Source organism: Vibrio sp. 1S139 (genome assembly GCF_041439475.1).
Lineage (GTDB): Bacteria > Pseudomonadota > Gammaproteobacteria > Enterobacterales > Vibrionaceae > Vibrio > Vibrio crassostreae_C.
Map to the genome: position 1 here is coordinate 24,592 of NZ_JBGOOD010000028.1, position 40,386 is coordinate 64,977.

General features: G+C 44.8%; 29 protein-coding genes and 1 pseudogene. 16 read left to right on the forward strand and 14 right to left on the reverse strand.

The annotated features are described in order from the left end of the window. Positions 1-2,390 (forward strand): VCBS domain-containing protein (locus ACED46_RS11355; protein WP_371721462.1); only part of this gene is annotated, 2,390 nt, incomplete at its 5' end. Positions 2,391-2,466: 76 nt separating this feature from the next. Here ACED46_RS11355 and ACED46_RS11360 read toward each other — a convergent pair. From ACED46_RS11360 to ACED46_RS11400, 9 genes are all read right to left on the reverse strand, one after another. Then, positions 2,467-3,780, reverse strand: a complete 1,314-nt coding sequence (locus ACED46_RS11360; RefSeq protein WP_017061737.1) for an HlyD family type I secretion periplasmic adaptor subunit — start codon at positions 3,778-3,780, stop codon at positions 2,467-2,469. Then, positions 3,773-6,025, reverse strand: a complete 2,253-nt coding sequence (locus tag ACED46_RS11365; protein WP_371721463.1) for an ABC transporter transmembrane domain-containing protein — start codon at positions 6,023-6,025, stop codon at positions 3,773-3,775. Before ACED46_RS11365 ends, ACED46_RS11360 begins: the two co-directional genes overlap by 8 nt. Continuing rightward, on the reverse strand, positions 6,022-7,668 hold the full coding sequence (locus ACED46_RS11370; RefSeq protein ID WP_017066510.1) for an ABC transporter ATP-binding protein: 1,647 nt from the start codon (positions 7,666-7,668) through the stop codon (positions 6,022-6,024). Before ACED46_RS11370 ends, ACED46_RS11365 begins: the two co-directional genes overlap by 4 nt. Before the next feature lie 178 nt (positions 7,669-7,846). Next, a complete protein-coding gene (locus tag ACED46_RS11375) occupies positions 7,847-8,482 on the reverse strand; it encodes a CatB-related O-acetyltransferase (RefSeq protein ID WP_017061734.1) in 636 nt (211 codons plus the stop codon). Between the two features lie 419 nt (positions 8,483-8,901). Continuing rightward, on the reverse strand, positions 8,902-10,014 hold the full coding sequence (locus ACED46_RS11380) for an NADH:flavin oxidoreductase (RefSeq protein WP_032546839.1): 1,113 nt from the start codon (positions 10,012-10,014) through the stop codon (positions 8,902-8,904). Positions 10,015-10,301: 287 nt separating this feature from the next. Beyond that, positions 10,302-10,991 carry a hypothetical protein gene (locus ACED46_RS11385; RefSeq protein ID WP_371721465.1) on the reverse strand — a complete coding sequence of 230 codons (690 nt, stop codon included), beginning with the start codon at positions 10,989-10,991 and terminating at the stop codon, positions 10,302-10,304. Beyond that, positions 10,991-12,181: an OmpP1/FadL family transporter gene (locus ACED46_RS11390; protein ID WP_371721467.1), complete on the reverse strand. Its 1,191-nt coding sequence runs from the start codon at positions 12,179-12,181 to the stop codon at positions 10,991-10,993. Before ACED46_RS11390 ends, ACED46_RS11385 begins: the two co-directional genes overlap by 1 nt. Before the next feature lie 93 nt (positions 12,182-12,274). Further along, complete coding sequence (locus ACED46_RS11395) at positions 12,275-13,087, reverse strand: crotonase/enoyl-CoA hydratase family protein (RefSeq protein WP_017064440.1); 813 nt, start codon at positions 13,085-13,087, stop codon at positions 12,275-12,277. Positions 13,088-13,565: 478 nt separating this feature from the next. Continuing rightward, positions 13,566-14,759: a multidrug effflux MFS transporter gene (locus ACED46_RS11400; protein WP_371721469.1), complete on the reverse strand. Its 1,194-nt coding sequence runs from the start codon at positions 14,757-14,759 to the stop codon at positions 13,566-13,568. A 270-nt stretch (positions 14,760-15,029) separates the two neighbouring features. Between ACED46_RS11400 and ACED46_RS11405 the strand changes: the two genes are divergently transcribed. The 4 genes from ACED46_RS11405 (at position 15,030) to ACED46_RS11420 (ending at position 18,097) form a co-directional block, all read left to right on the forward strand. Continuing rightward, complete coding sequence (locus ACED46_RS11405; protein WP_371721470.1) at positions 15,030-16,115, forward strand: PQQ-dependent sugar dehydrogenase; 1,086 nt, start codon at positions 15,030-15,032, stop codon at positions 16,113-16,115. 454 nt (positions 16,116-16,569) lie between these two features. Next, a complete protein-coding gene (locus ACED46_RS11410) occupies positions 16,570-16,779 on the forward strand; it encodes a cold-shock protein (RefSeq protein WP_010430417.1) in 210 nt (69 codons plus the stop codon). A 117-nt stretch (positions 16,780-16,896) separates the two neighbouring features. Then, on the forward strand, positions 16,897-17,436 hold the full coding sequence (locus tag ACED46_RS11415; protein WP_371721471.1) for a YaeQ family protein: 540 nt from the start codon (positions 16,897-16,899) through the stop codon (positions 17,434-17,436). Further along, positions 17,429-18,097 carry a hypothetical protein gene (locus ACED46_RS11420; protein ID WP_371721472.1) on the forward strand — a complete coding sequence of 223 codons (669 nt, stop codon included), beginning with the start codon at positions 17,429-17,431 and terminating at the stop codon, positions 18,095-18,097. The genes ACED46_RS11415 and ACED46_RS11420 overlap by 8 nt, the downstream gene beginning before the upstream one ends. Positions 18,098-18,360: 263 nt before the next feature. Here ACED46_RS11420 and folE read toward each other — a convergent pair whose 3' ends face one another. Beyond that, positions 18,361-19,014: a GTP cyclohydrolase I FolE gene (gene folE, locus ACED46_RS11425; RefSeq protein WP_017061725.1), complete on the reverse strand. Its 654-nt coding sequence runs from the start codon at positions 19,012-19,014 to the stop codon at positions 18,361-18,363. 215 nt (positions 19,015-19,229) lie between these two features. Between folE and moeA the strand changes: the two genes are divergently transcribed. The 7 genes from moeA (at position 19,230) to ACED46_RS11460 (ending at position 28,344) form a co-directional block, all read left to right on the forward strand. Further along, positions 19,230-20,465: a molybdopterin molybdotransferase MoeA gene (gene moeA / locus ACED46_RS11430; RefSeq protein WP_017071464.1), complete on the forward strand. Its 1,236-nt coding sequence runs from the start codon at positions 19,230-19,232 to the stop codon at positions 20,463-20,465. A gap of 12 nt (positions 20,466-20,477) precedes the next feature. Further along, the gene (gene moeB, locus ACED46_RS11435) at positions 20,478-21,227 is read left to right on the forward strand and encodes a molybdopterin-synthase adenylyltransferase MoeB (protein WP_371721473.1); all 750 of its coding nucleotides are present in this window, start codon (positions 20,478-20,480) and stop codon (positions 21,225-21,227) included. A gap of 188 nt (positions 21,228-21,415) precedes the next feature. Beyond that, a complete protein-coding gene (locus tag ACED46_RS11440; protein ID WP_371721482.1) occupies positions 21,416-23,530 on the forward strand; it encodes an LruC domain-containing protein in 2,115 nt (704 codons plus the stop codon). A gap of 11 nt (positions 23,531-23,541) precedes the next feature. Beyond that, positions 23,542-24,171 carry a hypothetical protein gene (locus tag ACED46_RS11445; protein ID WP_102393095.1) on the forward strand — a complete coding sequence of 210 codons (630 nt, stop codon included), beginning with the start codon at positions 23,542-23,544 and terminating at the stop codon, positions 24,169-24,171. A gap of 206 nt (positions 24,172-24,377) precedes the next feature. Further along, positions 24,378-24,692: a hypothetical protein gene (locus tag ACED46_RS11450; protein ID WP_017061706.1), complete on the forward strand. Its 315-nt coding sequence runs from the start codon at positions 24,378-24,380 to the stop codon at positions 24,690-24,692. A gap of 123 nt (positions 24,693-24,815) precedes the next feature. After that, positions 24,816-25,664 (forward strand): sulfurtransferase, encoded by an 849-nt coding sequence (locus ACED46_RS11455; protein WP_017061707.1) that lies wholly within the window; start codon positions 24,816-24,818, stop codon positions 25,662-25,664. Positions 25,665-26,049: 385 nt separating this feature from the next. Beyond that, entirely contained in the window at positions 26,050-28,344 is a 2,295-nt protein-coding gene (locus tag ACED46_RS11460; protein ID WP_371721474.1) for a putative bifunctional diguanylate cyclase/phosphodiesterase, read from the forward strand. Between the two features lie 91 nt (positions 28,345-28,435). Here the strand turns inward: ACED46_RS11460 and ACED46_RS11465 are convergent, their stop codons facing one another. Beyond that, positions 28,436-29,806 carry a glycoside hydrolase family 18 protein gene (locus ACED46_RS11465; RefSeq protein WP_371721475.1) on the reverse strand — a complete coding sequence of 457 codons (1,371 nt, stop codon included), beginning with the start codon at positions 29,804-29,806 and terminating at the stop codon, positions 28,436-28,438. A gap of 172 nt (positions 29,807-29,978) precedes the next feature. Further along, positions 29,979-30,983, reverse strand: a complete 1,005-nt coding sequence (locus ACED46_RS11470) for a sugar-binding transcriptional regulator (protein ID WP_017065721.1) — start codon at positions 30,981-30,983, stop codon at positions 29,979-29,981. Between the two features lie 459 nt (positions 30,984-31,442). Here ACED46_RS11470 and tal point away from each other — a divergent pair, with 459 nt between their 5' ends. Beyond that, the gene (tal, locus tag ACED46_RS11475; RefSeq protein ID WP_371721476.1) at positions 31,443-32,393 is read left to right on the forward strand and encodes a transaldolase; all 951 of its coding nucleotides are present in this window, start codon (positions 31,443-31,445) and stop codon (positions 32,391-32,393) included. An 87-nt stretch (positions 32,394-32,480) separates the two neighbouring features. After that, on the forward strand, positions 32,481-34,487 hold the full coding sequence (gene tkt / locus ACED46_RS11480; RefSeq protein WP_371721477.1) for a transketolase: 2,007 nt from the start codon (positions 32,481-32,483) through the stop codon (positions 34,485-34,487). A gap of 108 nt (positions 34,488-34,595) precedes the next feature. Here the strand turns inward: tkt and ACED46_RS11485 are convergent, their stop codons facing one another. Continuing rightward, the gene (locus ACED46_RS11485) at positions 34,596-36,158 is read right to left on the reverse strand and encodes a methyl-accepting chemotaxis protein (protein WP_371721478.1); all 1,563 of its coding nucleotides are present in this window, start codon (positions 36,156-36,158) and stop codon (positions 34,596-34,598) included. 165 nt (positions 36,159-36,323) lie between these two features. Then, positions 36,324-36,728 (reverse strand): annotated as a pseudogene (locus ACED46_RS11490) (Lrp/AsnC family transcriptional regulator); the annotation flags it as partial. A 409-nt stretch (positions 36,729-37,137) separates the two neighbouring features. On the opposite strand from ACED46_RS11490, the gene ACED46_RS11495 reads away from it, so the two are divergent. Then, positions 37,138-37,464, forward strand: a complete 327-nt coding sequence (locus tag ACED46_RS11495) for a hypothetical protein (protein WP_371721479.1) — start codon at positions 37,138-37,140, stop codon at positions 37,462-37,464. 47 nt (positions 37,465-37,511) lie between these two features. Continuing rightward, complete coding sequence (locus ACED46_RS11500) at positions 37,512-40,268, forward strand: immune inhibitor A domain-containing protein (RefSeq protein WP_371721480.1); 2,757 nt, start codon at positions 37,512-37,514, stop codon at positions 40,266-40,268. The last annotated feature ends 118 nt before the right edge of the window (positions 40,269-40,386 follow it).

A 40,386-nucleotide genomic window follows, 5' to 3' on the forward strand; every position in this document is an offset into this window, starting at 1 on the left:
ATAGTGGCGATAACACTCAGTTTGTTTTTAGCGGTAAATATTTAGGTCAAGGGTTTGAGCCTGGCCACCTTGATGTTTGGCCTAATGGCACTTATCAATTCAGATTAGATACATGTACCAATCATCATCCGGACGATCTAATCAGTAGCCTACATGCTGGCGAGTCGATGGAGCTCCCCTACGAAGTCGAAACCACTGATGGTCAGAAGCTCACCATTATGGTGAAAGTGACCGGTGAAGATAACCAAGCAAAAATTGCAGTGACGCCCTACTCCAGCCTCAATAATCATGTTTACGAAGATCATACTTCCTTTGGCAATACCACCAGTCAACTCAGCAGTGGTGGCACGTTACAGGTCATTGACCCGGATCACGATCAAGCCGGTTTTATCGCGCAAACCATCACCACCGCCGAAGGTGGTCGGTTCAATATCAACGCACAGGGCCAATGGTCATACGATATTGACAATGATAAAGTCCAACATTTAGGTGCAGGGGAAAGCTTCCAGCAAACCTTTACCGTTGAATCTATTGATGGCAGTGCTAAAAAAGATATTACAGTGACCGTTCATGGCACCAATGATGCGCCAGTTGCATCAGCTGAAGTACGTTTAGCGAATGGCTTAGAAGATACCCAGATAGTCCTCACCCCTGCACAGCTACTGGCCAATTCTAGCGATGTTGACGACAACGACATTGGCAAATTATCCATTGAAAACCTACAGGCTGACCACGGTGCTATTGCCTTCAATACCGATGGCACGTTTACTTTTACCCCAGAGAAAGACTATAACGGCGATGTGCACTTTAGCTATGACGTTAAAGATCCCCACGGTGGTGTGACTCACACCGGTGCATCAACAACACTCTCGGCAGTTGGCGATGCTGCGATCTTCACCGGAGATAAAAGCGGTCAAATTACAGAAGATCGCCATGTACAAGGTGATGCTCAACATACGATATTTGTCACTGGCGTGTTGAATGTTATCGATCCTGATGCCAGTGAAGATCATTTTTACGACACTCGTAATGCCCATGCGCTCAGTGATCCCTATGGCGGTCATCTGACCATTGGAAAAGCCGGTGATTGGGCTTATTCGGTTCCCAATGCCAATATTCAACACTTAGCGGCAGGGCAAGTCGAGCAGGTTCAATATGAAGTAACGACTGCTGGTGGTGATAAGCAGGTTATTACCCTCTATGTGCATGGTACTAATGATAAACCAACAATTTCTGAAGTTATCGCAGGTGCACATAACATTGATGAAGATGCTGCAAATGCGACCTCTGGGCAAATTATTATCAGCGATGTTGATCATAGCGATCAACATTCTGTCAGTATTGATAGCCAACATCAGCCACAGTATGGTTCTGTTACCTATAACAGCAATACACAAACTTGGGTCTACACACTTAATAACAGCAATAGCCATGTTAATGCTTTAAATAATGGTGAACAATTGACCGATAAGTTTTCTCTATTGGTCGATGATGGACACGGGGGCGTTACAACTCAAGAAGTTGAAATGCGCATTGATGGACACAGCGATGTTCCACCAATGCCAACCCTAGTTGCCCCTGCAAAAATTACCGGCAGTGCAGGCAATCAGGACCTGCATGCCTCAATCGGAATTCCTCCAATTATTCACCAAGGAACGCCTACGCCAATGACAGGCTGGGGAATATCAGATCACCACGGACACTCTCTCACTGCATTACACGGTCAATTTGGTACTTTGCATGTCAATCCTGCAACCGGAGAGTTGAGTTACGATTACCAACAAACTTCATCAGGCGTCGTTAAGACACATACAGGAGGCTCTTACGGTAGTGGTACAGACGAAACCGACTCGTTTGTTTTAACCCTAGGAGGCGATCAAAACTCACAAGTCGCGGTGCACCTACATTTGCACTCGCAATCCGTCCATGGAAACAGCGGACATCACATTGACCAAACCACACTAACTGGCATGGATTTATCGCCAATCGCTCCACCACCTCCTCCAGCACCCGGCATGAGCCAAGCGGATGAACCGGATGCCTCTTTCAGCACCCCTGATGAAGTTACTCTTAATTTTGATGAGGTGACGGCAAACCTAGAACATACAGCGATAGGCGAACACGAACAGCGTTCTGGTGCCCATGCTTACCTAGACGCTCTGGGTATTAATGCTGACTCGCCGTCTATAGATTCACCGTCACACAATGTACCAGTGGCACAGGATATCGATATCATTTTCAGTGATGCCGAGAGTGCTTATGGGGCTGAGCAAACTGACGACAGTATGAGTGACGCACTGTCTCACCATACCGAAAGCCCATCTTTTGATGATTCTTTACACCATCATAATGATATTGACGGATTGCCTGACATAGACCCAAATAACTAGGGCATCACCCCTTCGGTTAGATAAAAAAAGGAGCACGGCATGTGCTCCTTTTTTATGCAAGCCAGAGTGGAGGACTTTACCTCTCTCCAAACGCCACGCTAACATTGGTATAAATCGGTTTCCATAAGTATTGGAACACCGACTTCTCGCCAGTTGTGATGTCTACTTCACCCGTCATACCCGGCAGTATGGAAAAGCTTTCAGGGTTATCACGGAAGTAAGGCGTATCAACCGACACTACAACTTCATAATAGATCTCGCCACGTTCGCTTTGACTTGTGGTCGGTGAAATACTCTCTACCGCCCCTTTTAAAGCCCCAAAGCGGCTGTAATCAAACGCATCAATCTTGACTCGAGTGGGCTGCCCAACACTCACAAAACCAATATCTCTTGGGGACAAACGTGCTTTGAAGTCAGCGTTCCCTCCGACAGGCACAATTTCAACTACCGTGCCACCCGGCTGAATAACACCACCATCCTGCGTGCTTGGTATGCTTTGCACCAAGCCTTGTAGCGGTGACACTAACATAGTGTTCGTCAATTTAGCTTGGCTTGAACGAACTCTAGCATTCAATGCTGATAAGTCAGATACGGCTTTAGAACGATCATCGCTCACTTTAGCTTTCGCTTCCGCCAGAAGCTGTATGATTTTTTGGTCATTACTGTCAGCTTGTCTAATCAATACCGACTTCTTACCACGAGCTTCTTCGATTTTCTGTTCGATACTGGCCAATTTTTGTCGCATTTCAAGCACACGTAAACGTGAAATGTTACCCGCTTTATAACCCTTCTCCAGTATGTTCAACTCTTGCTTAGTCGCATTTAACTCTTTCTCATAACTCGGCAAGGCCTTTTCTACGCTACGAAGCTGCTCTGCAATTTGCTCGCTCTCTTTCTCAAGCACCACACGCTTTTGGAAGTAGAGGGCTTTTTGCGCGTTCAGCTGCGCTTTTTGCTGGCTGACGATCTCTGGGTAATCGACCTCAAACTCAGCAAGGTTAGGCTCACGTTGCTCAAGCAGCGCATTCATACGTTCCACACTGGCTAGAAGCGTCACTTGTTGGGACTTTAGCTCTTCAAGGGCGGTACGCTGGAAAGTGGCATCAAACTCAACAAGCGGCTGGCCTTTCTCTACCAACTGGCCTTCTTTAACAAGAATTTGCTTTAACTTACCGCCAATCGCACTTTGTAATACTTGCTTCTCGCCTTCCGGAATCACAGCACCTTTGGCTTTGGCGATTTCATCAACTTGAGTGACTACAGACCAAGTGGCAAAAGCAATAACACATAAGGCAACCGACCATGTGGCCAGCGCCAATGTACGAGCCGTATTTTGTGATTCAACAAGCTCACCGTAGCGCTTGCCCTTCTCGATAGATTGTTTAGTCATTAGCGACTCCTTGCTTAGACTCTGATTGTTCTTGTTGGGCTGCATTTTGTTGAGCAGACGCCTCTTGAGTTGACGGCTGTAGCTCTTGAGATAACGGTTGCTCAGATAACTGCGGTTCTTGAGAAGCTTGAGGCTCTGAAGGCTGTTCCTGCTTCGAAGACTGCTCCGGCTCTAATGGACCGGCATAAACCACTGCACCTTCATTTAATACCACCACTTTATCGGCAAGCTTGATTAAATCCGGATCGTGGGACGTGTAAATCACCGTTGCTTTTCCTTTTTTCGACTGCACAAACTCACCAAATATACGTTTAGCATTTGGGTGAGCATCAGGCACAGGATTATCCATTAAGAACATTGGGTAGTCATAAACCAGCGCTTTTGCATCAATTAGGATCTGCGCGACGCTGCCAGACAACATGTCAAAAAGGCTGTCCGGCTGAATACTGCTGATGGAAGTATCGAGCCCACCTGATAATGTCTCGAACCAACGCTTTCCGCCGACCATTTCAATTGCAGAGATCATTTTCTGATCTTCGACTTTGTGACCGTCGTTTAGCCACTCTCGAATACTCAGCGTAAGCAAATCAGGATATGCGGCTCGAATGAAACACCAGTGGCGATAAAGCTGCGGGTCGTATTGAACGAGGTTAACGCCTTCAAGCTCGACCATGCCATTTTGGATAGGCTGCAAGCCAGACAGCACTTCAATTAATGTTGATTTACCGCTCCCAGAAGGGCCGGTAATCGCGACAACTTCACCGGCTTCAATATCAAAACTCACACCATTCAAAGCGGGGCGACTCTGTTTGGGATAGCGCAGCGTCACTTGGTCTAATTTCAAGTTAGGCGCTACCACGGGTAACGGGTGATGCTGGTAACTGAATTCACGCTCAGACGGCTGAGACAAAATACGGTTCACTTGCAGCTTGGATTGATTAAAGCTATTAAAACGCATCGCGCTGTTTGCCAACACCTGAGCAGGACCCGTCACCTTAGATATCAACATCATTGAAGCAATCAAACCACCGGGCGTCATCACTTGTTCAAAAATAAGTCCTATGCCTAACCCCATCACGGCGAGTGTCGAGCCCACACCAATGAAATAGTAAATCGAGGTGTACCGACTCTGGAGAACCGATTGATTAAAGGTCACTGTTGAAGCAAGAAGATTGGCTTTTTTGAAACGTTGAATCCAGTGCTCTGAGAATCCAGCACTGCGAATAAAGGCAAGCTTGGATGACAGCTCATTAGTCATGTTTTGACGATTCGTACCTGCGACTGTCGATTGCATCGAGCGCTTGCTGCTAGAGCGTATCGAGCGTTTTGCTAGCAAGTAATAAAGGATTAAAGAGACGACTGGAACCAGTACCAACCATCCGCCTAAAACTCCTATCGCTAGTACAAAAATTAGAATGAATGGTAGGTCAAATAACGCATTTCCTAATGGCCCCGATAGCACACCTGAAATACGCTCTGACAACATCACTTGGTTTTGCTGACTAGAAGAAGCTGTTTGCTGATTTTGAGCATAGCTATTACGAAGCAGACGCTGCACGATGGATTGAGAAATCTCACGACTTACTCGGTTGGAAACTGAAGCAAACACTCGGCTACGTAATGTTCTCAACCAACCCATCATCACAAACAACAACGCCGCGCCAATGGCGATACCTTGCAACTCATGCCCTGCATCACCACCAATCACATGGTCATAAATCGACATCGTGATGAAGGGAACAGCAAGCGCAAATAAGTTAGTGATAAAGCTGACCAATAACAATTTAGGAATGATGGGGCGAAACGCATGTAACCTTTCACCAACCCAATCAGGAGAGGCCTTCTCTAATGGTGGCCCTTCGATAACAATACAAAACTGAGGGACATCGGTGATGTCGTTATTGGCATTAAAGGCAACAAATTGCTTGGATTCCAAATGACCAGAGACCAGCTCATGTTCACCAAGTACCAGTAAGACCAATTTATGTTCACCAACTTCATCTAGGTTGGCAACCAAGCGATAAGGCAGTGCAAGCCTGTCGAACAAGGCAAACATATCGTCGATTGATTCAATGCCATTTTCATCGACCCATTGATGTGCGAACAACTGGATATTAGCATTAACTTCCAACTGCTTAAGAACGGAAAGGCTCTCGGTTTCTAAATGATTCATCACCTCTTGTCGACCGCTGGTATCTGCACGGTTGTTCGTACCTGAAGGGTTACCAATATCTAAACGATTCATACGACGGCCTCCTGATTGCTCTCGCTGTCGACCGTAATAGCTCGACTTTCCACTGTAATGATTCGATTAGCAAATTCGCGAAGCTTCGAATGGTAGCTCACCATCAGTATCGTGCGTCCTGCCGTTACTTCTTCTTCCAACACCTTAGCTAGATTCCCAAGGGCGTCTAAATCAAGTGAAGAATCCGGCCTTTCCAACATGATTATGGGTTTATCACTTGCCAATTGAGCCGCGATATTGAGCATTTTCACGTTACCCATACTCAACAAAGAAGCACTCGTATGGCCAATTTGTGTCTCTAGTCCATCGGGTAATCGAGTAATCTCTTTGGTTAAACCCAAACGCTTTGCATAGTCACTGGCGCTTTGCGTTTTCTCAGGGTCAAACCCGCACAAGTTGTCGAGAATAGTACCCGACACCAACTGCCCTTTAACGCCACAGTAGGCAGCAATATTGGTTACGGATGCGATTGAAACTGCAGCTCCGTTAATGAAGCACTCACCCGCTTTTAGATCATCAATACCTGCAATCGACGACAATAAATGACTGTTGGTGTGGCGATCCTCACTCTCTAACAAAACCAACTCACCTTTATTCAGTGTGACATCTGCATGAGAGAGTTCACCATATCTTTCAACGGTCGCTTGCTTGATTTCCAACGTCTCAAAGTCAGATAAGTGGTTCTCAACTTGCTCAGAATCTGAAGATTCCGATAATGATAAGTCACTCAATTTTTCTATTGCCTGATTGGCACTGTGTATTGAATTAAGCTTGATTCTAACCCCAACCAGAGCACTCAAAGGCGCAACCGCTCTGCCAGATAAGATAGAACATGCCGCCAAGCCACCAGTAGTTAACTGACCATCCAACACCCACAAGCTCCCCGTAATTACGAGTAAAACTGACGTGGCTAATGCGGCAAGCTGAATACATTCTTGGGCAAAGGCGTTCTGTTCTTCTTCTCTCGCTTTAGACTGAGAGCGAACGTTATTGAGGGATTTAAACTGATTGAAGATTCGAGACTCAACAGCCTGACGTTTGATTCCTTGAATGGTTTGGCTCAGTAAAATCAAGAACGCTTTTCGCTCCTGCTCATCTTGGGAAGCTTCTTCACTTAAGCTTTTAACGCGAATAGAAGATAACCAAACGATTCCGAGAGTAATCAGCCAAACTGCCAAAGGTATCGCCACCAGCTCACCGCCGATGTAAGCCACCAAGCCCAAGAAGATCAAGGCAAAAGGCAAATCAATAAAGCCTGCAATCACACCACCGGAATACCAATCTTTGACTTTGGATACAGAACCAAGCCCCTCTTCCACGCCGCCAACACCAATGTGGCGGAGATGGCCTGATGAAGCCGTTGTTACTCTTTCAACCAAAGTTTGATAGGTCGCTTTCTCGGTATTGCTGGCCGCGGCTGACAAAAGCCAAGTACGCACAAACCGGATCAATGCTTCCATGGCAACAGCCAACGCTGCACCCGCCAACAACAAAGTGGCAGTACCGTAACTTTGGTTAGGTAAAATACGATCGTAAATTTGCAAAACCGTTAACGGAACGGCGAGAGAGAGAAGATTTATGAGTAAAGAAGGCAGTAAGACTTTCCCCACCACCCCTTTGTTTTTCATTGAACTTGCGGGCATACACAATCCTTATCCATGCTTATGAAATAAGATTGGTACACCATGTTGAGTATTGCAAGGTAACGGACTGATTTAACGTGTTTTTCAATATAAATATGACACAGATCTTTCTACACAAATCTGTGGCTATACCCGTACCTTAAAAACGCTCCTTACAAACGCTCGTTACAAGTGCTCCTTACAAACAATTGTCGTAATCCGTTATCGCCTGCTTTAACTTTGAAAAGTCTGAGTTACATAAATACGGTTTCAGCGCTTCAAATTTATCTGAGGGCCACTCGTATATTTTGAATGACATGAGTTCGTCAATAACGGACTCATCAAAGCGGTATTTGACGACTTTAGCTGGAGAACCACCGACAATGCTGTATGGAGCGACGTCTTTAGTCACCACACTATTCGCTGCAACCACAGCGCCTTCGCCAATCGTCACACCGGGCATCACCATCGCTCTCATGCCTAACCACACCCCATCTTCAATGTGAGTGTCACCTTTGCCAATGTAGGCATCGTCGATTACATCCATAAATGGATACAGCGAAAACCAATCAACTCTGTGGGTATGGTTGCCACCCATTAAAATCACAACCTCTGCGCCAATGCAGACATAATCGCCGATATGGAGTTCGTCGATTTCCCATCGAGGCTCCCACTGGCGGCTGACTTCGTCGCCATGTAAATAACGGACGACAGATTGCTCGAACCCATTATCCCAGCAATCGCTGTAATAACTGTGTTGACCTTTTACGTGAATATTGGGGTTGGTTACGACTTCATGCAGCAACTCGAATTTGGACCAATGCTTCTTTTGCATTTTTACCTCTGAATGATCTATTAAGTTTTATTCGTTAACTATCAAAATGTTCGACGATGCAAATCCAAGGTGCACAAACTAACGCCCTATAAACACAGGGTTCACTGGGATGAATAGTGAGTATCACGCTTAAATCATAGCAATATCGCTAAAACTAAAGAGACGTCAGTGGATTCGAGGTTGCTTAAGAAGAGGAAGTAGTTTCAAAGTTTGCTCAGTTTTTATCGATAACTTGGTTGGATAATTTACAGGCGTAGTGTAACTGTTTAGTCGCGCCAATTTGACAGGAAGATGTGATTAATAAGGTTTCAAATTTCGTTTCGTGGAATACGGAATGAACAAGAGCCTGCGCGATTACACAGGCTCAAACTTAGACTCAGCTATAAACTTCGGAGCTCGCTTGGAGCTGGGCTCAGCGACTACATGCGTGCAAGCTGTACTTTTCTGTCTTTATTCACCACGCAGAAGTTACCGCGCTTAGTACGACACTTAGAGCATCGTTCGCATTCAACAGGGCTTCTATCCCCTTCCTTCCAACGCTTCACTAAATGGGGTTCAGAAAGCAGCGGTCTTGAAAGCGCGAAGTACTCAATGCCCGTGTTGTTTGCAATCGCTTCGATAGCATCAAAATCCGTTAGACCACCAACCGTGATCACTGGGATATTAACGTCTTGGCTAATCGCGTGACCATACTCATGGAAGTAGCCTTCAGCTTGAATGGTAAAACCATCGTGCGACTCGCCAATCATAGTGTCTGCTTTGCCATGAATATTGCCTGACACGACAATGCCATCCACACCCACTTGTTCAAGCTTTTTACAGACAATACGTGTTTCCTCAAAGGTGACGCCACCTTCAAAAAACTCGGATGCCGTGAGCTTAACCAAGATAGGGAAATCATCACCCACCAGCTTACGTGTCGCGGTATAGATCTCTAACAAAAATCTCATGCGGTTTTCTAAGCTACCGCCGTATTCATCTTCACGTTGGTTGTAATAAGGGCTTAGAAATTGGTTAATCAGGTAAGTGTGAGCGGCATGAATTTCAACGCCATCAAAGCCTGACTTCTGTGCTCTCAAAGACGCTTGAGCAAACGCATCAACAATGTAGTCGATCTCGTCTTTGGTCATCGCTTTGCCTAGAGTTTGAGTTCCTTTTTCTGGAACCTCACTTGGTGCGTAGATTACTCGCTCGCCAAGGTCATGCGTGGTTTTGGTGCCACCATAAGCCAACTGCATCACGATTTTAGAGTCGTTGTCGTGCACCAGTTGAGTCAGCTTTTGATACTCTTCAATGAATGAGTCGTTATACATACCCATCATGCCTGCATTCGGCTTTTCTTCTTCAACAATGTTCGCGTAGCCCGTCACGATCAGGCCGACTTCACCTTGAGCCAACTCTTCATAGATAGCGTACAGTTTATCTGTCATATGCCCATCTTCGGTGGCCATATTTTCCCACGTTGCACTTCTCATGAAGCGATTCTTTAGTGTCATCTTGCCAATGTGGGTTTCTGTAAACAAAGTGCTCAAGTGTCTTCCTCTCAAAATCGTGTTACGCAAGTTACCCATTAAGCATGGGCACTGATTCAGGCGGATACTACAGAGAATAAGGCAGCGAAAACTTAATCTAGATTAAGAGAGCGGCACTCTCATGTGAGAAAGATATAGAAAGCATCAAAAAGAGATAAAAAAGATTGGAGAAATGGTAACAAAAGAAAATCGCTAAGTTTTAATAAGCGACTTTGTTCAATTTAATCTGGACTAAGTCAATGGTTCTTACGAGAGGTGTCCACCTGCGAATTTCTGCCTGCTAACAGTTATTTGAACTCATAGGTGTAAGACGCGCCAACACTGTTATTTTCACCGAAATCGTCCTCAGCAAAAATAGTGAAGAAGTTGAATGATTGAGCGTCACTCAACTTGTAGCTAGCACCGACGCCTGCCCAATACCCTGAATAATCATCAGACCCCATTGAACCGCCACCGAAGCCCATGATAGACCATTCATCAGCAATCGTTTTTAAACCAAACGCACCAATGTAGCCACCGTGTGTTGAGCTCGACATCAATACATAGTCAGAACCAACATTATCATCATCGAAAACCGCTACTTCGCCGTCATTATAGCTGTAACCAGCCATAGGGAAGATTTGCCAACCGAACGGCTCAATATCGAAATAGCTCAGTGGTATAAATGTGCCAATACTGTAGTTGTTCTTATAAGCATCGTTGTCATATTCAGAACGGCTAAAGTTGAAGTTAACAATACCCATAGGCAACAGCCATGAGCCGCCTATTCGCCATTCTTCGCCATCTGCGTTAACACGAGCATTGATCATTCGTGCTTCATCAAGCCCAATAGACCCAGAGAACTGCAGATCTTCGTTATAAGCAACGCCAGCTTTGGTTACGATTTTAGTCGGATCATCAGGGTGCTTCTCTTCAGCAAAAGCACCCGTTGAAAATAAAGACACTAAAGTAATGATTAGTAGATTACGTAATGTCATTAGAAGGTCGCGCTAACACCAACAAAGTGGATACGGCCATCGAACGAACCATTCAACAGATTAACTTGACCAAATCGACCATATCGATCCATCTCAACTGAACCCAAATCAGCGTATTCATAGAACACATCAATTAAGATGTCGTCCCAGTAGGTAGATGCGCCAACTGAGTAGCGGTACTGTTCACCCACAGGAAGGTCAACCCATTGCATTGACGGATCGTCTTGCGGAGAAGTTTCGTAAGAGAAGCCAGCTTTCAAACGCCAGTCTGAATTCAATTGATAATCCGCACCTACCGCAAATTTCCAAACGTCATCCCAGTCACGTTCAATCGGAACACCATTAATTGGACTTCCTGCTATTCCAAAATCAAGAACGGTTGTATCCCATTCACTCCAACGGTGGAACTGAATACTAGCAAGCAGGTCAAGTTGAGAGTTCAAAGCATAGCTCGCACTGACATCGATGATTTCAGGTAAAGCAATATCAGTTGATAATGAATTCAATACGCCTTGGTTAATAACGCCATTTACATCATTGTTAAACTCATGCTCTAGCTTAGAACGGTAACTTGCGCCCAGCTTAAGTTTATCTGTCGGTGTGTACATTACGCCAAGGTTATAGCCGTATGCCCAGTCAGTATCTTGCTTCGCAGTAAGCATTGACGTTGTTTGTTGGAATGCAGCCCAACTGAATTGCACACCCGCGCCTACTGACCATTGGTCATTCAGCTTATAACTCAGTGATGGGTTCACTTGCATTGCAGTAAGAATGATATCTTCTAGAAGTGCAGCACCCGCCCAATCACTGCCGTAATCAAGGCTAGAGCCGCCAACAGCGCCAAGCGCGATACCAAGGTGTAATTTGTCTGTGACTTGATGAGCGTGGAAGGCACCAAATGACGGCATTACGGAATGAGCTTTACCATCTGGATTACCACCGTTATCTTGATACTTCATTTCAAGATCGAATGCCATGGTGTTGATGGTCGTTTTGCTTTCGCCCATGTGAGACATAGTGGCAGGGTTTGTCCACATCGCCGCTGCAGATCGAGTGTAAACACCATCACCAGCGCCAGTAGTACCAGCGTTGGCAACGACAGCTTCTTGCAAAAACAGGCCACTTGCGAATGCATTTAAGTTCGTAAAAATTGCAGTGGCAGCTAGAGAGTAAGTAAAAGTTTTGTTCATCAGAGCGCTCATTTAGCCTTAGACATTAAATTGCTCTAAGGTTACCGCAAAGCTCAATAAACAAAGGGAATATCCATTATTCCTGTACAAGCGCTATTTAAACTTTCTGGCGACGTAAGGGCGTGGTTTGTCTCGATGAATTTCACGTTGAGCAGCAATCGCCCTGTTCTTACCTAACCCAACCTTTATCTGATACCAAGTTTCGCAGAATACAGCCATGCCCGGGCTTGACCACCAAGTCTTGTTGTAGAGCTTCTTGTTAGCAGCGACGACATCTGGCGACCGATTCGCACACTCAAGTGCCAACGCATAGGCTTCAGCGTAAGGATCTTCGGCAATCTTGGTCACCAACCCATATTCTTTAGCGGTTTCACAGTCGATCACTTTGGCCGTCATCGCCATTTCAAGGGTGTGATCTTTACGCATCAGCTCTCTAAAAGCGATAGCGCCTCCCATGTCAGGAATCAGACCCCACTTTGCTTCCAATATAGAGAAGTTCGCATCCGGGCTAGCAATTCTAAAATCACCCCCACTGACCAATTGCAGGCCGCCTCCCCAACAACGACCATGAATCGCAAAAATGACAGGGCATGGAATATCTCGCCAACCCAATGAAAAGCGTTGTGCAGCGTTAGGCAATGTCGGTAGCCATTTAAACAAGAGCTTCATCGCCCCAGATTTACTGGTTAATAGGGACTTAACATCAAGCCCTGAACAAAAATCAGAACCCTCACCTTTTACTATTACGGCACGAATCTCGGTGTTCTTTTTCAGCTGAGTCACCATGTTATTCACGCCTTGAAACATTGCCATATCAATAGCATTGAGCTTATCGGGTCGATTCAACACAACCGTCGCAATTTGGTTTTCATCGATAGAACAAGTAATACGATCGAGGTTTGGCATGGTGGCTACCTTATCAGTGGTCAGACCTTTAGGTTATACATTTTATTAACATATGCCAAACTTGCACATTAAGAAGCGAGACCTGTGTTGCTTAACGTCTTTCCCTTTACACAAACGACATCAACAAAAAAGCAGTGATGGATCGCTCCATTCACTGCTTTTCATCCGTAGCTTTTATCGCCAATGGCTTTGATTGCCAGTAGCTTTGATTAGCAATGGCTTTCGGTCATGAGCAAGACCTATGTTCTTCGAGATTTCAGTAGCAAGAAGATAAAGTAGCTGCCAGCAATAATGGAAACTAACGTCCCTGCCGCAAGCTGCGCTCGGAACACTACCACTTGCCCTAAGCAGTCAGAAAATAGCATATATTCTGGTAACTTAAACCAAAGCGCTGAACATTAAAAAGGCCATTGAAATTCATCATTTCAATGGCCTTCTCGTTCCTACTAGCCAGGCAGCTAGCTAATTACCTAAGCAACTAACTGAGCTGAGACTCTCTCGCTTCTTGGCTACTGAAACCACGCAAAATGTTAAACAGGGTAATCAATGTGAACAGCATGATAACGAGCGATAAATGCCACGCTTCCCCTAACCCTAACTGAACCAGGCCCATACTCACCATTGAAGACACCACCATCTGCCAGCCACCAGACATCGCAGCCGCCGCGCCAGCGTTCTTCTTATAAGGCAACATCACTAACGCCTGAGCACAAGGTAACGCAATACCATTACCAAGGATCATCAAGAACTGGCCAAGCATGAGATACAAAGGTTCGAGTGGACAGAAGAACAGCCACAAGGCCGCAGCAACGTGCAATACAGGTGTGCATAACAGAGTTTTCTTGTTACCCAGCATAGGGCGAATACGGTTACATAAGCCTGTTCCGCCAAGCATGCCTAATGCTGGAATCACCGCCCACATTGCGTATTCATCTGACGTCATACCAATCTGGTTCTGCATGATAAATGGCATCACCGACACAGTGGTGATCATCAAGCTAAAGTTAAGCCAACCGATACTCGCAAAGCTCATAAAATAACGAGAAGTGAGTAACTCTTTATATTGAGAAACCATTCTCTTAGGCGAAGGGATCGCCGAAACCTGAGTGACGGTTTCCTTAAATTTGAACGCTAACACCACCCAAGCTAATGAGACATAGCCAAGTAGCGAGATAAACACCATGCTCCAGCCAAAATGGAAGTTAATGAATCCACCGATAACGGGCGCGATCAAAGGTGTTATAGACGCAACCATAGCAATGTAAGACATCGCCAAAGGCAAGTCTGCCCCACTGAATCTGTCTCGCGTAGAAGCACGAGCAAGTACCGCGCAACAACCGGTTCCTAAGCCTTGCAGGAATCGCCCCATCACCATGCTAGTAAACGAATGGCTGAAGAAGATGATCATCAATAACCCAAGCATGGCAATCAACAAACCGCTTAGCAGTACCTTCTTGCGTCCCAAAGCATCGGAAATAGGGCCATAAATAAACTGGGAAGGGCCAAAGCCTAATAAATACACACTCACCAAAAGCTGGGCTTGCTCTAGCGAGACATCAAAATCTTTTGCGATCCAAGGCAAAGAAGGAAACACCAAGCCCATACTGAGCTGGCCGATACTGATGACCAAGCACGCAAGTAAGATCGATTTAAAATCAAATCCACGACTCATCGTTTAATAGGTCCGTTCGAAGAAAAATCGTGCGTATCTAACTCACAACATAAAAACTGAGAAAATAGCGAAAATGCTGCTGGTGAGTTGTTCATAATGCTCCGACGGGATCAAATAGAGAAAGGCACAGTAAACATACGTGAGCTTGTATAATCATACAATAGGCGTTCAACTAAATATGTGAATAGTCACTTTTCAGCAACCTCGGCTTTCCGTCAATCGGTCACAAGCGCTAGACTAACACTAGATGCTCATAATCAAGGGATTTCAATGAACACTCATCACCGTATTTTTTCATGTGCTTTGGCGCTGCTTGCCTCTGGTCCTATAACGTCAGCCTTTGCATGGCAGGCAGAGAAGATCACCGACGGACTCGTGATCCCTTGGGGACTGGCTTATGTCAACGATAAGTCCATGTTAGTCACAGAAAAATCAGGCGTCATTAAACATGTCGATTTAAAAACAGGCAATCAAAACACACTGTTCAGGCTGCCCAATGTATGGGCGAAAGGCCAAGGTGGATTATTGGATATCGCACTCTCCCCTTTTGAAAACGGAAAGTTCTACGTCACTTACAGTAAAGACGTCGATGGTGAAGGCGTAACGACACTGGCTTTTGCTAATTACAGCAATAATGAAGTCACCAATTGGACAGATGTGTTTGTATCTAAATCTAGAACGGACACCGGACGTCACTTTGGTAGCCGTATCACCTTTGATGATAGCCACCTGTATTTTTCAATCGGCGACCGTGGTGATCGAGACAACGGCCAAGACACCATGACTCACGCCGGATCAATATTACGACTGAATGCCGATGGAAGCACACCAAGCGATAACCCATTCACGGATAACAACAAAGTGCTCAATGAAATTTGGAGCTTTGGCCATCGTAATCCACAAGGTCTGTATTACGATTTCCCGACTCAAAAGCTTTGGTCGATTGAACACGGCCCTCGCGGTGGTGATGAAATTAACCTAATAAAAGCGGGTGCCAACTATGGGTGGCCTGTCACCTCACACGGAAAAGAGTATTGGGGCCCTATCAGCGTTGGCGAATCGGAAACCAAAGATGGTATTGAAGCGCCAAAAAAAGTCTATGTTCCTTCAATCGCTCCGGGCAGTTTGCTTGTTTACCAAGGAGACAAATACCCAGAGCTGAAAGGCAAACTGCTGGCTGGCGCACTAAAACTTACTCACATCAATATTGTGACAGTCAATGAACAAGGTGAGGCAATCGAGGAAGAACGCATTTTAGAGGACTTGGGCGAAAGGGTAAGAGACATCGAAACTTCACCAAACGGAGACATCTTCTTCAGCACTGATAATGGCAACCTGTACCGCTTGAAAAAGTAGCCGAGACCTCGTTCAAGTAAAGGCACTTACCTTACAACGACATTTATAAATATAAGCCGTTAAAAGTGGGCTCAACGCCCAGTTAGCGGCTTTAAATTTGCAAAAATGAATGCGCTAAAACAGTGCATTTACTCCAAATTCGTCATCAATTTCGACCACCTTTTTCACAAAAACTACAACAAATCACCATACAACTGTAACTCCATGATATTTAAGGAATGCAAAGTTTGACTACCCCCAAGTTTCTGCAACCTTTCCCTATGTATTCGATTGACTATCCCCTGATTTGATTTAGACTCGTTCCCGGCTAGAAAGAAAGTTCTTTGTATATAAACATTTCGTTGGATTACTAGTAACCCCGTTGTGTTGTACGCAATAGCAATAAACTTTTCCGCGCTATCAGTGCCACAATTGGCTCAAAATAAAAATTTAATTTTAATTTTAGGATATCATCATGTCTAACACAGTTACTGGTACAGTAAAATGGTTCAACGAAACTAAAGGCTTCGGCTTCATTCAACAAGAAAACGGCCCAGACGTATTCGCACACTTCTCTGCTATCACTGGCGACGGTTTCAAAACTCTTGCTGAAGGCCAAAAAGTTGAGTTCGTAGTATCTCAAGGTCAAAAAGGCCCACAAGCTGACAGCATCAAAGTACTTTAATCTAGTATTTTAAAGCTTTCTAAAAATAGCCAGCCTCTGCTGGCTATTTTTTTACCCGCTATTCAGAGATTTAAGGTAATATTCCCCTTCACTATTTCTACCTAAGACACCCTCTCAATGGCTCTTAAACCGACAATCTACAAGTTTCGTATCTCTTTAACCGATATGAATCGCGACTATTACGACTCTTTCAATCTAACGGTTGCACAACACCCTTCTGAAACAGAACAGCGAATGATGGCTCGAATCATGGCTTTCTGTATCAATGCGTCTCCTGAACTTGAGTTCACTAAAGGGTTGTCTAGCATTGAAGAACCCGATTTATGGCAGAAGTCGTTAGACGATCAAATCCTAGAATGGGTTGATGTAGGCGAACCTGATCCAGAGCGTGTTAAGAAGGCAACTCGCCTATCTAAATCAGTACACGTATTCAGCTTCAACACTAAATCAAACGTTTGGTGGGAGCAGAACAAAGGTAAATTCGGCTACCTAAAAGCTCAGATCGTTCGTCTAGACAACGATGGTATTGAGCAGCTAGCAGCGATGACACAACGTACGATGGATCTTTCAGTCATGCTGACGGGTAACTCTGCTTTCATTAACAGCGATACTCAATCGGCAGAAGTAACGTGGGAAGAGCTACAGAGTAATGACTGAGCGTCCAACCCCGAATAGTTCGCAAACAGAAGCTAGCCTGCAAGAAGAAGCCAAGCAGCAAGCCGACGCGCAGCAAGAAATCAAAGCCAAACAACAAGCTAGAACCAAGCTTCACCAGTGTTTAAAAGAAGCAGGTTTAGATTCAGTCAAAGCGCTCTCGACAAGCTACGAGAAAGAGCTGTCGTCATTTATTGATGAAAACCACGCTTTGTTTAAACACGCTTTGTTTAAACACGCTTGCGAGAACAAGCCGGAGAACTCTGCACGTCAGACGTTGCTTGGCCTGTTAACCAAGGTACATATCGATGCAAGCTATCGCTTTGAAAGCTATAAAGAAGCGAATGAGACGATGCAAAATGTATTCGATAATACTGTGGGCACTGAGCACAGTGACAAGTTTCAAAACTCTAACGCTCAACAGTTAAAACTAGTCACGCATTTGTGGTTGTTCATTCAAGGACGACTAGGAATGGATTACAGCCTAGCCAATGATCACGCAGCTGTAGCCGCTACGCTATTGTCTCGTATATCGAGAAGCAGTGATGATGAGATTCGCGTAGAGTTCATGGCCAGTTTTTACGATGGTTTGAACATCTATCAAGCCGAGAACAAGCCATCAGGTATTGTTCACCACTTAAAGCGTTTGTTTAACCTTTCTTAAGCACTCCCACCAGCGACTGATTCTAGTTACGCTCTATATGCTTTCAACAAACGTTAAGATATAGAGCGTGCTTTTTCTGCTTTGGCCGCAACAGATTCCCTATTACGTTCATTCTTCACTTTAGGGAATAACAGCATTCTCAGCCATTACAGTTGACTTCATTACAGGCGTAAAAAAGCCCCGCATAAAGCGAGGCTTAGAATATATTTCAATGAACATCAATTTACAGAGGCTAAATTGAATTCATCTAATAATGCAGTGAATCAACGCAGGCCGTGTAAGAACTCGTGGCGCGTTGCTGGGTTTGATCTGAAGATACCGCCTAGAGCTGTTGTTGTCGTTTCGCTGGTTGCATCCATTACACCGCGAGATTTCACGCAGTAGTGAACCGCATCCATGGTTACAGCAACGTCATCGGTTTCGAGTAGCGTTTGCAATGCAACAAGGATCTGCTGAGTCATACGCTCTTGAACTTGTGGACGCTGAGCAAAGAATCGAACAATACGGTTAATCTTTGAAAGGCCGATGATTTTCCCACGAGGGATATAAGCGACCGCAGTCTTACCATCAATCGTCACTAAGTGGTGCTCACAAGTACTGGTCACGGTAATGTCTTTTACTCGTACCATCTCACGAACGCCCATCTTGTTTTCGATTACCGTAATTTTAGGGAAATTGGCGTAATCCAAACCAGAGAAAATTTCATCCACGTACATTTTAGCAATACGTTGCGGTGTTTCTTCCAGACTATCGTCCGTAAGATCAAGTTCAAGGAGAGTGAGAATCTCACGCATATGGTGTTCGATTCGTTCCTTTTTCTCTTCTCGGCTAACCTGGTTTGGACTCATTGGTGTCTCTAAACCACGGCTTGCTAGCGCATCTTTAACCAACTTCGCTGATTCGCTAAGACCTGACATTGAACTTCCTCTTTTATTACCCCTTCTGGATGGCAAACAAGGATACTCGGAATTTTGAATAAATACACCCATATTTTAAGGGAGGTCATTATTTACGGGGCTTAAACTGTGCTAGAGTGGCTAGAATTTCGTTGGCGAACCAGGTGTTCTGATCATTATTTAACCACCATTGCCAACCACAAAATCAAAACAATAACGATCAAAGGATTTCAATTATGGGCTGTTGCGACGCTCCGGGCTTGATGCCAATTGAAGAAGCACTAGATAAGCTGCTATCGCCAATTCAACCTATTCGAACGACCTTATCACTGCCATTGGCAGAAGCATTGGGTTACGTACTTGCTGAAGATATTCTATCCCCTATTTTCGTACCTCCTTTTGATAACTCAGCAATGGACGGCTATGCACTGCGCTTAGCAGACCTAGAGAACGGTAAAGTGCTGCCTTTAGCGGGCAAGTCCTTTGCAGGTCAACCATTTGAAGGTGAATGGCCTGCAAACACCTGTATTCGCATTATGACTGGCGCAAAGATCCCGGAAGGTTGTGACGCCGTAATCATGCAAGAAAACACGGCTGAAACTGACGCTGGCATTGAGATTCAACAAGACGACATCAAGCTAAACAATAACATTCGCCCTACTGGTGACGACATCAAACAAGGCGATATCGTTCTTAGCCGTGGCGAACGTTTAACACCTCGTGACATTCCAATGATTGCTTCGCTCGGTGTGAGCCATGTAACTGTGGTACACAAGCCTAAAGTCGCTTTCTTCTCTACTGGCGATGAGCTCAAGCCATTAGGCCAACCGCTTGAAGACGGTCAGATCTACGACAGCAACCGCTACGGCATTAAACCGCTGATTGAAGCGTTTGGTTGTGAAGCGATTGACCTAGGTATTATTCCTGATTGCCCTGCAACGCTTAAAGAAACCTTTGTAAAAGCACAAGAACTGGCAGACGTAGTTGTCACCTCTGGTGGCGTAAGTGTCGGCGAAGCTGATTACACCAAAGACATTCTTGAAGAGCTTGGCGAAATCGGCTTTTGGAAACTAGCAATCAAACCAGGTAAACCATTCGCATTTGGTGAGCTAGACAACGCTTGGTTCTGTGGCCTACCGGGTAACCCAGTGTCTGCAATGATGACCATGTACGTGTTAGTTCAACCTATGCTGGCTAAACTTGCCGGTCACACTGCGTGGACAGCACCAGAATCGATTCCTGCTATCACTAAATCTGCATTCAAAAAAGGCCCAGGCCGTACTGATTACCAACGTGGCATCTACTCGATTGAAAACGGTCAGTTTGTAGTAGAAACAACAGGTAATCAAAGCTCCGGCGCTTTCCGCTCAATGAGCTTAGCAAACTGCTTTGTGGTACTAGAGCGCGAACGTGGCCGTGTTGAAGTCGGTGAAACGGTTCAGATTCAACTGTTTAACTCCACGCTTTACTAACGAGGCTTGCTGATGGAAATACTGTCTGACGCAGAGATGCTTCGTTACAATCGCCAGATCATTCTCAAACAGTTTGATTTTGAAGGCCAAGAAGCGCTGAAACAGAGTTCAATCTTAGTGTTAGGTGCAGGTGGTTTAGGCTGTGCCTCTGCTCAATACCTCGCGACTGCGGGAATTGGTAAGCTAACACTGATCGACGATGATATTGTCGAGCTTTCAAACTTGCAGCGACAAGTGCTTCACACCGATGCTGACATTGGTAAGAAGAAGGTCGATTCTGCCGCTGAGTCTTTGCAGGTATTGAACCCTCATCTGACGATTGCAACTGTCGATCACAGGCTTGATGACGAAGCGCTAGCAAGTTTGATCGAAGCACACTCTCTTGTTCTTGATGCCAGTGACAACGTCGAAACGCGCAATCAGTTGAACCGCTTATGTTACGCATCAAAAACGCCTCTAGTATCGGGCGCTGCGATTCGCATGGAAGGTCAGATTAGCGTATTCACTTATCAAGATGAAAATGCACCTTGCTACCAGTGCTTAAGCGCTCTATTTGGCAACGCTGCTCTAAGCTGTGTTGAAGCCGGTGTGATGGCACCTGTTGTTGGCATGGTTGGCGCGGCTCAGGCTTTGGAAGCTATCAAGGTTATTGCCGGGTTTGGACAACCAAAGCAAGGCAAGCTTTTGATTCTCGATGCCATGTCTCACAGCTGGCGTGAAATGAATTTAATGAAGATGCCTAATTGTTCGGTGTGTGGATAAGCTAAATCATATCCCCTCTTATCGAAAACTTAAGCCTTGACTATATGTTGGGGCTTTTTTATATCTCAACGTCAGCATCTCAACTCGCTTTATCAATTTGAAATACTCTATGAGAGATTAGTTTCATTTGAGTTCTCATTTTGAGAATACAATAAAAAAATCAGCACCACAAAATATAATCGTTAAAAATCAACGCGTTAAATTTGCTAATAAGTGCGCCATTGGTCGCCAACGCAGCGCCATTCGATACCTGCCCTAGTCAAGCATACCTCTTTCAGTCGAAACCCGTTGAAGTTTGGGGTGTAAACCTAGTGACCGGCTCAACCACTCTGTTAGAAGACGATACGGGTATGAATGCCAATATCAATGGTGTTGGTTTCGACTTTCAAGACAGATATATTTATGGCTATGACACCACCAACAAACGCTTGGTGCGCCTTGGACAGGATTTCCAAACTGAAGTTATCAATACCAGTGGCTTACCAACCGATCACACTTTCTATGTCGGCGACGTCTATGACCATGTTTACTACTTGTATCGTACAGGTAAGGGACTATTTACTGTTGACCTCTCTCCTTTAGACTCTGATCCGAATGCGACCGTCACGGTCAACAAAATCGCAGGCAGCCCAGCAACTGTAAAATTGACTGATTTCGCCTTTCATCCAAGTGATGGCTCTTTATATGGTATCGATAATAACTCTGGTGGCTTATACAGCTTCAACCCTACAACTGGTGCCGAAACCTACATCGGAGACACCGGCGAGTTAGGTACGTTCGGTGCTGGCTATTTTGATGTCAACGGCTACTACTACGTATCTCGAAACCAAGACGGTAAAATTTACCGTATCAATCTGTCTCCAGACAACGCTGCCAATATCGCGGCAGGTATTGTTCCAGCCGTTGAATTTGTTTCGAATGGCCCAGCTTCTGGTCAAAACGATGGTGCTCGCTGTGCGAATGCGCCTGTCGTAGATGAAGACTCAAACATCGACTTCGGTGATGCTCCAGACAGCTACCTAACGTTACTGGCGAGCAATGTCGATGGCATCACATGGTTAGGTACAACTCCTCCAGATGCGGATTTAGATGGTTATGTCACACCTCAATCAGATGAAACTGTCGGGGTGGATGATGAATGGGCAAACGGTGGTATCGGTTTTGTTACCGCACTTGAAGCAGGGCTTGATTCAAAAGTAGTAATTGAAGCTTCAACAACCGGTTACCTTTCAGCTTGGATAGACTGGAACCAAGATGGCAGCTTCGATGGCGCCAACGAGCAAGTGTTTACAGATTACGCGCTCGATGCTGGTGAAAACGATCTATTCCTAAATGTCGACATCAACGCACTAACCGGTACTACGTGGGCTAGATTTAGATTCAGCCAACAAACCAACCTGAGCTACTTTGGCGGTTCTACCTCTGGTGAGGTGGTCGATATTCAAGTCGATGTCCTTAACGATGGTGCCACCGCTCGTTACTTCCCAAGTGCTTCTGGCTACGCAACGCTCGCGTACGAAGATAACTGGCCTTATAAAGCCGACTACGACATGAACGATGCTGTTCTTATGTATCGCATTACTGAGATCCTTAAAGATGGAAAAGTCGTTAAGTCCACTATCGACGGCCGCTTAGCTGCTGTCGGGGCATCGTACAGAAATGGTTTTGCTGTTCGACTTCCTAATTTAGACCCCAGCTTAGTAAGTAGTGGTAACTCTTACATGAAACACAACGGTGTATTCACTGACCTCGACCTAGAAGATGGACGTAGCGAAGCAATATTTGTAATCGCCAATGACCTGACAGAAAAAATCAGCACTGGTTGTACCTTTTACCGCACCAGTAATGGATGTAAAGAGGATGAGCAGTTCTCATTCCAAATTGGTATTACTTTAGCCGGTGACGGTGTGAGCACAGGCAGCTGGACCGATATGCCTTACGACCCGTTCATTTTCGCAACGCCTGGGTATTATCATGGTGAAAACCTACCTCTACATCCAGGACGCAGTTGGGAGGTTCACTTGCCAGACCAAGCTCCAACCGAAGCATTTGATACCACTAACCTCTTTGAAGCTGGTTTAGGCGTCGATGACAGTAATCCATCAACAGGTAAATACTTCAAAACAGTAGAAAACCACCCTTGGGCACTAATAGTGACTTCGGATGACGAATGGGAGTGGCCTTTAGAGTACGTCGATATTGTTACCGCTTACCCAGGGTTTAAAGAATACGCAGAATCCGGCGGTGAAACGAACCAAACATGGTACCAATCACCTGCAGACAACCAACGTTACGAACCATAAGGAGAGACGTTATGACTATTCACACTAAACAATATCGAGACAATCATTGCGTTGATTCAAGTCGCAATCTCTTTGAGGAAAAACGTATGTCTGTACAAAGCACTTGGAACATCAAGAAGTCACTAGCCGTTATTTTAGCTGCAGCGCCATTAGTATTAGCCGGCTGTGGAGGCGGTGGGGGCGGAAGTACATCTACGGCATCACCATCTACACCCTCGACACCTGCAACTCCGTCGAATCCGGTAACAGCAACGACTCCGGTAACAGCAACGCCTTCGCCGTCTCCCGCGACAAGTGCGGTAGCAGCGCAGAGCTATACGATGAGTGATTTGGTGGTACCTGATGGATTTGACTACAACTCTGTTGAACAGTTTGATCTCAACATTGACATCAGCAGCATTTCGACAGACCGTTCTTTTGTGACCGTTTATAGCCGCTTTAGTACAAGAGATGACTCAACCTTGAAGCCGGATTACTCCAGCAAGGTCATTGCGGGCCCACTAGATAACGGTGTGTTCGCCTCCAACTTTGCAGCACCAGTAAACCATGACGCACTCTTGATAGAGATTTGGTTTTACGATGGTCAACCTCCATTACAACAAGTGGTTTCTAGCGGCGACTCTCAGATTGTCTGGCAGTAAATTGTTTAACAGCAGGTAACTTGTCGTTAGCGAGATCTCTGACGAAACAGAGTCAAAATGGATTGTTTGTAAGTAGGAAGTGAGCAGAAATGCTCACTTTTTTATTTTCGTCGAAGAGCAGTTAATTCAGCTTTCTTAGCGAGTAGCATTCACTTTACCACCAACCTCACTTATATTTTCAACATAACCTTCAAAGACTTACTCTCATGAAACAGTTAAAAATAGGTCTATTTATCTTAATGTGTGGCGTAGGCGTGTTAGTTGCCCTTGCCTATTTCCCGCTAACATCAGAGACGGGGCAACGTATTCAAGCCAAAGTAATTTCGAACACGCTGACTCAATCCTTAGATGGGCACAGGCGTTATCTGACGGTTCAGACAAAAGATAATGACGTATTTCGGCTCTCTATTGCTCCTACCACAGACTGCCCTATTGATTCTGTGGTCGCGCTTGATACATTAAACAATCAAATAACCGGACAAAGCAGTTATCAGTTCATCCACTGTCGAGCTGCACAGTAGCCATCGATGCAACAACGGTATTCGTAAAGCAACTGTATTCGCAAAAGCAACAGTAATCGCTCTACCACTGTATTCGCTAAAACAGTAAGAATCGCTAAAACAACAAGAATGGATATAACAATAATGAATCAGCCACTCATCTCACCACAACAACTTCAACAACGTTTGCTAGCAGAAGACAATATCATCATCCTCGACGCCAGCATCGAGTTTCAAATTCCAAGCGAGTCAGAAAAGATCAAAGGACAAATGATTCCTGGTGCTATTCGTTTTGACTACGACAAAGACTTTTGTAACAAGCACACTCTGCTTCCTCACATGTTTCCGAGCGAAAAACACTTCAACACTCGCACAAAAGAAATTGGCATCAATCAAGACAGTACGATTGTGGTTTACGATAACTCCGGAACCTTCGCTTCTCCTCGTGCGTGGTGGATGTTTATGGCAATGGGACACAACGACGTATTCATCTTAGATGGCGGTTTGCCAGCTTGGATCGAAGCCGGTTACGCGACCGAGACTGACTATCGCACCGAAGTAAAAGCGGGCAATTTTGAAGGCCATATTCAAGACAACTACTTTGTCAGTGCTCAGCAGATTGAAGGTTACTCAACTGACAAGAGCGCAAACATTGTAGATGCTCGTTCTCAAGCTCGTTTCGATTCAGAAGTTCCTGAACCACGTGAAGGCTTGCGTAGTGGCCATATACCGAATTCTATTTGCCTACCATTTGCCCAAGTACTCAAAAACGGCAAGTTAAAGTCCCAAGAAGAGCTTATTGATATCTTTTCAACGCTAGAATTAACGCCTTCTCAACCTATGTTCTTTAGCTGTGGCTCTGGCGTAACAGCTTGCATCATATTATTAGCCGCTAAACTCGCTGGCTATAACGGTGAAATGGGTGTTTACGATGGTTCATGGACGGAATGGGGTGCTAACGACAAACTCCCTATCGCCGTGACTAAAAAGTAATTCAACTTCGCTTAATGCAACTATTAGAATATACTGCGCATGCATAAAGAGCTTACTGATAATGATGGCCCCACGTCTCATGAAGTAAGCCTCTATGTCGCAGTCAAAGCTATGTTCATTTGAGACCAAGACTCGATTCACGCCGTTTGATTTGTAACCCACATCAACTTGCTAACCATAATTCGTGATTAATCATAAACTAATCGTTATCGACGTTATGAATACTAATTTTTCACTCAAGAATCTCTGCTCGTAGTCGTTACACTATTTAATCATTAATACTTTCATCATTGATGTTTGTATTTTTCGTTGCATGAATCGCGCTGACAACCCAATAGTTTGTCACTTGCAGTCTGTTAAAAGTAGTAACCAACAAAGGCATCTCATGGCTCTATTTAAGCAAAATATCTGGTCGCTGTACGTGTTTGTCGTACTACTGACCCTGATACTTTTCGCCGCGTTGGGAATAACAAACTGGAAAGCAAACAGAGACGACTTCATAGAGCAGCAACACATTCAGGTTGAGCTTTTTTCTAGCTCCGTCAACTCGCTGCTGACCAGTCAAGAAGCCTTATTAGAAGTGGTTGGCCATCAACTGGCTCAACAGTCTGATTTCACACGTACTGCATCTATCCAGATTAGGCCAATATTAGACAAGCTACTTGAGACCCACCCTGCGATAGCAGCGTTTGGCTTGTTGAACACCGACGGTGATTACCTCTCGATTAGCTCAAATCTCGAACTTGCGAATCAAAGGAACTTGCTGCAATACGCGCCAACCAGAGGCTCCTTCCTAGACGCCCTATCAAGCAGTAGCATGGTGCTTGGCCGTACCTATTTTCAAGATTCGTTGAATAGCTTAGTCATCCCGCTGAGAAAATCCATTTCAATCAATGGCAAGAAAACCGATGCAGTAATGACCGCAGGGCTACGATTAGACGCAACGATCGTATTTGAAAATAATGCTCACGCCGGAAGTTTCAATACACTAAGCCTGATCAGAAAAGACAGCTATCGCCAGTTTTATTCAAGTGATATTGAATCTGAGAGTGCCTATTCCTCTCCAGTCGGCAAAGATGTCATACAGCGTATTGCAAGTATCTTTACCGACCACTTCGGAATTAGCGTACAAGAAGCGATGAATGGGCAAGAAACCTATTCTTTTGTCGTCGACGATGAAGAGTACCACTCTTTGATGAGCGCGAAATACATCCCAAACTACAAATTATGGGTGGTAGGACGTACGGATCTAACTCACGTCGATAGTATATTCATACAAGAGTTCAGCATTCTTTTCGTTGCCTTTATTTTTCTTCAGTTTGGTTTCTACTTTTTGGTTAAGTCGATTGCCAAGAATGAACAACGGACTCGTAGCCAACTCATTTATCAGGCGAACCATGACCCTTTAACCTCTCTGCCAAACCGTTTGTACATGCGTAGAAACATTGGTAAATGGATTGACGATGAGTCAGAGCCGTTTTCGCTGTTGTTTATCGATATCGATAACTTTAAATGCGTCAATGACACCCACGGGCATGACTTTGGAGATAAGGTTCTCGAACAGATCGCTTTGCGTTTGATGAGGTTCCGATCTCGCCTCAGCCTATTGGTACGTGAATCCAGTGATGAGTTTTTGTTCTTGACGCCCTTGTCGAATGAAGCTGAAATTAAACGACTCGCCAAGCGCATTATTGAAGTGCTTTCTCAACCTTATGAAGTTGAAAGCGCTCAGTTTTTGTTAGGTTGCAGCATCGGCGTAGCGCGTTTCCCAGAACACGGAAAAGATCTGGATAGCCTGTTACGTTCTGCCGATATTTCAATGTACAAAGCGAAACAGCAGCAAAACTCGTACAGTATTTTCACAACGGAAATGCAAGATGCTCATCTCTACAAAATGAAAGTAGAACAAAGGCTACGCATCGCTATCGAGAAACAAACGCTGTTCATGGTTTTCCAACCGCTGGTTCGTGCAAATGAAAGTATTCATGGTGTAGAAGCACTCGTGCGCTGGATTGATGAGGAATTGGGTTTTGTTCCGCCAGATGTCTTTATACCGATAGCAGAGAACACGGGTTTAATGCAAAAACTGGGGACTTTTATTATTGAGTCCAGCATTATGCAGATCGCCCACTTGCACCGAACAACAGAACAAAAGATCGGGCTGTCGATCAACATATCAGTGCGTCAGTTTTCTCATCAATCCTTCTCTGAGCACTTGTTCGCGACACTAGAAAAGTATCAACTCTCTCCTAGCTGTTTAACGCTAGAAATTACCGAGAGCTTGTTCATTGAAGATGTGACTTTGGTGAAACCGACTTTTGAAGCCCTCAAAGAGAAGAATATAAAGATCTCTTTAGATGATTTCGGGACAGGTTATTCATCACTAAGTATGTTGAAAGCACTGCCTATCGATGAACTTAAAATCGATAAGAGCTTTATTGAGAACATTGCTGTCGATCAGCAGTCACTCACCATGGTGCAAAACATCATCGCAATCGGTAAGAACTTCGGCATGGTGGTATTAGCAGAAGGCGTAGAATCAAACGAACACTTCGCAATTCTAAAGGCATGTGGATGTGACTTAATGCAAGGCTATTACTTCTCTCGCCCTATTCCTTATTATGAGCTGGCTACTCACCTAAACAAGAAAGTGACCGAGCACGCGGAATGTTCTGTTTAAGAACGCGAGTTAAATAGACGAGCTAAATAAGGTAGGCAGATAAACACCTACCTTATTTTCTAGATATTTTCTGTTCGGTTATTTATTCATTTCACTTTTTATTCATTTCACTATGCATAACATCGATCAACTGTCCGGAAGGATCTCCTGATAATTCCCAAGTAAAAATGCCGCCTAGGTCTGATTTCTTCGCCCATTCTGCCTTTGCTTTAATAGAACGCTGATCTTCAAAAGATATGAATACTTTTTTATCTGGGTTCCACAAATAAGGTGCTTGAGCTTGCTCATCATACTTATACTCATAACCTTGTTTGTTGCTGTAGTTATTCATAAGATCCCAAAACATGAAGTAACCGTTTTCACCGGTACCAAACTGCGCCCCTTGTTCAGAAACTAGGTCACCTTTAGGCAGCTCTCCAGCAAAGTCTTTTGTCCCTTGCCAACCTCGACCATAAAAAGCCGCCCCGATCACGAGCTTCTCGCTAGGAATACCTTGCTCTATCATCTGATTAATGAAGACATCAGCTCCCATTCCCCACCAACTACGCTCGGTGGCATGTAAGTTTGTTGTGTGACCTGTTTGAGTTCCCCAGCCTCCGAGGAAGTCATACGTCATCGCAAACATGTTCGTCAGATATGGGCTAGCTGCGTTCCAGTCAATTTGAGCTGCCTTAGCACCAACACCGACAGCCGTTGAAAGCTCGTAATCTCTTTGAGTCGTCTTTGATAGAGCGTCCAAATCACTTCTGATTGTTTTTACTAAAAGAGTAAAAGCTTCACGCTCTAGCGCTTTTTGCTCATCCGTTAGTTTCGTCTCTGGGTTCCAAGGCGAAGTGGTTAAGCCGCCGCCTCCTGGGTATTCCCAATCAAGATCAATACCATCAAAGAAGTCGTATTTTTGGATCAATTCAACAGCAATTTTTGAAAAGTGCGCAATGGCTTTAGGATCTTTCGCCATCGCATGGAAAGGTTCAGACATTGTCCACCCACCAAATGAGGGCAATATTTTGATATTTTTATTTTCGCTCTTCAATTGAGCTAACTGGGCAAAGTGACCTTTATAGGCGACATCAACACCCACGTCTCCGAAATCGACTTCTAACGCAGCTTCTTTATCCACAATAATCGCGGTATATGGTTGTTTGTCTGCACATTGCTGCTGAATTTGTTTTTGGACAGGCTCACCAGTACCGCTATGAGGACCACACATGCTCAAGAAGGCGTAAATAATATGTGAGAGCTTGTCTGCAGGTATGTCGTCAACGGTATAGGGGTTGTCTTTATTCAGATATTGCCAATCCGCAAAATACCCTGCGACGACTTTATCATCGGCATGTACTGTAGGTGTGAGCATACAAGCCGTGGCTATTGAGCTAAGCCCAAAGATAGAAATAGATTTAAAGATAGAACTTGATTGGTCACTGTTGCTAGAAATAGCGTGTGTGATAAATGACAGTTTCATAATTATCTCCTTTAGTGTGGCTTAACATTAAAGAGTGATAATTCTTTCAACCGCTGAACAAATTCACTATTCGAGTCATGTCTAATAGTTATCCCCCTTATTGCACTGGTTTCATTAGGGGGAATTTCCATGATTACTCAAATAGTGAATTCAACGAAGCATAAATATCTTACTATTCACTGCCGTTTGGTTTATTCACGCTAAGTTGTTCGTCCAAGTTAAGTACCGTCAAAGCATTACTTACGCTGGTCGCTATCACATCGACCACACCGGTCCTTAGTGCGCCTAATAGAGCTAATGGCTTACTGTTCTCCGCTGCAATGGCAATGACTTCTGCAATTGGGCGGAATTCTTCCAAGGCCAAACCAATCACACGGTCACTCATTACTGTGTTTGCTGTTTTACCGTGAACATCGAAAAAGTCATAACCCGCAAAGTCACCGACGACTCCTTGCAATAAACGAGATTGAACGACCTCACCTGCGGTAAACCAACCTAAGTCGACCATATAGCTGTTTTCACTCATATCACCGATACCGACTAATGCAACATCGGCTTTTCGAGCGAGATCGAGTGTCTGCTTAACGGTGCTGTTTTCCATAAATGCGGTTTTTTGCGCTTTATTCTCGGCATAAGCCGGCGCGTATAAGGTTTCAGAAGATCCACCGTACTTTTTGGCTAGCTGCCTGCATATATGGTCGGCATTAAACATACCGCCTCTTGGGTGAATACCGCCGATACCACACACGAATTTACAGTCTCGTGGCGTAATTACGCCAGTGTGGTGAGCAACAGACGATACGTTTCGCCCTTGCCCTACTGTCACCACCATACCGTTTTTCAGTGTACTGGTAAGATAGTTAGACACTAAACCGGCTACTTGGAGTCGTTGCTTCTCTTCATTCGGTTGGTCTAGTGCCACAAGCGCACGCTTTACACCAAATCGTTCGATCAAACGTTGCTCGATCTTCGCACTAAAGACAGGGTGGTATTTCACGGTGATCTCAACAATGCCCTCATCTCGGGCTTGCTTGAGCATTCGACCAACCTTTGCACGGGAGATAGAGTACTTTTTAGATATCTCTTCTTGCGTGGCACCATCTTGATAATAAGCAACCGCGACTTCAGTGAGGAGATCAGTGTTTTCTTCGGAAACATCTTGGATATTCTTACTCATATACCACTCAACCAATATTTAACAATTATTTTACCTGCTTGAAGAACAAATGTTCGATGCTTAAGCAAGTGATACACAAGTTTACACCCCGAACATATGTAACAGCAAGGTACATTTGCTCATTGTCATAACCATGGTTTTGTTGTTGATTAATTCACCTCACTTTGCTCGTTAAACGTTTGCTTGCATACCCCATGATTACTAGAGTGAAATATATTTGACTGAAGTCACCATACAGCACTATTTACCGTTGACTTTGGGGCTAGATCGGATAAATATGGCTACATCATTTACTCATCGAGCGATCAAATGTTCTGTGCAAATGTTCGTTCGGAGAAAAATTTAAATTAATGTAAGTTTGGCTCACTGGTACAACCATTGAGAACTTCATTAGTTAGCTTGCAAATGCCCACACCTCTCCCATTAATGAGGTGTTATGCGATACATAGGATGATCAAAATGAGCAATAAATTAGAGCAACTTCGTAAACTAACAACTGTTGTAGCTGACACTGGCGATATCGAAGCTATCAGCAAGTACACTCCTGAAGATGCAACAACTAACCCATCTCTAATTCTTAAAGCTGCTCAAATTGCTGAGTACGCTCCTCTAATCGATGCTTCTATCGAATACGCAAAAGCGCAAAGCGGTGATAAAGCACAGCAAGTTCAAGATACTTGCGACATGCTTAACGTGAACATCGGTAAAGAAATCCTAAAAGTTGTACCTGGCCGTATCTCTACTGAAGTAGATGCTCGTCTTTCTTACGACATGGAAGGCAGCGTTGCTAAAGCTCGTCAACTTATCAAAATGTACAACGACGCTGGTATCACTAACGACCGCATCCTTATCAAACTGGCTTCTACTTGGGAAGGCATCCGTGCTGCTGAAATCCTAGAGAAAGAAGGCATCAACTGTAACCTAACGCTTCTATTCTCTTTCGCTCAAGCTCGTGCTTGTGCTGAAGCTGGCGTATTCCTAATCTCTCCTTTCGTTGGTCGCATCATGGACTGGTACAAAGCGAAAGAAGGTCGTGATTTCGAAGCTTCAGAAGATCCAGGCGTAATCTCTGTTTCAGATATCTACAACTACTACAAAGACCACGGCTACAAAACTGTTGTTATGGGCGCAAGCTTCCGTAACATCGGCGAGATCCTTGAGCTTGCTGGTTGTGACCGTCTAACTATCGCTCCTCAACTTCTAGCAGACCTAGAAGCAGCAGAAGGCGAAGTAGTAGAGAAGCTTATCGACTCTAACGGTACTAAAGAGCGTTCAGCAGCGATGACTCACGCTGAGTTCCTATGGGACCACAACCAAGATGCAATGGCTGTTGAGAAACTGGCTGAAGGCATCCGCAACTTCGCCGTTGACCAAGGCAAACTAGAAGACATGATCGCAGCTAAGCTGTAATCACTCTTACCAAATTCAAATAGGGGAACGTTCAGTTCCCCTACTTTTATCAATTTTGTTTTTCTTAATTTTTATTCGGAAGTTCTTATGAATCAATCTCCTCAAAACAGAAAACATCTAGCTAACGCTATTCGTGCTCTAAGCATGGACGGCGTACAACAAGCAAACTCTGGTCACCCAGGCGCACCTATGGGTATGGCTGACATCGCTGAAGTACTTTGGCGTTCTCACTTAAACCACAACCCAGCAAACCCAGAGTGGGCTGACCGCGACCGTTTTATCCTGTCTAACGGCCACGGCTCAATGCTGATTTACTCTCTGCTGCACCTAGCAGGTTACGAGCTTTCAATTGAAGATCTTAAGAACTTCCGTCAACTGCACTCTAAGACTCCAGGTCACCCAGAGTACGGCTACGCACCAGGCATCGAAACAACGACTGGTCCTCTAGGTCAAGGCATTACTAACGCTGTTGGTATGGCTATGGCTGAGAAAGCGCTAGCTGCTCAGTTCAACAAAGAAGGCCACGACATCGTAGACCACTACACTTATGCATTCATGGGTGATGGCTGTCTGATGGAAGGTATTTCTCACGAAGCATGTTCTCTAGCAGGTACGCTTGGTCTTGGTAAGCTGGTTGCTTTCTGGGATGACAACGGTATCTCTATCGATGGTGAAGTGGAAGGTTGGTTCTCTGACGATACACCTAAGCGTTTTGAAGCTTACGGCTGGCATGTAATCCCAGCGGTAGATGGTCACGACTCTGACGCTATCAATGCAGCAATTGAAGCGGCTAAAGCGGACCCTCGCCCTACTCTAATCTGTACTAAAACAGTGATTGGCTTTGGTTCTCCAAACAAAGCAGGTACGCACGACTGTCACGGTGCTCCACTAGGCGCTGAAGAAATTGCAGCAACACGTAAAGAATTAGGTTGGGAGCACGGTCCTTTTGAAATTCCGTCGGAAGTTTACTCAGAGTGGGATGCGAAAGAAGCAGGCGCAGCTAAGGAAGCAGCGTGGAACGAGAAACTTGCAGCTTATGAAGCAGCATACCCTGAGCTGGCAGCTGAATTCAAACGCCGCGTAAACGGTGACCTACCAGCTGAGTGGGAAGAGAAAGCATCGGCAATCATCGCTGATCTTCAAGCTAACCCAGCAAACATCGCATCACGTAAAGCATCTCAAAATGCTCTAGAAGCGTTCGGTGCTATGCTACCTGAATTCATGGGCGGCTCGGCTGACCTTGCGCCTTCTAACCTGACTATGTGGTCTGGTTCTAAGTCTCTTGAAGCAAACGACTTCTCTGGTAACTACATCCACTACGGTGTACGTGAATTCGGTATGACGGCTATCATGAACGGTATCGCTCTGCACGGTGGTTTCGTACCATACGGCGCAACGTTCCTAATGTTCATGGAATACGCTCGTAACGCTATGCGTATGGCTGCTCTGATGAAAGTTCAGAACATCCAAGTTTACACGCACGACTCTATCGGCTTAGGCGAAGATGGTCCTACTCACCAACCGGTTGAACAGATCGCTTCTCTACGTCTAACTCCAAACATGAGCACATGGCGTCCATGTGACCAAGTTGAGTCTGCTGTTGCTTGGAAACTAGCAATCGAGCGTAAAGATGGTCCTTCTGCACTTATCTTCTCTCGTCAAAACCTTGCACAACAAGATCGTGACGCTGAGCAAGTAGCAAACATCGCTAAGGGTGGTTACATCCTGAAAGATTGTGAAGGCAAGCCAGAGCTTATCCTTATCGCAACGGGTTCTGAAGTTGAGCTAGCGGTTAATGCTGCTGCTGAGCTAACGGCTGAAGGTAAAAAAGTACGCGTAGTTTCAATGCCTGCTACTGATGCGTTCGACAAACAAGACGCGCAGTACCGTGAGTCTGTACTTCCATCTGACGTAACGGCACGTATCGCTGTAGAAGCTGGCATCGCTGACTTCTGGTACAAGTACGTTGGTTTCGGTGGCAAGATCATCGGTATGACAACGTTCGGCGAGTCTGCACCTGCAGGTGAGCTATTCAAGATGTTCGGTTTCACTACTGAAAACGTAGTAAACACAGCGAAAGAGCTTCTAGCTTAATCTTGAATACATTGCCTCGCCCTTCAATGGGTTGATGCATACAGAAAGCCCCGCATGAAAATGCGGGGCTTTTTTTGTCTTTTCTCTCATTCGGATTAAATCTAACGGCTATTTTTCTTCGAAACGCTTTGCCAGTTGGTAGAACTCATTGACTCGTTCTTTTAGCTCTGTGGAGTGGTCTTTCACAGAATGCGTTGCCACTAAGTTTTGTTCTGCGGTCGAGGCGATAGACTGCATATGCAGATTGACTTCACTCGACAGCTCACGTTGCTTATGAGCAGAACTTTCAACAGACTGCATGAGTTCATTCATGGATTGCATTAGGTTTTCGACTTCCGACAAGCGCTCTGCACTCACCTTCGCAACATCACCACATGCGTCCGTTTGCTTACGGTTCGCCAGAATATCTTTTTGCCACCCTTCAATCGTCGTTAGCATGGTATCGATGCTCTCTTTGATCTGAACCGTAGCCTTTGAGGTTCGACCCGACAATGCACGGACTTCGTCGGCAACAACGGCAAAGCCTCGTCCTTGCTCGCCCGCTCTCGCCGCTTCAATCGCAGCGTTCAGGGCCAACAAGTTGGTTTGTTCGGCGATTCCACCAATCTCTTCCATTATCTTGCTTACGCTCTGCGCTTGATCGCTCAGTTGGTAAGTCGTTTGAGTCGCCTTTTCAGCCTGAGAAGCTAGGCTCTCTAAGTTTTGATGAGTTTGATTAATGCTTTCTTTAGCGCCAGCACAGGTTTGCAAAGTCACATCAACAATCTGGTGCGCTTCTTCTGTGCGAGAAGAGACCTCATTGGCGGTGACTTCAACCTCTTCAGTCGCCTCTCGTACTTGAAGAATGTCTTTTGTTTGTTGATCTAAGGCTTCTGATACTTCAAATGACGTCGCATTTAGGTTGTCAGCCAAATCTTGTAACGGCTTGGCTGAGTCTGTCATGCGACCTAATACGGTGTGGATTCTTGCAGACAATAGTTTTAAGTGAAAATCGGCAATAGAGAACTGACTATTACCTGAATAAACAAGACGACTAACACTATCGAATTTAGATTGCAGCTTTTTCAACTGCAGTGGAGTATCAATCAGCTCTTGTCGGAAAAGCAGTGCTAATGCTGAAACAGGAAGTAGGCTCAACAACCATTGTGATACTTGCCCTACTTCAATGAGATTTGAAATTAACGGCGCAGCCAAAGAGCCTAGCAACACGGCGTAACGAACACTGTCACTGATCTTTAATGACCATTGGTGACCCGACTTTTCAGCCTTCAAGAGGCCTTGGTAAGCCTTATCTGCAACTTGTATCCATTCATTCTTTGGCTTAACACGAACAGATTGGTAGCCACTCACCTTACCATTGTCGTAAATTGGAGTTACATAAGCATCGACCCAGTAAAACCCACCAGATTTGGTTTTGTTTTTTACGATGCCACGCCAAGCTTTACCTTGCTTTAGGTTAACCCACATATCAGCAAAAGCGGCTTTCGGCATATCGTTATGCCTTACGATATTGTGGTGTTGCCCTAGCAATTCTTGTTGGCTGTATTCCGCTATGCGACAAAAAGCATCATTACTGTACGTAATCACGCCTTTTAAATCAGTGGTAGAGACAAGTTGTTCGTTTTCGCTGAGAAGCGTTTCACGAGATTGAGTAGATGAGCTGACAGTCATTATATTAACTTAGGTTAATTATTATTTTAGGCGAGGAATATATACAATTATTAAAGTTATGACAAAATGTGAACGTCACATTTTGTGTAAATGCCTGCTATTTATACAAATATTAGCTAAGTACCTCACAAAGCTAATAACTTCACTATCTTCTCATGCCAACAGTCACGACTCATCTAAGTTTACGGCAGTGGTAAATTTCACGGTTCTCATTGAGACAGAGGTATGGAATTTACGAATATTCAGATCTTTGCGTAGTACTCGCTCCACAAAGTCTTCGTAGGCTTGAATGTCTTTGACCGTCACAATCAGCATGAAATCAAAGCTGCCTGATATCTGATAGCACTGCGTGACCTCTTCTGCCTTTGAAATAGAATGGCGAAAGATTTGGTAAATATCCCCTCGATCACGCTCCATTTCCACGGACACAACCAAAGTCATCTTACTGCCGGTCAGTTCTGGATTAATGATGGACACACCACCGACAATCACGCCCTCTTCTCTCAGCCGTTTCACTCGCTTTAAGCAAGCAGGCGGTGACAACCCGACCAGCTCTGCTATTGTTAAATTTCACGTCATTTAAACACTGAAAGTTACTCTCAATACCCTAATTATTGATATTTTGAGTAAAAATAATTTGAGCATGGGTATTTACTAATGACTCAGTTATTACATGCGTATTTTAAAACACCGATAATAAAAAATCATCTTATTAGTTAGAACCCAACGCCTTGTATAAAGCGCCCTCCAGAATAATAACCACGACCTAATCAATGTTATTAAACATCCAAACTATCAACTATTCATTCAACAAAACCCATTAAATAACTGACAATAGAATAAATAACACTCCTTATTTTATATTAACTCTAAATGTTGAAACCGGAACGAATAATTAATTGTAATAATTATCCATTTGATTGGTAAAATTTATAAATATATTTTGTTACATAATCAAAACTGATGGCTTGATATAATAATGTCACACAAAACAATGGCTTTAATGGTTCTAATTTTTTCCTCACTGTCACAGGCTTCCACTATTGAGAACGACGAACTATTGCTGAAGTTATTGATAAAACAAGGTGTTATCTGTTCAGGCTTAACCTATGAGGAAAATCAAGAAGCTTTGCGTATCTATCTCAACGCTAAAAAAGTGAAGAGCACTCCGTTTGATTCAAAAAATAGAAAAGAGACAACCAATACAAAAGAGATAGAAGGTAAAAAAAATACAACAAACACACGTCAGTTAAATAAGACACCACAAGAGTGTATTAGGCCAAACTCGGACAACAGATCCGAATAAGGCAAGTTGATACTGATATCGACATGGAAATATAAAAAGGAAATATAATGAAAATGATGAGAAGAACATTGTTGGCTTCAGCAATGCTTACTCTATTTAGCGTCAGTGGTTATGCAAAAACACCTATTGATTTAGGCGTAGTTAATGAAGACAAACTCATTGAAATGCTAGTTAGACAAGGCTTAGTCGACCAAGATGCAACCGATGTGGCAAAGCAGGATGCGCTTGACCGTTACTTGAAAAATAAAATCAATTCAGGTTTCAAAGGCGATGCTCAATTCGGAAAAAAAGCACTTGAGCAACGCGCAAAAATACTCAAAGCCATAGAAAAAGGGTCTGGCGTTAAAAAAGCGAGTGTCTTTGCTTTAGAAGTCGGCACCAAGCGCACCGATAAAGTACTCGCTCTATTGGTCGATTTCCCTGATTTGAACTGGGATGACAACAAGTTGACCGAAGAGCACACGCAGATGCTCTACGAGAGCTACAACCCTGAACATTATCAAGAGTTGTTGTTTTCAAATTCTGGCTACACAGGGCCAAATGGCGAGAACCTAATCTCGATGCGCCAATATTACCAAAGCGAGTCAGGTGACAGCTACAGCGTTGCAGGTCAAGCGGCAGGTTGGTATCGCGCCTCTAAGCCTGCGTCATTCTATGGTGGCAACTCCCCTACCACCGACAACGACCTAAACGCCCAAGAACTGGTTCGTGAAGCGCTGAATCAACTAGCTCAAGATCCGAGTATCAACCTTGCCGATTACGACATCGAAGATCGTTACGATTACGACGGTGACGGAAATTTCCGCGAACCCGATGGTGTGATTGACCACCTGATGGTGTTTCATGCATCGGTAGGCGAAGAAGCCGGTGGTGGCGTGTTAGGCCCTGATGCGATTTGGTCTCACCGATTCAACCTTGGTCGCACTCATGTACTGGAAGGTACTTCTAGCTCTCTTCCTGACCGCTTTGGTGGCCAATACGCGGCGTTCGATTACACCATTCAACCGATTGATGCGGCTGCAGGTGTTTGTGCCCACGAATATGGTCATGATTTAGGCTTACCAGACGAGTATGACACGCAATACACAGGCAGAGGCGAACCGGTTTCTTACTGGTCAATCATGTCTTCGGGCAGTTGGGCTGGTCAAATTGGTGGTACACAACCAACGGCATTCAGCTCTTGGGCAAAACACTTCCTACAGAAATCGATTGGCGGACGTTGGGTTAACGATGATCAGCTCTCGATTGATGACCTAGAAGACAATCCACAAGTGTATACGCTGTTCCAAACAACGGATAACAGTCGTCCTAACATGATCAAAGTGGATCTTCCTGAAAAGCAGATTGAAAGTCTGAAACCCTTTGAGGGCGAGTATTCATTCCACTCTCAAAAAGGCGATGATCTGAAAAACAGTATGACTCGCAAGTTGATGATCCCAGCGGGTGATTCTGCACTGCTGTCTTTCAAAACTTGGTATGAGATTGAAAAAGACTACGACTTTGCGCGCGTGCTAATCAACGGACAAGCCATTGCAGGAAACATTACCTCAATGGACGATCCATACAACACGGACCTCGTTCCTGCTATTGGCGGCGAATCTGGCGGATGGGTCGACGCTGAGTTCGACGTTTCACAATGGGCAGGCCAAGAAGTGGAACTGTCTTTTGAATACATCACCGATGGCGGCTTAGCAATGGAAGGCTTCTATTTAGATAACCTTGCTGTTGTTGTCGATGGTGAAGTGACCTCAATAGACGATGGTGAAAGCAACTCCACCTTCGCCCTTAATGGTTACAAGCTGAGTAATGGATTCCATCAAGCGCAGCACTACTATCTATTGCAATGGCGCAGCCACATGGATGTTGATGAAGGCCTAGCGAACATCAAACGCATGGGACAACTGATGTCATTCGACCCTGGCTTGATCATTTGGTACGTCGACGAATCACTAACCGACAACTGGGTAGGTAAACACCCTGGTGAAGGTTGGTTAGGCGTGGTCGATGCAGACCAAAATGCCATGGTGTGGGCAAACTCTGGTGAAGCGGCTCAAACACGCTACCAAGTTCGAGACGCAGCGTTTTCACTCAAAGATCATACTCCAATGCGTCTTGTAAACAGCGACAACGATGTACTCGAAGATACCAGTTTGGTTGGCAATGCTAGCTTCTCGGATGACCAAGATTACACATCGCCTCAAGCGCCTGATTCAGGACGCATCCTGACGGAGTTTGGTTTAGCGGTCGATATTGTGAATCAGAGTGATAACAACGAATACGGTGTGGTTCGCTTATCTAAAGTAAGCCAACACAACATCGTTCCTACTGCGAACTTCGAGCTTAATGTGACTGGTCTGACTGTTTCTGCAAACAACTTCAGCTCAGACCAAGACGGTGAGATCGCCCGTTACCTATGGGACTTTGGGAACGGCACAACAAGTAACGAAGTGGCACCAACTTGGTCTTACGAGCAAGCGGGCGAATACACGGTGAACTTGACTGTTGTCGACGACAAAGGCGCTACCGCTTCATTTAGCTCCGTAGTGAGTGTTGAATCTCCAAACGCCCTTCCAGAAGCGAGCGCGAAGTACATTCACTTGGGCCGCTGGGTAACCATGTGGTCTACAAGTTCAGACAGCGATGGTCGTATTGTTGATACCGAGTGGACACTTCCAAACGGAAAGGTGAAACGAGGTCGCACATTCACGTCAATCTTCCCTTCATACGGAAAGCACGAGGTGACACTGAAGATAATCGATGACCAAGGTGGGATTACCACTAAGACAATTTTGGTCGACCTGTAAATCATCGCTGGCTCTGTCATGCGTATTTACAACACAAGCTTAAGTACTGTTGTCACAGGATATAAGGTAAGCGTCTTTAAATCGACACATTCAATCATCGAAACGAACGTCGTAACCT

Coding starts and splice junctions, on each gene's coding strand:
- ACED46_RS11360 (WP_017061737.1), bottom strand. CDS start 3,780: ATGACTAAACAATCTATCGAGAAGGGCAAGCGCTACGGTGAGCTTGTT.
- ACED46_RS11365 (WP_371721463.1), bottom strand. CDS start 6,025: ATGAATCGTTTAGATATTGGTAACCCTTCAGGTACGAACAACCGTGCA.
- ACED46_RS11370 (WP_017066510.1), bottom strand. CDS start 7,668: ATGCCCGCAAGTTCAATGAAAAACAAAGGGGTGGTGGGGAAAGTCTTA.
- ACED46_RS11375 (WP_017061734.1), bottom strand. CDS start 8,482: ATGCAAAAGAAGCATTGGTCCAAATTCGAGTTGCTGCATGAAGTCGTA.
- ACED46_RS11385 (WP_371721465.1), bottom strand. CDS start 10,991: ATGACATTACGTAATCTACTAATCATTACTTTAGTGTCTTTATTTTCA.
- ACED46_RS11390 (WP_371721467.1), bottom strand. CDS start 12,181: ATGAACAAAACTTTTACTTACTCTCTAGCTGCCACTGCAATTTTTACG.
- ACED46_RS11395 (WP_017064440.1), bottom strand. CDS start 13,087: ATGCCAAACCTCGATCGTATTACTTGTTCTATCGATGAAAACCAAATT.
- ACED46_RS11400 (WP_371721469.1), bottom strand. CDS start 14,759: ATGAGTCGTGGATTTGATTTTAAATCGATCTTACTTGCGTGCTTGGTC.
- ACED46_RS11405 (WP_371721470.1), top strand. CDS start 15,030: ATGAACACTCATCACCGTATTTTTTCATGTGCTTTGGCGCTGCTTGCC.
- ACED46_RS11410 (WP_010430417.1), top strand. CDS start 16,570: ATGTCTAACACAGTTACTGGTACAGTAAAATGGTTCAACGAAACTAAA.
- ACED46_RS11415 (WP_371721471.1), top strand. CDS start 16,897: ATGGCTCTTAAACCGACAATCTACAAGTTTCGTATCTCTTTAACCGAT.
- ACED46_RS11420 (WP_371721472.1), top strand. CDS start 17,429: ATGACTGAGCGTCCAACCCCGAATAGTTCGCAAACAGAAGCTAGCCTG.
- folE (WP_017061725.1), bottom strand. CDS start 19,014: ATGTCAGGTCTTAGCGAATCAGCGAAGTTGGTTAAAGATGCGCTAGCA.
- moeA (WP_017071464.1), top strand. CDS start 19,230: ATGGGCTGTTGCGACGCTCCGGGCTTGATGCCAATTGAAGAAGCACTA.
- moeB (WP_371721473.1), top strand. CDS start 20,478: ATGGAAATACTGTCTGACGCAGAGATGCTTCGTTACAATCGCCAGATC.
- ACED46_RS11445 (WP_102393095.1), top strand. CDS start 23,542: ATGACTATTCACACTAAACAATATCGAGACAATCATTGCGTTGATTCA.
- ACED46_RS11450 (WP_017061706.1), top strand. CDS start 24,378: ATGAAACAGTTAAAAATAGGTCTATTTATCTTAATGTGTGGCGTAGGC.
- ACED46_RS11455 (WP_017061707.1), top strand. CDS start 24,816: ATGAATCAGCCACTCATCTCACCACAACAACTTCAACAACGTTTGCTA.
- ACED46_RS11460 (WP_371721474.1), top strand. CDS start 26,050: ATGGCTCTATTTAAGCAAAATATCTGGTCGCTGTACGTGTTTGTCGTA.
- ACED46_RS11465 (WP_371721475.1), bottom strand. CDS start 29,806: ATGAAACTGTCATTTATCACACACGCTATTTCTAGCAACAGTGACCAA.
- ACED46_RS11470 (WP_017065721.1), bottom strand. CDS start 30,983: ATGAGTAAGAATATCCAAGATGTTTCCGAAGAAAACACTGATCTCCTC.
- tal (WP_371721476.1), top strand. CDS start 31,443: ATGAGCAATAAATTAGAGCAACTTCGTAAACTAACAACTGTTGTAGCT.
- tkt (WP_371721477.1), top strand. CDS start 32,481: ATGAATCAATCTCCTCAAAACAGAAAACATCTAGCTAACGCTATTCGT.
- ACED46_RS11485 (WP_371721478.1), bottom strand. CDS start 36,158: ATGACTGTCAGCTCATCTACTCAATCTCGTGAAACGCTTCTCAGCGAA.
- ACED46_RS11495 (WP_371721479.1), top strand. CDS start 37,138: ATGTCACACAAAACAATGGCTTTAATGGTTCTAATTTTTTCCTCACTG.
- ACED46_RS11500 (WP_371721480.1), top strand. CDS start 37,512: ATGAAAATGATGAGAAGAACATTGTTGGCTTCAGCAATGCTTACTCTA.